Source organism: Pseudomonas sp. Irchel 3A5, from assembly GCF_900187575.1.
In the GTDB taxonomy this organism is placed as follows: Bacteria; Pseudomonadota; Gammaproteobacteria; order Pseudomonadales; family Pseudomonadaceae; genus Aquipseudomonas; species Aquipseudomonas folii.
In genome coordinates, this window is sequence record NZ_FYDU01000023.1 from 1 (window position 1) to 57,671 (window position 57,671).

The 57,671-nt window shown below is 58.1% G+C and carries 43 protein-coding genes and 1 pseudogene (1 of these 44 running past the window's edge); 26 read left to right on the plus strand and 18 right to left on the minus strand.

Annotation, left to right across the window (positions count from 1 at the left end; genetic code table 11):
* Nucleotides 1-257: 257 nt before the first annotated feature.
* Entirely contained in the window at nt 258-509 is a 252-nt protein-coding gene (locus CKW31_RS27750) for a hypothetical protein (protein WP_095102075.1), read from the minus strand.
* A 167-nt stretch (nt 510-676) separates the two neighbouring features.
* Nucleotides 677-2,227, minus strand: coding sequence for a TerC family protein (locus tag CKW31_RS27755; RefSeq protein WP_095102077.1), 1,551 nt, complete (start codon nt 2,225-2,227; stop codon nt 677-679).
* A gap of 397 nt (nt 2,228-2,624) precedes the next feature.
* On the opposite strand from CKW31_RS27755, the gene CKW31_RS27760 reads away from it, so the two are divergent.
* Nucleotides 2,625-3,731, plus strand: a complete 1,107-nt coding sequence (locus CKW31_RS27760) for a Gfo/Idh/MocA family protein (protein WP_095102079.1) — start codon at nt 2,625-2,627, stop codon at nt 3,729-3,731.
* A 243-nt stretch (nt 3,732-3,974) separates the two neighbouring features.
* Nucleotides 3,975-5,543, plus strand: a complete 1,569-nt coding sequence (locus CKW31_RS27770; RefSeq protein ID WP_141230201.1) for a lactate dehydrogenase — start codon at nt 3,975-3,977, stop codon at nt 5,541-5,543.
* A 314-nt stretch (nt 5,544-5,857) separates the two neighbouring features.
* On the opposite strand, the gene CKW31_RS27775 is transcribed toward CKW31_RS27770, so the two are convergent.
* Both CKW31_RS27775 and CKW31_RS27780 read right to left on the minus strand, forming a co-directional pair.
* Nucleotides 5,858-6,250, minus strand: a complete 393-nt coding sequence (locus CKW31_RS27775; protein ID WP_095102085.1) for a hypothetical protein — start codon at nt 6,248-6,250, stop codon at nt 5,858-5,860.
* Between the two features lie 63 nt (nt 6,251-6,313).
* Entirely contained in the window at nt 6,314-7,207 is an 894-nt protein-coding gene (locus CKW31_RS27780; protein ID WP_218192169.1) for a LysR family transcriptional regulator, read from the minus strand.
* 127 nt (nt 7,208-7,334) lie between these two features.
* Between CKW31_RS27780 and CKW31_RS27785 the strand changes: the two genes are divergently transcribed.
* On the plus strand, nt 7,335-8,702 hold the full coding sequence (locus CKW31_RS27785) for an MFS transporter (RefSeq protein WP_095102089.1): 1,368 nt from the start codon (nt 7,335-7,337) through the stop codon (nt 8,700-8,702).
* A 225-nt stretch (nt 8,703-8,927) separates the two neighbouring features.
* Here the strand turns inward: CKW31_RS27785 and CKW31_RS27790 are convergent, their stop codons facing one another.
* Nucleotides 8,928-9,812, minus strand: coding sequence for a LysR family transcriptional regulator (locus CKW31_RS27790; protein WP_095102091.1), 885 nt, complete (start codon nt 9,810-9,812; stop codon nt 8,928-8,930).
* 96 nt (nt 9,813-9,908) lie between these two features.
* Here CKW31_RS27790 and CKW31_RS27795 point away from each other — a divergent pair, with 96 nt between their 5' ends.
* Complete coding sequence (locus tag CKW31_RS27795; protein WP_095102093.1) at nt 9,909-11,033, plus strand: DSD1 family PLP-dependent enzyme; 1,125 nt, start codon at nt 9,909-9,911, stop codon at nt 11,031-11,033.
* A 223-nt stretch (nt 11,034-11,256) separates the two neighbouring features.
* On the opposite strand, the gene CKW31_RS27800 is transcribed toward CKW31_RS27795, so the two are convergent.
* A complete protein-coding gene (locus CKW31_RS27800; protein WP_095102095.1) occupies nt 11,257-12,267 on the minus strand; it encodes an aldo/keto reductase in 1,011 nt (336 codons plus the stop codon).
* A 100-nt stretch (nt 12,268-12,367) separates the two neighbouring features.
* Nucleotides 12,368-13,261 carry a LysR family transcriptional regulator gene (locus CKW31_RS27805; protein ID WP_095102097.1) on the minus strand — a complete coding sequence of 298 codons (894 nt, stop codon included), beginning with the start codon at nt 13,259-13,261 and terminating at the stop codon, nt 12,368-12,370.
* Between the two features lie 515 nt (nt 13,262-13,776).
* Between CKW31_RS27805 and paoA the strand changes: the two genes are divergently transcribed.
* From paoA to paoC, 3 genes are read left to right on the plus strand one after another with little or no spacing between them, the layout of a single operon-like run.
* On the plus strand, nt 13,777-14,403 hold the full coding sequence (gene paoA, locus CKW31_RS27810) for an aldehyde dehydrogenase iron-sulfur subunit PaoA (RefSeq protein ID WP_371856827.1): 627 nt from the start codon (nt 13,777-13,779) through the stop codon (nt 14,401-14,403).
* A complete protein-coding gene (locus CKW31_RS27815; RefSeq protein ID WP_095102101.1) occupies nt 14,400-15,356 on the plus strand; it encodes a xanthine dehydrogenase family protein subunit M in 957 nt (318 codons plus the stop codon). Before paoA ends, CKW31_RS27815 begins: the two co-directional genes overlap by 4 nt.
* The gene (paoC, locus tag CKW31_RS27820) at nt 15,353-17,551 is read left to right on the plus strand and encodes an aldehyde oxidoreductase molybdenum-binding subunit PaoC (RefSeq protein ID WP_095102103.1); all 2,199 of its coding nucleotides are present in this window, start codon (nt 15,353-15,355) and stop codon (nt 17,549-17,551) included. The genes CKW31_RS27815 and paoC overlap by 4 nt, the downstream gene beginning before the upstream one ends.
* 276 nt (nt 17,552-17,827) lie before the next feature.
* On the opposite strand, the gene CKW31_RS27825 is transcribed toward paoC, so the two are convergent.
* Together CKW31_RS27825 and CKW31_RS27830 are read right to left on the minus strand one after the other, a co-directional pair.
* Complete coding sequence (locus CKW31_RS27825; RefSeq protein ID WP_176470004.1) at nt 17,828-18,301, minus strand: cupin domain-containing protein; 474 nt, start codon at nt 18,299-18,301, stop codon at nt 17,828-17,830.
* A 56-nt stretch (nt 18,302-18,357) separates the two neighbouring features.
* Entirely contained in the window at nt 18,358-19,137 is a 780-nt protein-coding gene (locus CKW31_RS27830; protein ID WP_095102104.1) for a carboxymuconolactone decarboxylase family protein, read from the minus strand.
* A gap of 600 nt (nt 19,138-19,737) precedes the next feature.
* On the opposite strand from CKW31_RS27830, the gene CKW31_RS27835 reads away from it, so the two are divergent.
* The 7 genes from CKW31_RS27835 (at nt 19,738) to CKW31_RS27865 (ending at nt 28,520) form a co-directional block, all read left to right on the plus strand.
* Nucleotides 19,738-21,369 carry an ABC transporter substrate-binding protein gene (locus CKW31_RS27835; protein ID WP_095102105.1) on the plus strand — a complete coding sequence of 544 codons (1,632 nt, stop codon included), beginning with the start codon at nt 19,738-19,740 and terminating at the stop codon, nt 21,367-21,369.
* Complete coding sequence (locus CKW31_RS27840) at nt 21,366-22,316, plus strand: ABC transporter permease (RefSeq protein WP_095102106.1); 951 nt, start codon at nt 21,366-21,368, stop codon at nt 22,314-22,316. The genes CKW31_RS27835 and CKW31_RS27840 overlap by 4 nt, the downstream gene beginning before the upstream one ends.
* Before the next feature lie 4 nt (nt 22,317-22,320).
* The gene (locus CKW31_RS27845; protein ID WP_095102108.1) at nt 22,321-23,238 is read left to right on the plus strand and encodes an ABC transporter permease; all 918 of its coding nucleotides are present in this window, start codon (nt 22,321-22,323) and stop codon (nt 23,236-23,238) included.
* Nucleotides 23,235-24,875 carry an ABC transporter ATP-binding protein gene (locus CKW31_RS27850; RefSeq protein ID WP_095102110.1) on the plus strand — a complete coding sequence of 547 codons (1,641 nt, stop codon included), beginning with the start codon at nt 23,235-23,237 and terminating at the stop codon, nt 24,873-24,875. Before CKW31_RS27845 ends, CKW31_RS27850 begins: the two co-directional genes overlap by 4 nt.
* A 126-nt stretch (nt 24,876-25,001) precedes the next feature.
* The gene (locus tag CKW31_RS27855) at nt 25,002-25,823 is read left to right on the plus strand and encodes a class I SAM-dependent methyltransferase (RefSeq protein WP_095102113.1); all 822 of its coding nucleotides are present in this window, start codon (nt 25,002-25,004) and stop codon (nt 25,821-25,823) included.
* 420 nt (nt 25,824-26,243) lie between these two features.
* Entirely contained in the window at nt 26,244-27,170 is a 927-nt protein-coding gene (locus tag CKW31_RS27860) for an aldo/keto reductase (RefSeq protein WP_095102116.1), read from the plus strand.
* Nucleotides 27,171-27,194: 24 nt separating this feature from the next.
* Nucleotides 27,195-28,520, plus strand: a complete 1,326-nt coding sequence (locus tag CKW31_RS27865; RefSeq protein ID WP_371856823.1) for an NTP/NDP exchange transporter — start codon at nt 27,195-27,197, stop codon at nt 28,518-28,520.
* A 130-nt stretch (nt 28,521-28,650) separates the two neighbouring features.
* On the opposite strand, the gene CKW31_RS27870 is transcribed toward CKW31_RS27865, so the two are convergent.
* Nucleotides 28,651-29,376 (minus strand): ABC transporter substrate-binding protein, encoded by a 726-nt coding sequence (locus CKW31_RS27870; protein ID WP_095102118.1) that lies wholly within the window; start codon nt 29,374-29,376, stop codon nt 28,651-28,653.
* 449 nt (nt 29,377-29,825) lie between these two features.
* Here CKW31_RS27870 and CKW31_RS27875 point away from each other — a divergent pair, with 449 nt between their 5' ends.
* A complete protein-coding gene (locus tag CKW31_RS27875; RefSeq protein WP_095102119.1) occupies nt 29,826-32,249 on the plus strand; it encodes a glucose/quinate/shikimate family membrane-bound PQQ-dependent dehydrogenase in 2,424 nt (807 codons plus the stop codon).
* 233 nt (nt 32,250-32,482) lie between these two features.
* Here CKW31_RS27875 and CKW31_RS27880 read toward each other — a convergent pair whose 3' ends face one another.
* From CKW31_RS27880 to CKW31_RS27895, 4 genes and pseudogenes are all read right to left on the minus strand, one after another.
* On the minus strand, nt 32,483-32,725 hold the full coding sequence (locus tag CKW31_RS27880; protein WP_095102120.1) for a DUF6124 family protein: 243 nt from the start codon (nt 32,723-32,725) through the stop codon (nt 32,483-32,485).
* A gap of 338 nt (nt 32,726-33,063) precedes the next feature.
* Nucleotides 33,064-33,759, minus strand: a complete 696-nt coding sequence (locus CKW31_RS27885) for a hypothetical protein (RefSeq protein WP_095102122.1) — start codon at nt 33,757-33,759, stop codon at nt 33,064-33,066.
* A 221-nt stretch (nt 33,760-33,980) separates the two neighbouring features.
* A complete protein-coding gene (locus CKW31_RS27890) occupies nt 33,981-34,385 on the minus strand; it encodes a hypothetical protein (RefSeq protein WP_095102124.1) in 405 nt (134 codons plus the stop codon).
* A 377-nt stretch (nt 34,386-34,762) separates the two neighbouring features.
* Nucleotides 34,763-35,817, minus strand: a pseudogene (locus CKW31_RS27895) (hemagglutinin repeat-containing protein); the annotation flags it as partial.
* An 835-nt stretch (nt 35,818-36,652) separates the two neighbouring features.
* Between CKW31_RS27895 and wecB the strand changes: the two are divergent.
* The 7 genes from wecB to CKW31_RS27930 are packed head-to-tail and all read left to right on the plus strand — an operon-like array spanning nt 36,653 to nt 47,278.
* Nucleotides 36,653-37,819, plus strand: coding sequence for a non-hydrolyzing UDP-N-acetylglucosamine 2-epimerase (wecB, locus tag CKW31_RS27900; RefSeq protein WP_371856825.1), 1,167 nt, complete (start codon nt 36,653-36,655; stop codon nt 37,817-37,819).
* 34 nt (nt 37,820-37,853) lie between these two features.
* Nucleotides 37,854-40,064: a cellulose biosynthesis cyclic di-GMP-binding regulatory protein BcsB gene (locus CKW31_RS27905; RefSeq protein WP_095102126.1), complete on the plus strand. Its 2,211-nt coding sequence runs from the start codon at nt 37,854-37,856 to the stop codon at nt 40,062-40,064.
* 12 nt (nt 40,065-40,076) lie between these two features.
* On the plus strand, nt 40,077-42,191 hold the full coding sequence (locus CKW31_RS27910; protein WP_095102128.1) for a glycosyl transferase family protein: 2,115 nt from the start codon (nt 40,077-40,079) through the stop codon (nt 42,189-42,191).
* A complete protein-coding gene (locus CKW31_RS27915) occupies nt 42,188-44,755 on the plus strand; it encodes a bacteriophage N4 adsorption protein A (protein ID WP_095102130.1) in 2,568 nt (855 codons plus the stop codon). The genes CKW31_RS27910 and CKW31_RS27915 overlap by 4 nt, the downstream gene beginning before the upstream one ends.
* Nucleotides 44,756-44,763: 8 nt before the next feature.
* Entirely contained in the window at nt 44,764-45,417 is a 654-nt protein-coding gene (locus tag CKW31_RS27920; RefSeq protein ID WP_095102132.1) for an alginate O-acetyltransferase AlgF, read from the plus strand.
* Nucleotides 45,418-45,440: 23 nt separating this feature from the next.
* Nucleotides 45,441-46,418 carry a twin-arginine translocation pathway signal gene (locus CKW31_RS27925; RefSeq protein WP_095102168.1) on the plus strand — a complete coding sequence of 326 codons (978 nt, stop codon included), beginning with the start codon at nt 45,441-45,443 and terminating at the stop codon, nt 46,416-46,418.
* On the plus strand, nt 46,415-47,278 hold the full coding sequence (locus CKW31_RS27930) for a hypothetical protein (protein ID WP_371856826.1): 864 nt from the start codon (nt 46,415-46,417) through the stop codon (nt 47,276-47,278). Before CKW31_RS27925 ends, CKW31_RS27930 begins: the two co-directional genes overlap by 4 nt.
* 141 nt (nt 47,279-47,419) lie before the next feature.
* On the opposite strand, the gene CKW31_RS27935 is transcribed toward CKW31_RS27930, so the two are convergent.
* The 4 genes from CKW31_RS27935 to CKW31_RS27950 all read right to left on the minus strand — a co-directional run bounded on the left by CKW31_RS27935 (nt 47,420) and on the right by CKW31_RS27950 (nt 51,729).
* Complete coding sequence (locus CKW31_RS27935; protein ID WP_095102134.1) at nt 47,420-48,673, minus strand: OprD family porin; 1,254 nt, start codon at nt 48,671-48,673, stop codon at nt 47,420-47,422.
* Between the two features lie 138 nt (nt 48,674-48,811).
* Nucleotides 48,812-49,837, minus strand: coding sequence for a TRAP transporter substrate-binding protein (locus CKW31_RS27940; RefSeq protein WP_027900488.1), 1,026 nt, complete (start codon nt 49,835-49,837; stop codon nt 48,812-48,814).
* A 51-nt stretch (nt 49,838-49,888) separates the two neighbouring features.
* Nucleotides 49,889-51,169 carry a TRAP transporter large permease subunit gene (locus tag CKW31_RS27945; RefSeq protein WP_095102136.1) on the minus strand — a complete coding sequence of 427 codons (1,281 nt, stop codon included), beginning with the start codon at nt 51,167-51,169 and terminating at the stop codon, nt 49,889-49,891.
* The gene (locus tag CKW31_RS27950; protein ID WP_095102138.1) at nt 51,166-51,729 is read right to left on the minus strand and encodes a TRAP transporter small permease; all 564 of its coding nucleotides are present in this window, start codon (nt 51,727-51,729) and stop codon (nt 51,166-51,168) included. The genes CKW31_RS27945 and CKW31_RS27950 overlap by 4 nt, the downstream gene beginning before the upstream one ends.
* 478 nt (nt 51,730-52,207) lie before the next feature.
* On the opposite strand from CKW31_RS27950, the gene CKW31_RS27955 reads away from it, so the two are divergent.
* The 4 genes from CKW31_RS27955 to CKW31_RS27970 all read left to right on the plus strand — a co-directional run.
* Nucleotides 52,208-52,666: an NUDIX hydrolase gene (locus CKW31_RS27955; protein WP_095102140.1), complete on the plus strand. Its 459-nt coding sequence runs from the start codon at nt 52,208-52,210 to the stop codon at nt 52,664-52,666.
* 66 nt (nt 52,667-52,732) lie between these two features.
* Complete coding sequence (locus CKW31_RS27960; protein WP_095102142.1) at nt 52,733-54,427, plus strand: sensor domain-containing diguanylate cyclase; 1,695 nt, start codon at nt 52,733-52,735, stop codon at nt 54,425-54,427.
* Nucleotides 54,428-54,569: 142 nt separating this feature from the next.
* Entirely contained in the window at nt 54,570-56,366 is a 1,797-nt protein-coding gene (locus CKW31_RS27965; protein WP_095102144.1) for a methyl-accepting chemotaxis protein, read from the plus strand.
* Between the two features lie 440 nt (nt 56,367-56,806).
* A protein-coding gene (locus CKW31_RS27970; RefSeq protein WP_095102146.1) for an ABC transporter substrate-binding protein crosses the window boundary here: on the plus strand, nt 56,807-57,671 show its 5' portion. 281 nt of this gene lie beyond the right edge of the window; only the first 865 of its 1,146 coding nucleotides appear in the window; its start codon is at nt 56,807-56,809; its stop codon lies beyond the right edge, outside the window.

The following is a 57,671-nucleotide window of genomic DNA, read 5'->3' on the forward strand; positions in this document are numbered from 1 at the left end:
AGTAATTCAATTCAACGACCAGGCGAATAGCCTCGGCTTTTTCTTCGGCTGTAACGACCCGAAATCCCATGATGCTTCCTTAGGTTGATACTCCTACATCATGGTCCATAAATATTGAGCCACAACAACTTGTTCGCGAGACGGAAGGCCTGAATCACCGCATCAAATCCTCTCGCCGCCAAGCCCGCTTCAGATTGTGATCACTTCAGACACAAAAAAGCCCGGCGAGCCGGGCTGTTTCTTTTCGGACCTCGCGATCAATAACGCTGATACTGCGAACCGAATTCTTTGCGGTTTTCGGCAACCACCACTTTTTTATCCAGGTTCACTGCAGCGCGGTCGAAGGTTTTGTTACCGGCACCGGCAACGTGGACTTCAGGGGTCGCAACGCTGGAACGGTCGGCAACCTGAGTAACTGCAGCGACAGTCTGGATGGGCGAAGTGCTGGCAAAAGCGCCGGTCGCGGTCAGGATCGAAAGGGCAAAGCTCAAAGCGATTGTGCGTTTCATGATGTGGCTCCAATAGTTGTTTCGAAGTGATGGGGCCAATCTAAATTCACAACCGCCTTATGAAAAACCACCCTTTCAGATACTGATTATCAGCCTCGTTGATGCTGGTGCGCGAGGTGTCTGGCTCGCGCTTCCCCAGCAAAAGCGGGGCTTTTATCACTTGCTGGTCACTGGGGCTTGCGTAACAGAACCCGGGTGACACGTCGCTCTTCGACGCCCACGACGGTCATGTCCCAGCCTTCCCAATCGAGCTTGTCGCCAATCCTTGGCAAGCGATCCAGCAGGCTCATCACCAAACCGGCAAGGGTCTGATAGTCCTCGGTCGCATGGGCCTGAAAACCGACACGCTCACGCACCTGGCTCAGGTTAAGGCCGCCAGAGACAATAAAACCGTCGTCCTCGGCCACTACATCCGGCCCCTCCACTTCGCTGGCATCCGGCAGTTCACCCGCGATGGATTCCAGAATGTCGGTCATGGTCAACAGGCCGATAAAATCGCCGAATTCGTTGACCACAAAAGCGATGTGGGTCGACTCTTTGCGCATCTGCTCAAGGGCGTTGAGGATCGTGAAGCTGTCCAGCAGGTTGATCGCCTTACGCGCCATGAACTCAAGGTTCGGCTCATTGCCAGCCAACAATTCCTTGAGCAACTCCTTCTTGTGCACGAAGCCCAATGGCTCATCCACACGACCGTCGCGGATCAATGGCAAACGCGAATAGGACGAATGCATCAGCCTGGTTCGCACGGTTTCCGGATCGTCAGCCAGGTCGATCAGATCTACCTCGGCCCTCGGTGTCATGGCCGAGCGAATCGGACGCTCAGCCAGTTGCAGCACACCACTGATCATCACTCGCTCACGACGGTGGAACACCGCCTCGGTCTGTTCACCTTCCAGCATGTCGGCGATTTCTTCGCCCACTTCATCGGCGTCCAGCTTGCGGCCACCCAGCAGGCGCAGTACGGCGTGGGCGGTGCGCTCACGCATAGGCCGCGCTCCATGCAATGACTTCTTGCGACGCTTGCGAGCGACCTGGTTGAACAGCTCGATCAGGATCGAGAAGCCAATGGCCGCGTACAGATAGCCTTTAGGAATATGGAAGCCCAGGCCTTCAGCGGTCAGGCTGAAACCGATCATCATCAGGAAGCCCAGACACAGCATGATCACAGTCGGGTGCGAGTTGACGAATTTGGTCAACGGCTTGCTGGCGATGATCATCAGGCCGATGGAGAAGATCACGGCAATCATCATCACAGCCAGATGCTCAACCATACCCACGGCGGTAATCACCGCGTCCAGGGAGAACACGGCGTCCAGCACCACGATTTGCGCAACGATCGGCCAGAATCGGGCATACGTGCCGTTGCTGGTACGTTCGGCAACGTGACCCTCCAGTCGCTCGTGCAATTCCATGGTGGCCTTGAACAACAGGAACACACCACCGAACAGCATGATCAGGTCGCGGCCCGAGAAGCTGTGATCGAACAGTTCGAACAGTGGCGCAGTCAGCGTGACCATCCAGGAAATACTGGCCAGCAAGCCAAGGCGCATGATCAACGCCAGCGACAGGCCAATGACCCGCGCCTTGTCACGCTGCTCGGGTGGCAGCTTGTCAGCGAGAATCGCGATGAACACCAGGTTATCGATGCCCAGCACCAGTTCCAGAACGATCAGAGTGAGCAGGCCAAGCCAGGCCGTGGGATCAGCTATCCATTCCATAGAACTATTGAATCTCTCGCAGACGGGATTTGACGGATGTTCTCAAGCCTGCCGGACGTAAAGATACGTCGGCCGCACAGGACACACTAGACGGATTATCGAGGGGGGTATTCAGACGAGCTGATCCTGAGGGGAAAGCGGGATCGGCACTGAAGTTAAAATCAAAGCAGTTAAAAGCAAAGCAACCGGGAGGTTCCTGAACGGTGTTCATACAATCCTGAGATTTATTACGGGCTGTGATCCTACAACGAGAAAGTCACTTTCCCACTCTCGAAAAGTATTACAAAGATTGACATCATTTCGCCTGTCCGGGCAATTGCTTTGAACTTCCAGCGCCTGAGCATGCCCCTTCTATACGTGCCGGGCATAACGCCGGGCGATTCTGGAGGCTTATCTCATGCCAGATGCACAGGGCAAAATTCGTTACGCAGTGGTTGCCGGAGGCTGGATTTCTCAAGGCGCATTCATGCCGGGCGTCGATCAGACTGATAACTCGGTGATGACTGCACTGGTGACTGGCGACCCGATCAAAGCCGACAAGCTGGCTGAGCTGTACGACCTGAAAAGCTATGACTACAGCGAGTTCGACACGCTGCTCAAGTCAGGGGAAATCGATGCGATTTACCTGGCCACGCCTAATTTCCGCCATCGGGAATTTGCCGTGCCTGCACTGGAAGCCGGGATCCATGTATTGCTGGAAAAACCCATGGCGACCAGCGAAGAAGACTGCATTGCGATCACCGAAGCCGCCCAGCGCTCCGGTGCCAAGCTGATGATTGCTTACCGGCTGCATTTCGAGCCGGGCACTGTCGAGATGATCGGACGCGTACGCGCAGGTGAAATCGGCGATCCACGGTTGTTCACGGCGACCTTTGCGCAGACGACCGATCCAAAAAATCACCGCATGCAGAATGGCTACTGGGCAGGTCCTGCGGCGGACATGGGGCCGTATCCGATCAATGCGGTCCGCAACCTGTTTGATGCCGAGCCTCTGGAAGTTCATGCCGTGGCTATTCATACGCCGGGGCGCGAAATCAATACGCCGGATACTGTCAGCGTGACCCTGCGTTTCCCGGAAGAGCGACTGGCGCAATTCACCGTCAGCTACAGCCTGCCGGGCACCCAGCGCTATCAATTAATAGGCACCAAAGGCGAGTTCGAAGCATCGCCATGCTTCGGTTTTGGTGAAGGCGTCGCGATCAGTTACCGGGCAATCATCGGTGACGAAACCACAGAACATGAACATCCTGTGGTGGACCAGTTCGGCGGTCAGACCCAGTACTTCTCCGATTGCATCCTGCAAGACCGCGAGCCAGAACCCGATGGCGACGAAGGCTGGCGCGATGTGCGGGTATTGGCTGCCATAGAACGCAGTCTCGAGACGGGCGAGATTCAGAAACTCGACCCGCTGCCGAATCGTCCCGGCATCAGCATCGAACAAGCCCGCCGCTTGCCACTGGCCAAAGTGCCGGAGTACATCAATACCGATGAGCCGAATGAGTAAGAGCATTCGGAGCGCCGTCGGAACGAGATTTGCTCTCGGCGACTGACGTGGGACCGGCTTCAGCCGGGAAGAGGCTGGTACATTCAGCACATCTTCATTGTCTGAAAGACAGCCTTCCCGGCTAAAGCCGGTCCCACGTCGGCAACCATGGCGCCCTCCCCATCCAGTTCCCTTTCTAAAGTTTCCCTGCAATTGGCCGCTACAAAGTAGATACAAATCCAGATAAGCCAGCACGGAAGCGCTATGACATCAATCTCTTTAGTCACTGCCAGCACGCCGCTCATCACCACTCCAGCCACCACTGCCGTACCAGTGAGCGCCACCCAGACACCTCTGACACTCGCCAGCTCACCGGCCTCCGTTGTCATGCTTGGTGAGGATTCCAAAGTCGCGGATGCCGCCACTTACTCCAGCCGTGGAAGCTTGAACAACGCCGATTCGGTGCTGATCCTTGAGAAAAACACCCGTGACGCCGTGACTACTGCCCTCACCGGCAACATGTCCGCGAAATCGACAGCGGGACGCTTTCAGGGCTTGGGCGCGGCACTGCTGGAACAGCTTGCCAGCGGCAATTCAAACTCCATTTCCCAGTCCATCATCAAATCAGGCGCTGGCGATGTAAAAGACGCTGCCGCGCTGAAATCAGCCCAGGCGCAGTTGCACGGCAATACGCAAAACACCATCACCCTCACCCTGAAAACCGCCAGTGGCGCGACCATCACCCTGAACCTGACCAGCAAGGATGACGGCCTCGCGGTGCAAGCCGATGTCACCGGTGGCAAGCTGAGCGATGAGGAAAATGAGGCCTTGGCTTCGTTGGCAGATTCCTTTCAGGGAGCGATTGATGGTCTGACTGCCGAAACGCCACGCCTGAATCTCGGCAACCTGACCCAGCTGAATCCAGCCCTCTTCTCGTCCGTTGACCTGAGCGCGCGCCTGAAAGTGGGCGATAACCAGTATCAGACGTTGAATTTCCAGTCGGATGAAAAGACCAAATCCGTCGAAATGACTGGCCCAACCGGCAATGTTCAACTGAGCGTTAAGAACAACTCAGCGATATTGGGCAACGCTCAACAGCAAGCCCAGGCCGTACAAAGCTACCTGAAGCAATTTGACGCAGCGCAAAGCCGTGGCCAGGGCGACAAAGACCTGATGGAGTTGTTCAAGGATGCATTTTCATCTTTGCAGAGTTCCACCAAAAGCCTGAGCGACAGCTCTGGCCTGAACAGTGTGGATCGCTCGATGTTGACCGGGCTTGCGGATTTCAGCGTGTCGCTGACGCAAAACGCCCAACACAGCAACCCGATGCGCCCCGCAGAAGCCGACAAGTTTGCTTATAAAGCCTCGCAAACTACAGACATGCAAGGTGCGGGCAACGCAAATCGGTCCATCGAGCAGAAGCAGACATCCAGCCTGGAGGCGTCGTACCACAAGAGCATTTATCCTGGTTCGAAACTGGCCTTGGGCAATACCGCCGAATCGCAAAACTACGACTTCTACCAGATCAAGGATCAGGCCGAGAGCAGCACCCGCATCGGCTATAACAAGGGCGCGCTGGTTGTGGCCAGCTCTACCCAGAGCGCTCAACAGTCGACAATCGTCAATCGATATGAGATGGGCAAACTGATCGATACCATCAGCACACCGAAAGAGATTTCCAAATCGCGCAACTTGCTGGGCATGATCGACGCCGCCCTGCGTGACGACCGAAGCTCGCGGATAACGACGGGCAAGTCGACACTTGACGACGACCTGATGGCGGTGCATGCCAAGGTGCTGCTGCAGTCCAATCCGTCTTCGGTGGTCAACTGACAGTCAGTCATGACGCACACTTGTAGGAGCTGCCGAAGGCTGCGAGGCATTAACCCTGACACACCGCCATCGCAGCCTTCGGCAGCTCCTACCAGACAACGCATAACTATCTGATTACACACAACCCGTGGGACCGGATTCATCCGGGAAGAGGCCAGTAGATCCGCCACCACATCGTTGCCTGAAATGCCGCCTTCCCGGACGAATCCGGTTCCACAGGTCTCAGGTTTACCGCGCGACAGCGTAGGGTCAGTGACACCCGGGCAGCTCCTACAGAAAATCAGCGTCAAGGCTGAGAGATGCTAAGCCTGAACTCAGACATCGCGAAACAGATCGTGTGCGTCCAGCAACCGGTAGGCAATTTCAGGATTCTTTTCCAGGCCTCGCCTGATGGCAGCAGGAATCGACTGCCGGGTTTTGCGACACAACCCCGGCAACTCGTCGATAGTGATCGCGATCCCGCGCATGCTGCGTACTTCGTTAAAACCCGGCACCACCTCCAGTCGAATCCCCAACTGCTCGTACAACTTGCCCTGCATGTGCTCAAGATCGGCCAGACTCTTCAGGTTTTCCAGACGCTCAAGCAGGCGCTTCTCCTCCTGACGGGTCAACGCCAGAATCCGCAGTTCGTGGGCCTGCAACAGTTCGCGCCCGCAATTGCAGGCACCGGGGGGACAAGGCTGACGAAGCGGTAGTGGGGCACTCATGGGCGCAGCATACCGAGGCTTGTCCCGACTTTGCCATCACCCCCGGCAGGATCAGCGCATTTTTCACGCTCGATTATGTTCAAACTCCCGACTGAGCAAATCCCTGAACGCGGGCAACACTGGATTTTCGTTATCGTTGCGGGAAATCATGTGCAGGTCAGCATTCAGGGTCGCGTCGCGCAGCGGCCGAAATACCACTGCGCCACTGTGCAGTTGCCGGGCCGAAGCCGGCACGATCGATAGTCCCAGACCGGCCTGGACCATACTCACAATCGCGTGGGTCTGCCCCAGGTGATAAGTGTAGTGAGGCGTGACACCGCTCATGGCGAACAGCCCGACAATGCAGTCGTAGAAATAACGGCCTTCATCTGCGGCGTACATCACAAAAGGCTGATGATTAAGGTCCGCCAGGGCAATCGACGGCTGCGCGGTCAACGGGTGTCCTGAAGGCAGCACCACTAACAGCGGCTCCCGATACACCAGTTGCGCATCGAACATCTCCCGATCCCTGACCTGTCGCACCAGGCCTATGTCGATCAGATTCGCCGACAGTGCATCCAGCTGGGCATCGGAAACCATCTCCTTGAGCACAAACTTTACTTCCGGCATTTCAACGGCAGCCTTGGCCAACAACTGCGGCACCATGCTGTAAGCGCTAACCCCGGTAAACCCCAGGGTAAGCCTGCCCACTTCGCCGGAGGCCAGACGCCGCGCTGAATTACCCGCCTGCTCCGAGAACGTCAGGATATGTCGCGCATCGCGCAGAAAGCCTCGGCCAGCCGCCGTCAGGCGCACGCCGCGGTTATTGCGCTCCAGCAGGACAATGCCCAGCGAACGCTCCAGTAACTGGATCTGTCGGCTTAATGGCGGCTGGGTCATATGCAGGCGTGTGGCGGCTCTGCCGAAGTGCAGCTCTTCGGCCGCGGCCACGAAACATCGCAACTGGTGTAATTCCACGATTCAAAATCCGCATCAACCTATCCAGTATCTATGTTAGACGTATATCCACCGAGGCTCCTACTATCGAGGAAAGAAGAAGTTACATCTTCTAACAAAAATAAAACGTCCCTACAGGAGACGCCTCATGCTGTCGAAATCCATCCCTCTGGACCAGGTCGAGGCGCAAGCCAGGGTCGGTCGCCATCGCTTTCTGATTCTTGCCCTGATCTTTATCGTTACCGTCATCAACTATGCTGACCGGGCCACCATGTCCATCGCTGGCACCGGGGTGGTCAAGGATCTGGGTCTGGATCCGATGATGCTCGGCGTGATTTTTTCCGCGTTTGCCTGGGCTTACGCGCTGGGCCAGGTGCCGGGCGGATGGTTACTGGATCGCTTCGGTGCGCGCCGTGTTTATGGTTGCAGCCTGGTGCTGTGGTCCATCTTCACGATGCTGCAGGGCACTGTCGGGTGGATGGGTTTAATGGGCGCTTCGGCCGCCATCAGCCTGTTCGCCATGCGCTTCATGCTGGGGCTGGTCGAGTCGCCCGCCTTCCCGGCCAACAACCGCATCGTGTCCTGCTGGTTTCCCACCAGCGAACGCGGTACTGCGTCGGCGCTGTTCAACTCCGCGCAATACATGGCCGTCGTCCTATTCACGCCGATGATGGCCTGGTTGACCCATTCGTGGGGCTGGGAGCATGTGTTTCTGTGGATGGGTGGCTTGGGTCTCGTGCTGAGTGTGGTCTGGTTTGCTTTCTACCGTGAGCCCCACAGCGATAAAAACCTCAGCCCTCGGGAGCTGGAATACATGCGCGAAGGCGGCGCACTGGTGGACCTGGAGCTGACCCGCACCACGAAAAAACCCAAAGCAAAGCTCAGCGAAATCAAGCAACTGTTCACCAGCCGCACCTTGTGGTCGATCTACCTGGGCCAATACTGCATCACCGCCCTCACCTACTTTTTCATCACCTGGTTCCCCATCTATCTGATCAAGGGACGCGGTATGACCATCATGGAAGCCGGCTGGGTCGCCGCGCTGCCTGCCATTTGCGGTTTCTCGGGCGGCGTATTGGGTGGCATGCTCTCTGACTGGATGATTCGTCGTGGTGTACACCCGTCAATCGCCCGCAAGACACCGTTCATGATCGGCATGGCGATGTCGACGATCCTGGTCTCGGCCAACTTCCTCGACGCCAACTGGATGGTCATCACCGTCATGGCCATTGCCTTCTTCGGCAAAGGACTGGCGGCGGTGGGCTGGGCCGTGTTGTCTGATACCGCACCGAAAAACATGGTCGGTCTCAGCGGCGGCGTGTTCAACGGCATCGGCAATATTGCCGGGATCATCACGCCACTGGTGATCGGCTATATCGTTGCGGTGACCGGCTCGTTCAATATCGCCCTGTGGTTCGTCGCGGCCCACGGCGTCCTCGGCCTTCTGGCTTATGGCTTGCTGGCTGGCCGGTTTGAGCGGGTGGTGATTGAGGAAGATGGACACGCTCCAAAGTGAGCGCTGGACCTTGTGGGAGACTCTATGTTCGCCTGCAAGCGGATTGACGACGTGGGACCGGCTTTAGCCGGGAAGGCGGTATTTCTGCAGATAGAGATTCGGCGCCTGTACCGGCCTCTTCCCGGCTGAAGCCGGTCCCACGTCCATCAGTGATTCCTGTGCGGTGCCTTATCGTCGAAATGCCGCGCAGACCGAGCTCTGCTCCCACAAGGATCACATTCCAGATTAATCTCTAAGCGCCTCTTCAAGAAACGCCACCAACGCCTGCAAACGCGCGGTACGGTTTTTCCGGGAGCGCACCAGCAAGCTGATGGGGGCGCTGTCGAATTCCCACTCCGGCAAGACCCGCACCAGCGTCCCGCTCGCCAGCGCGTCCTTGATGTCCCACTGGGAACGCAACACCAGCCCCTGGTCCTGCTCTGCCCAGCGCCGGGCGACGCTGCCGTCATTGCTGAGCATCGCCGGTTCTATGCGCAAAGTGCGCCGCGTTGACTGCCTGCGCAGTTGCCAGAGGGTGACGTCCTCTTCATTTTCGCGAATGCAGATACACCGGTGCCGCAACAGATCTTCGGGGGATTCAGGCATTCCGTGTTGCGCAAGATAGGCCGGGCTGGCGCACAGCCAACGCTCGTTATGGGCCAGCGTACGCACCACCCACGAGCTATCGCTGACGCTACCGATATGGATCACTGCGTCGCAGTCGTGACGGTCGGGCCAGGGTGTTTCGCGCAAATCCAGATGCACCCGCACCTCAGGGTGCAATCTGGCGAAACGCGCCAGCAACGGCGCGATGCGCAACCGGCCGTAACCGAACGGCGCTGCCAGTCTCAGGGTGCCACTCAGTTGATCATCGGCCTGTTTGAAATCCTCCGGCAGTGCTTCCAGTTGTTCCAGCAACAACGCGCTCTGTCGGGCGAAACGCTCACCCTCGGCGGTCAGGCTCAACCGTCGGGCAGTACGGTTTGCAAGGCTGATTCCCAGCAAACCTTCCAGCTTGCGCAGGCGCATGGACAGCGCTGGCGGCGAGACATTCAGGCTTCTGGCCGCCGCGCTGAGGGATTCCGAGCGGGCAAGCGTCACTGCCAGACGCAGATCTTCGATGGCGATCATTCAGTTTCACTTAATGATAAATGCCACTGCATTGAAGCACAGACTTACGTTAACGACGTAGATTGGCAGCACGCACCGCCAACAAGAGCCATGACTATGCCGACATTTCAGACCCTGAACACGCCCGCCGCCGTCATCGACATCCCCCGCATGCAGCGCAACATCCAGCGTATGCAGCAAAGAATGCGCTCTCTGGGCGTTCGCCTGCGCCCGCATGTGAAAACCAGCAAATGCCTGGCCGTCATCGATGCCCAGCGCGCCGCCGGAGCGCAAGGCATCACGGTGTCCACGTTGAAAGAAGCCGCGCACTGTTTCTCCCATGGCATTGACGACATTTTTTACGGTGTGGCCATGGCGCCGGGCAAATTGCAGCAGGCTTTTGGGCTGCGGGTGAAGGGCTGTCGCTTGAGTATCGTCACCGACAGCTTGATCGGTGCCCAGGCCATCGTCAGCTTTGGCAGAGCGCATGGGCATTGCTTCGACGTCTGGGTCGAAATCGACAGCGACGGCCATCGCTCCGGGTTGAAAGCCGACGACCCGACGTTGCTGCACGTTGCGCGAACGCTTCATGAAGGATGCATGCAACTGCTCGGCGTCATGACCCACGCCGGTTCAAGTTACGAGCTCGACAATCCCGAGGCTTTGCAGGCAATGGCCGAACAGGAACGTCGGGCCTGCGTGCTGGCAGCTGAAAAGATCCGCGCCCAAGGGCTGCCCTGCCCTGAAGTCAGCATCGGTTCGACGCCCACGGCACTGTCGGCCACAGACCTTGAAGGCGTGACGGAAGTACGCGCGGGGGTTTACGTATTTTTTGATCTGGTAATGCTCAACGTCGGCATCTGCCAGCCAGACGAACTGGCCCTTAGCGTGCTGACTACGGTCATTGGTCATCAGGAAGAGAAAGGCTGGATTATTACCGACGCGGGCTGGATGGCCATGAGTCGGGATCGGGGTACCCAGAAACAGAAACGTGATTTCGGTTATGGGCAGGTCTGCAGCGAAAGCGGTGAATGGATTGAAGGTGCGGTGTTTGAAGGAGCCAATCAGGAACACGGGATTGTCAGTACTCGCGAAGCCGATATCACCATGCGCTATCCGATCGGCAGCCGCCTGCGCATTCTTCCTAACCATGCGTGCGCCACAGGCGCGCAGTTTCCGGAGTATCAGGCGGTTGATGCCGAAGGTAGGGTGCAGGTCTGGGGTCGGTTGTATGGGTGGTGATGCCCAGCGCCCTCAGAACTCTGCGCAAGCTGATTGACGACGTGGGACCGGCTTTAGCCGGGAAGGCGGTATTTCTGCGGATAAAGATTCAACGCCTGTCCCGGCGTATTCCCGGCTGAAGCCGGTCCCACGTCATCAGTGATTCCTGTGTGAGCCGGGCTTGGACGGGATTCCGATGAAGCAGGCGCCAAGGCCTTAACCGGGATTACATTTCAAGCGAGCCCTACCCAACCCTCCGCCCCTGCACCGGATAACCCGGATCGGTATAACCATGGGTCGACGTATGCCCCGGCACCACAAGGCTGTCCACCAGCTTCTCATCGTCCGGACCCAGCTCCAGACTCAGCGCCTCCAGATACGTGTCCCAATGCGCCTCAGTCCGGGGCCCGGCAATCGCGGCGCTGATCAGCTTGTTCTTCAAGACCCAGGCCAGCGCGAAAGCAATAGACGTAGTGCCCCGCTCAGCCGCATGCCCGGCAATCGTCTGGGCAATTTTCAGCGACTCGGGACGCCACTCGGTCTGCTGCAAACGCTTGTCACCGCGGGCCGCCCGGGAGTCTGCCGGAATGTCTGCATCAACCCCGTACTTGCCGCTTAATACGCCTCGTGCCAACGGGCTGTACGACACAACCCCAAGCCCGTACTGCTCGGCGGCAGGCAATTGCTCAACTTCCGCACTGCGGTCGACGATGTTGTACAGCGGCTCACTCGCCACCGGCCGTTCGATGCCCAATTGATCAGCGATCCGGACCATCTCCGCGATACGCCAGCCATGGAAGTTGGAAACCCCGTAATAGCGGATCTTGCCCTGACGAATCAGGTCGCCGATTGCCCGAACGCCCTCTTCCATCGGTGCATCAGTCAGCGCCCGGTGGAAATACAGCACATCGATATAATCAGTACCCAATCGTTTCAGGCTGGCTTCAACCGATTGCATGATCCATTTGCGCGACTGGCCTTGTTCGTTAGGCCCCTGAGCTCCGGGCGTCGGGTAGCCGAACTTGGTCGCTAACACCCAACGGTCGCGCTGCTGAGCGATGGCACGACCGACCACCTCCTCGGAACGACCGGCATGATAGGCATCAGCCGTATCGAGGAAGTTGACGCCCTGCTCGAACGCCCTGGCGATGATGCGTTTAGACGTTGGCTCATCGGTTTCGCCGCCAAACATCATGGCGCCCAGGCACAGGGGTGAGACTTTCAGAGCGCTGCGGCCCAGATATCGGTAGTCCATAAGTCCTCTCGAGAGTGGCTGAGATAAGAATTCAGCCCATCCTAGAGAACGAGAGATTATTGAGTAAGATCAAAAAGCGAGATTCAGTCATGAGCAATATTCATGTGTTCAGCCGTAAGGCATCGACCACGATTGCCAAGGCCCGGGAGCTTTGACGGCGACTGGCGTAATACAGATGCAGGCCCGGAAAGGTTGGAAACCAGTCCTCCAGCACCCAGTTCAAACGACCCGCATCGACGTGCGGCTGTGCCAGATCTTCAGGCATATAGGCAAGACCACCGCCATCCAGGGCGGCCTGAAGTATCTGATATACGCCATTGAAAGTCAGTTGCCCCTTCACGCGGATCTGCCGCTCGTCCTTGCCGTTCGCCAGCTCCCAGGCATAACAACCACCATGAGTCGGCAGTCGCAGATTGATGCAATTGTGCTCATGCAGATCATCAGGCTTGAGCGGCATGGCGCGGTTTTCAAGGTACGACGGCGCGCCCACGATGGCCATGCGCATGTCCGGCGCAATGCGCAACGCGATCATGTCCTTGGCAACCTGATCGCCGAGTCGTACACCGATGTCGTAACGCTGAGCGACGATGTCTGTCAGACCGTAGTCAGTCATGATCTCGACTTTGAGGTCGGGGTACTTCGGCAAGACTTTAGCCAGCCTCGGCCACAGAACCGTATTGGCACTATGGTCGGTAGCGGTAATGCGGATGGTGCCGCGGGGCTTGTCCCGCATGCCTGTTACTTCGGCCAGATCAGCATCGATTTCTTCAAACCGTGGCGCCAGGCTCTCGAACAGCCGCTCACCTGCTTCGGTAGGTGCCACGCTGCGGGTGGTGCGAGTCAGCAACCGTACGCCGAGTCGGGTCTCCAGCGAACGGATGGTATGGCTCAAGGCGGATTGAGAAACTCCAAGCTGTGCCGCGGCGCGAGTGAAGCTCCTTTCACGGGCAACCGCAATGAATGCCAGCAGATCGTTATAACTGTCCCGCGCCATTCATGAGCCCTCGTCATCTAATGGGTGGATTAAACCAGCTAACGCTTAATCGACCACGCTATTTGTTTGCAAGATGTATCGGGGCAACCACTGACAGACACATACCAAGTGCCCGTTTATGCGGGGTTCACGGGCATTGATGAGCTCAGCTCAGGGGTGTATTGCGGTCCATGCGCATAGTCCTGCAAGGCTTGGGCAACTACCGTCACAGCTCTCGCACACCCACTACGTGCCGGTCTGCATTCATGAGCAGAACACATAACTGTTAGCGAGCAGAAACCGCAAACTTTCTACGCAGACGGTGAGTCGTAACTTTGATTGCACGAAATGTGACCTGTACGAAACTTGACCCACCTGAAACCGGGCAGCCGGACCAGGCCCAAGGCGCAGAGACGCCCGGCATAAGCGAACTTACCGACAAGGCGTCGATACAGATGCCGCTGCCAAGCCACCGCTGAATTCGCAGCCATCCCCATGCATAGGGGGGGAACAAAACAATGGACGACCGTGACCTGATGAAAATAACCAGACGCAAATTCCTGATCGTGGGCGCGGTGACAGCCACCACGGCCGTACTTCCTCCGTTCATTTCCGCCCTGGCATCGGCGGCCAACCAGATGGCGCGCCCGGTACGCGCACCGGTGTCACTTGAAGTGAATGGCGTGGCTCGACAACTGGATCTGGACACCCGCACTACGTTGCTCGACGCCCTGCGCGAGCACTTGCAACTCACGGGCACCAAAAAAGGCTGCGACCACGGCCAGTGCGGTGCGTGCACCGTGATCGTCAACGGCAAACGCGTCAACTCATGCCTCACCCTCGCCGTCATGCAGCAAGGCTCCAAAGTCACCACCGTCGAAGGCTTGGGCACACCGGACAAGCTGCACGCGATGCAGGCCGCGTTCATCAAGCACGATGGCTTCCAGTGCGGCTATTGCACACCGGGGCAAATCTGTTCGGCAGTGGCCGTCCTCGATGAGATTCGTCAGGGCATTCCTAGCCATGTCAGCCAGAATCTGACTGACCGTCCGCAACTGATAGCCAGTGAACTCCAGGAACGCATGAGCGGCAATATCTGCCGCTGCGGTGCGTACTCCAACATCATTGCAGCCATCAGCGAAGTCGCGGAGGTAAGCGCATGAGGCCTTTCACCTATGTACGGGCGCAGTCGCCCGCCGAAGCAGCGGCACAGGCTGCCCAGACCGAAGGTGCCAAGTTCATCGCAGGCGGTACCAATCTGCTGGACTTGATGAAGCTGGAGATTGAAACGCCGCTGCACCTGATCGACGTCAATGACCTCGCGCTGGATCGTATCGAAGCCACGCCCGACGGCGGCCTGCGAATTGGCGCACTGGTACGCAACACTGATCTGGCCGCCGACGCCCGTGTGCGCAAGGATTACGGCCTATTGTCCAGAGCATTGCTGGCCGGGGCTTCCGGGCAACTGCGCAACGCCGCGACCACCGCCGGCAATCTGCTTCAGCGCACACGCTGCCCGTACTTCTACGACACTAATCAGGCGTGTAACAAACGCCATCCGGGCAGTGGCTGTGCGGCGATTGGCGGCGTCACACGGCAACTGGGAATTATCGGTGTGAGCAGTGCCTGCATCGCCACCCACCCAAGTGATATGGCCATCGCCATGCGGGTACTGGATGCTCAAGTAGAGACCGTACGCCCGGACGGTACAACCCGGGTCATTCCCATTGCTGACTTTCACCGCTTGCCCGGCAATACGCCCAACATCGAAACCTCGTTGGCAGCCAACGAGTTGATCACCGCCGTCACCCTCCCCGCGCCGATTGGCGGCACGCACATCTACCAGAAAGTCCGTGATCGGGCGTCCTACGCATTTGCGCTGATTTCAGTTGCCGCAGTGATTCAAAGCAATGGCAAAGGCCGTGTAGCGCTGGGCGGTGTGGCGCATAAACCCTGGCGCGTTGAAGACGCTGAATCGCTGATGCCCGACGGCGCCAAGGCGGTCATGACCAGGCTACTGGCCGGTGCCACGCCGACCCACGAGAATGAATTCAAAGTCACCCTCGCCGAGCGCACGCTGGCTTCGGTCATGGCGCAAGCGAGGGCTACCTCATGAAATTTGATACCCCGGCCAGCAACAACCCCATCGACCAGCTCAAAGTCGTCGGCAAGGCCACACCACGTATTGACGGCAAACTGAAAACCACCGGCCAGGCGCATTACGCCTACGAGCATCACGACGCCGTGCCGAATCAGGCTTACGGCTATGTGGTCACCTCCGCCATTGCCAAAGGCCGTATTAGCTCGATGAACCTGGAGGCCGCCAACGCCGCGCCTGGAGTCATCGGGATCGTTACCGCCGCTAGCGCGGGCAAGCTTGGCAAAGGCAAATACAACACCGCCACACTGCTCGGCGGTCCGGAGATCCAGCATTACCACCAGGCAATTGCGCTGGTGGTGGCGGAGTCCTTCGAGCAGGCACGCACCGCTGCGCAGCTGGTGCAGGTCGAGTACCTGCGCAGTAACGGCGAATACGATCTGGGCCGCGACCTGAATGCAGCCGTGAAAACCGAGGGTGAAGCGCCCGATACCGCGCGCGGCGACTTTGCGGGTGCGTTCAGTTCGGCTGCTGTGCAATTCGATGCGACCTACACCACTCCGGATCAGTCCCACGCGGCCATGGAACCGCATACCTCCATGGCGACCTGGGAAGGCGAAAAACTGATCCTGTGGACGTCCAACCAGATGATTGCCTGGAGCGTCGGTGATATCGCCACCACCCTGGGCATGGCCAAGGAAAATGTGCGGCTGGTCTCGCCCTACATAGGCGGTGGCTTTGGCGGCAAACTGTTCATCCGCTCCGACGCGATCCTCGCGGCGCTGGGCTCTCGACAGTGCGGCCGTCCAGTGAAGGTTGCGCTGGCCCGCCCGCAGATCATCAACAACACTACCCACCGTCCGGCCACCATTCAGCGGATTCGTATCGGTGCAGACAAGGACGGCAAGATCACCGCAATCGCTCATGAAGGCTGGTCCGGTGACCTCGCGGGCGGTGGCGTGGAAAACGCCGTGCAGCCCACCCAGTTTCTCTATGCCGGTGAAAACCGCATGACTGCCATGCGCCTTGCCACGCTGGATCTGCCGGAAGGCAATGCCATGCGCGCGCCGGGTGAAACACCGGGTTTGATGGCGCTGGAAATTGCCATGGACGAGATGGCGGAGAAGCTCAACATGGACCCGATTGAATTCAGGGTCCTGAACGATACTCAAGTCGACCCCAACAACCCGCAGCGGCCCTTCTCGCAACGCAACCTGATCCAGTGCCTGCGCACCGGTGCTGAGCGGTTTGGCTGGAACAAACGCAACCCGCGTCCCGGCATGCAGCGCGAAGGCAACTGGCTGATCGGGATGGGCGTCGGCTGCGCCTATCGCAACAACCTCCTGCTCAAATCCGGCGCTCGGGTACGTCTGGGCAGCAACGGCAAGGTCACGGTGGAAACCGACATGACCGATATTGGCACCGGCAGCTACACCATCATCGCCCAGACAGCGGCAGAAATGATGGGCGTAACGCTGGATGATGTGGTGGTGCGCCTGGGCGACTCGGACTTCCCGGTTTCAGCGGGTTCAGGCGGCCAGTTCGGTGCCAACTGCTCGACTGCCGGTGTCTATGCGGCCTGTGTGAAGTTGCGTGAAGCGGTCACCAAGCGCCTGGGTTACACCGCCGACGATGCCGTTTTCGCGGACGGTCAGGTGCAGTTTGCAGGACGCAGCGTTCCGCTGGGCCAGGCTGCGCGTAACGGAGAGCTGGTGGCCGAGGACTCCATCGAGTTTGCCGAGCTGGCCAAGAAGTACCAGCAATCAACCTTTGGCGCGCATTTCGTCGAAGTCGCCGTCAACATGGCAACTGGGGAAACCCGCGTACGGCGCATGCTGGCCGTTTGTGCAGCAGGCCGCATTCTCAACCCGACATCGGCCCGCAGCCAGGTCATCGGGGCGATGACCATGGGAGTCGGTGCAGCGCTGATGGAAGAGCTGGCCGTGGACAAACGACTGGGCTTTTTCGTCAATCACGACCTGGCTGGATACGAGGTGCCGGTACACGCCGACATTCCCGAACAGGAAGTGATTTTCCTCGACGAAACCGACCCGGTGTCATCGCCCATGAAAGCCAAGGGCGTCGGCGAACTGGGCCTCTGCGGCGTGAGCGCGGCGATTGCCAATGCGATCTACAACGCTACCGGAGCAAGGGTTCGCGAGTATCCGATTACCCTGGATAAGGTCTTGAAGTCATTGCCTGAGATGATTTAAGCGAACGGATGCACATTTGTCTTTAGGAGCTGCCGAAGGCTGCGATGGCGGTGTATCAGGATGGACGCCATTGCAGCCTTCGGCAGCTCCTAAAGAGGATCGGGTTTCAAATCAGACCATCGTGCTCGTTTGATAACAACCTCACTTCGCCACGCTGACTCAGCGTCAAACATCCAGACCTGCACCGCTGAACGTAAAAAAGGCCACCCCTCAACGGAGTAGAACCGGGGTGGCCCAGGTAACTCAACGTTGCTGATCCGTCGGTTAGCCCTCAGATCAGCGTATCTTGGCGTATTCCTGCTCGCTCACCTGCTCCATCCAGTTCACGACCTTGCCATCCAGTGCCTCAGCAATGGCGACATGAGTCATGCCGGTGGTCGCCGTCGCGCCGTGCCAATGCTTGACGCCAGGGGGAATCCACACGCTGTCACCGGCCTTGATCACCTGGATCGCCTTGCCTGACTCCTGCACCAGCCCCGTACCCGCTGTGACAATCAAAGTCTGTCCCAAGGGGTGCGTATGCCAGGCAGAACGGGCACCCGGCTCGAACGTCACCGTCGCTCCGCTGACCCTGGCAGGCTCAGTCCCTTTGAACGGTGCATCGACCCGCACCGTGCCGGTGAAGAAGTCCGCCGAGCCCTTGACCGAGGGTTGTGATCCGTTAGGTGTGACGGTCACCGGCATCGTCTCCGCGTGGGACTCGAACGCAAATAACGAGAGCGATAAAGCGGCAGTGGCAAGTGTTCTCATCATGGACCTCACTGGAATTCGTTCAGCTCTGAAACGTGGATTCGAGACGCCGCAACTCAGCCTTGAGTGCCGCGACTTGCAAAGACTTCTTTCAACACCGGCACGGCCGACATTGCCTTTGGCCAACCGGTGTAGAACGCGAGATGCGTAACCACTTCAGCCGCCTGCTCGCGGGTCAGACCGTTGTCCATGGCGCGGTTAAGGTGGAACGGCAGTTGTGCTGCCTGACCTTGGGTGATCAGCGCAGCGACGGTCACCAGACTGCGATCCCGTGCCGTCAGGCTGGTTTGCCGCCACACGTCCGCAAACAGCACATCGTCGGTAAAACGTCCCAGCTCCGGGGCAACATCCGCCGTCGCCGTAGCGACAGCCGCTTTACGCTTGGCTTCGCTGGCCGGGTCAAGCGTCAACCGCTCTGTGGGCGGTGGCACAATCTGCTCGGCAGGAATACCCCGCTCGTCAAAGACCTTTTTCGCCACGCCTACCGCCGACATCGCGTTCGGCCAGCCGGAATAGAACGCAAGATGCGTGATCAGCGCGCTGATTTCACTGGGCTTGAGACCGTTATCGAGACCCAGCTTCACGTGGGCGGTCATCTGTGCGGTCTGCCCGCCAGCCACCAGCGCAGAGAGTGTGATCAGGCTGCGATCACGAGGCGACAGCTCCTTGCGCTTCCAGACTTCGCCGAACAGCAATTCAGTGGTGTAGTGGTAAAGCTGAGGCGTGACGTCCAGAACATCAGGCGACGGCTTCGGATCAGGCCTGGCCCTGGATTCACTGCCGTCGGATGCGGCAGCAAAAAAGAGCGTGGCGAACGCGGTTGCTAATAGCTTCATGCATGGGCCTTTCAGATAGATGAATGTGCTTGGGCTCGGCCCCCAGCGGGCAAACGATCCTCGGACGTTAAAGCACTGAAAGGATCAGGACTACGGGGCTATATCCGCATGCAACCATGAGTGGAATTCAGCAATACGTGTGGGGGGCCGGGAACGCGATGCATCAACCACCAGAGAAAACGCCAGCGAGGCAGGACGCCGGTTCGGGTAATAAAATTGATAGCCGCAAACGTCGGACACCCCTCGTCGAGCACAGCAATCAATCGACCGTCCTCAATGAACGGCGCTGCCGGTCTTCCGGCAAATAAGCAAGCCGCGGCCAAGACAAAAAATTAAATAATCAAAACACATAATAGAAATTACAACCAATCAACAAAACACATATTAGCTTAGAACCAAAAAGCCTTTTACAGCAGTCAACCATAAGAATACGGTCTTAGAAAATCAGCCTGACTGTGTGATCTGTCAGCCTTCCGTGCGCCTACTTTCCCGCTGTGTAAAGGATCCATCCATGCACTTGAGACATTCCTCGGCAATACCCGACCGCGCCACAGGCGCAGCGATACACAGCCTCATGGGTCAAGGGTCGAGGATTGCGCAATGAGTAAACGCTTCCCCTTGCTTCGCCTGCTGGCGGCCTGTGCAACCGCCGCCACCCTGTTGGGCTGCTCACCGTCCGCTCAGGATCTGGAAGCCAACAAGACCTTGAAGATCGCTTTTTTCCGCGATAACACCACGTTGGTCAGCCTCGACCCCTTTCAGGTTTACTGGCTGGAGCACCGCGTGGTGCTGCGCAACGTTGCCGAGTCGTTGACCGATCAGGACCCGCAGAACGGCAAGATCATTGCCTGGCTGGCTGAAAGCTGGGAAGTCAGCGACAACGCTCTGGAATACACCTTCCATCTGCGCAAAGACGTGACCTTCAGCAACGGCACGCGTTTCGATGCCCAGGCAGTAAAAACCGCTTACGACTCCAATAAGGCCTTCGCCGCCCAACTGCCCACTACATTCGGCGCGACCTATCTGAAAGGCTACGACCACGCCGAAGTCGTCGATGACTTCACCGTGAAGCTGGTGCTGTCCACGCCTAACGCGGGCTTCCTGCAAGCCACCTCCACCACCAACCTTTCGATTCTCGCGCCGGAATCCTACAAGCTCAGCGTGAAGGAGCGTTCATTGGGCGCGATTATTGGAACCGGGCCATTCGTGCTGGAGCGCTACACCCCGGAAAGCGGCCTGAAGCTGGTGAAACGCAAAGGCTATGCCTGGCCATCCGCCAACGCGAAGAACAAGGGCGAAGCACACCTCAATACCGTTGAAGTCAGCTATGTACCGGAAGAGAGTGTGCGCAACGGCCAGTTCGTACAGGGCCAGGTGGACATTCTCTGGCCCCGCGCGCCTTTTTCCGAAGTCGACCTGAACCTGTTCAAGTCCAAAGGCGCAACCATCCAGAGTCGTTCGCTGCCAGGCCCGGCGCTGAATTTCTACCCCAACACCCGTGGCACGCGCATCCTCGCGGATCGCAATGTGCGCCTGGCGCTGCAAAAAGGTATCGACCGCAAGACCTACGCCGCCACCGTGTACAACCCGCAATTCCCAGTGGTGACCAGCATCTACGACGTGACCACGCCGTACTACAAGAACAAGTCCGATCAACTGGACTACGACCCGCAAGGTGCGGAGAAACTGCTGGATGAAGCAGGCTGGCAAAAAGGTCCGGATGGCTATCGCAGCAAGGACGGCAAACGCCTCAAGCTGGTCTATAACCTGTCCCCGGCAGAAGGTGCGGGGGATGTGCTGATCCAGGATCAACTGCGCAAAATCGGCATCGAGCTCAAGCTCAATGTGCTGACCACCGCCGAATGGGCCGCCGCCAACGCCTCGGGCAACTATGACCTGACTTCCACCTACATGACTCGTGCCGACCCGATCATTCTGCAAACCATTATCGATCCACGCTCCGCTAACAGCTCGACCCTCGCCACCAACCTGTATGCACCGGAAACCCTGCCCAAGGCACTGGAACTATTCGACGCGGGCCTGACGGCAACCAAAGCTGAGCAACGGGCCAAGGCCTACGGCGATCTGCAGGATCTGCTGATCGAAGAAGGCTCGGCGTTCCCGATCTATGAGCGCGTCTGGCAGGCCGCGACCGCCAAGAAGGTCCATAACTTCTACTGGACCGCTGAAGGCTTTGCCCTGCTCAACGACATCGAGATTGCAGCGCCATGAGCCGCTATGTGATCGGCCGGATTGGCCAGGCGCTGCTGGTGTTGTGGGGCGCGTATAGCGTGACGTACTTCATCCTGTATTTACTGCCGGGTGACACGCTGTCGATCATGCTCAGTGCCTCGGGTGTCGAAATCGATGCGCTGTCGCCTGAAGAAATCGCCAAGGCACAAGCCTATTACGGTCTGGATGGCGGGATTTTCCAGCAGTACTTCCACCTGTTGTGGGGCGCGGTGCAGGGTGATTTTGGTAGCTCGCTGACCCTCAACCGTCCGGTGGCTGAATTGCTTGTCGAGCGCTTGCCGCAGACATTGGCGCTGGCCGGCCTGGCCATCGTGTTTTCACTGATTGGCGGCATCGGTCTGGCGTACCTCACCGCCTATGTGCGCTGGCAACCGCTGAAGGTCGCCTTGGCCCGACTGCCGTCACTGGGCTTTTCAGTGCCGGTGTTCTGGATGGGCCTGCTGCTGATTCAGTTGTTCGCCTTCACCCTGGGCTGGTTCCCGGCCACCGGTAATCAGGGCTTTTCCAGCCTGATCCTGCCCGCCGTCACCCTGGCGATTCCCAGTGCAGCGGTCTACGCCCAAGTGCTGCAGCGCGGGTTCCAGGGTGTCTGGAAAGAACCCTACATCATCACTGCCTATGCCAAAGGCCTGAGCCGCGCTCAGGTCCAGGCCCGGCACGCGTTCAAAAACGCCGCCCTGCCGTTGCTGACCCTGATCGGGCTGCAAGTGGGTAACACGGTGTCCGGAGCCGTGCTGGTGGAAACCATTTTTGCCCGCTCCGGCGTCGGTCGGCTTGCGCAAGAAGCCGTGCTGCGCCAGGACATCCCCGTGGTCTTGGCAATCGTCGCGGTGTCCGCGGCAGCCTTTGTTCTGATCAATCTGATCGTTGACCTGCTCTACCCCGCCCTCGACCCACGTATCGCCCACACACCAAAGGTCTCCTGACGCCATGACTATTTTTGATAATCGCCTTGAACGTCTGGCCCGCAGTTTCACCAAGACGACTGCGGCACCGCCTGCACTGTGGCGCCGCCGCAGTCGTTTCAGCCGGGCACTGGAGGCCACTCAACCGCTGATGCGCCGACCGGATTTCGTGCTGGCGGTGGCAATCATCGCCTTTGCGTTGTTGTCCGCCGTGGCCCCCAACCTGCTCACCCACTTTGCGCCTTACGCCACCTCTCCCATCGACAAACTTACACCGCCCAATGGTGTGCACTGGTTCGGCACCGATGAACTGGGCCGAGACCTGTACACCCGCGTGGTCTATGGATCCAGCCTCTCGGTACAGGCAGCATTGCTCGCGGTCGGCATCGCGCTGGCGGGGGGCTTGAGCCTCGGCATCGTCTCCGGTTTCGCTGGCGGACGTATCGACGCCGTGATCATGCGTTTCATCGATGTACTGCTGGCCCTGCCCGGTCTGCTGCTCGCACTGGCTATCGTTACCGCGATCGGCTTCGGCACTATTCCGGTAGCCATCGCGGTAGGCGTCGGGATCATTCCCGGCTTTGCCCGAACCACCCGCGCCGAAGTGCTGCGGATCAAGACCCTGCCCTATGTCGAGGCCGCACGCCTGGGCGGCGCCAGTTGGACCCGGACGCTGTTGCGGCACATTCTGCCCAACGCATGGGGCCCGGTTGCGGTGCTGGCTACGCTGGATTTCGGCGCGGCCATTCTCGCCACCGCGGGCCTGAGCTTTCTCGGTTTCGGCGCCGAGCCTCCGGCTGCCGAATGGGGCACGCTGATCGCCAACGGTCGTCACTTCCTGATGACAGCGCCGTGGGTATCGTTGCTGCCGGGGCTGTTCGTGGTCGCTGTGGTGTTCAGCTTCAACCACATCGCCCGCACCCTTGAGGAGACTCAACGATGAGCATCACCGATGCATTGATTGACGTGCGCCAACTGGCTGTTGCTTACCGTTTCGGTGGGCAGGTCAATCAGGCTGTGCGCGGCGTGTCCTTTCAGGTTGCCAAGGGTGAAACCCTGGCCATCGTCGGTGAGTCCGGCTCCGGTAAGTCCACCATGGCGAACGCTATTCTTGGTCTGCTGCCAGACAATGCCGTGGTGACCGGCGGCGAACTGTGGGTCGACGGCACGGACCTGACACACGCATCCGAACGTCAGAAACGCCAGCTTCGTGGCAGCACTATTGGCTTGGTGCCTCAGGACCCCATGGTCGGCTTGAACCCGACCCTGCGCATTGGCAAGCAAATCGGCGAAGCGTTGATTCAGGCTCATGGTCGTCGTTATCCGGCAGTGGACGCCGATGTGCTGGAGTTGCTGCAACAGGTGGGTCTGGACAAGCCGCTGCTGCGCGCCCGGCAATATCCCCACGAACTGTCTGGCGGCATGCGTCAGCGGGTGCTGATTGCAATTGCATTGGCGGGCAATCCACGGCTGATCATCGCCGACGAGCCCACCAGCGCGCTGGACGTGACCGTCCAACGCAAGATTCTTGACCACCTGCAACGACTGGTGGCCGAGCGCGGTATTTCGCTGCTGATCATCACCCACGACCTGGGCGTGGCCGCAGATCGCGCGGACCGGGTATTGGTGATGAAAAGCGGCGAACTGGTCGAGCAAGGTCCGCCGCAACAGATCCTGATCAACCCCAGCCACTCCTACACCCAGGCACTGATCGCCGCCGCTCCCGCTTTCGGCCAGCGCAAGACGCCCGCCGCGCCGCGCACGTTAGTGAATAGTACAGCGCCGATTCTCACGCTGGAGAATGTCGGCAAGACGTTCCGGCTGCCCTATGTGAAAGGCGAAAGCGCTGAGTTCCAGGCCCTTGAAGACGTCAATTTCAAGGTCTATCCGGGGCAGACGCTGGCCATTGTCGGCGAGTCCGGCTCGGGTAAAAGTACTGCGTTGCGCATTGCCCTGGGCCTGGAAAAACCGACTCAGGGCCGCGTGTTGTTCGAGGAGCAAGACATCACCCATCTTGGCTGGGGCGAATTCCGCCCGCTACGCCGACGCATGCAACTGGTTCAGCAAAACCCCTTCGCTGCACTAGATCCGCGCTTCACCTTGTTCGAGAGCATCATTGAACCGCTGGTGTCGTTCGGGTTGCTCAAAGGCCGGGACCTGGAACAGGCGGCGCGCAAGCTGATCGAGCGGGTGCATCTGCCGGTGGCTTATCTCGACCGTTTGCCGCGGGAGCTTTCCGGTGGACAACGGCAGCGGGTCGCCATCGCCCGGGCACTGGCGTTGCAACCGGACTTGCTGCTGCTCGATGAGCCGGTCTCCGCCCTCGACGTCTCGGTACAGGCGCAGATCCTTGACCTGTTGGTGGAGCTGCAAAGCGAACTGGGCATTGCCTACGTGCTGGTGTCCCATGATCTGGCCGTGGTTGCCAGCGTGGCTCATCAGGTGTTGGTGCTGCGCCAGGGCAAGACCATTGAACAAGGCGCAGCCAGCGACATCTTCGACCAGCCGGAAGCGGCGTATACCCGTGAGCTGATTGACGCGATACCGGGGCGCAGGCTGGAAGTAGCAGCGCAATACTGACTTGAAAACCCATTCCTCGCAGGAGCTGCCGCAGGCTGCGAAAGCATGCATCCTGACACACCGCCATCGCAGCCTTCGGCAGCTCACAGGTCTTCTGTTTGCTGCGCCTACCCGACAAGGACAATCATGACCCGCACCCTTCTGGCGTTGACCCTCGCCTCGCTTCTCATCCCGACCCTCAGCCAGGCTGCGACAACGGATATCACTGACGCGCAATACGCAAAGGTGCTTGAAGGCTCATGGCGAGCCAGAGAAAACAGCGCGCGCGACAGTTATCGTCATCCCCGAGAGACGCTGAAATTCTTCGGTTTGCAGGCTCAGCAAACGGTTATCGAAATAACGCCTGGGGGTGGCTGGTACAGCGAGATTCTTGCACCGTTGCTCAAGGACCATGGCCATTACATCGCCGCCCTTCAGGCCCCCTCCTCTGGCGATTATTACCAGAAAGCCGCTGATGGTCTGAAACAGAAATTCAAGTCTGACCCGATCCGTTATGGCAAAGCCGAAACAATTGAGTTCGATCCCCAGGCTCCGTCATTTGGCAAACCCGATTCGGCCGACCGGGTGCTGACCTTCCGCAACGTTCACAACTGGGTTCTGGCCGATGACGCGCCGCAGATGTTTGCCGCGTTCTTCAAAGTGCTCAAACCCGGTGGCGTACTGGGCGTAGTGGATCATCGGGCCAAAGACGGCGCTGATGTCAGCAGCATCAAGGACAGCGGCTACCTGCCCACCGATTACGTGGTGAAACTGGCCACGGATGCGGGTTTCAAGCTGGAAGGGCAAAGCGAAGTCAACGCCAACCCGAAGGACACCAAGGACTATTCAGCGGGCGTGTGGACCCTCCCGCCGTCTTACAAACTGGGGGAACAGGACCGGGAGAAATATGCGGCGATTGGCGAGTCGGACCGGTTTACGTTGCGGTTTGTGAAGCCAGTGGGTAAGTAGCGTTTTTTGGGGTCTGGAATGCAGCTGTTCTGTGGGAGCGGTGCTTGCCCGCGATAAGGCTGGACGCCATTCACTTTAGATCGCGTCCAGCCTTATCGCGGGCAAGCACCGCTCCCACATGAAACAGCATTCCACATCAAGACCTATGCAGGCTGGCTAATGTGCTGCTGATAAAGCGCACTCAGCCGCTCGCTCACCCGAGCGAATCGGTCGGCCATCAACCACATTGACAGGGGGTGGGACGAACACCTCACTGGCGCTGTAAACCTCGCTGCCTGTCAGCAACCCCCATCAAGTCAGGGTAACGATTTGTAAAACATCCCCAGCAGTCTTACCGACGAGCGCGCTGTTTCAACGGTTTGGATGTGTTTCTATTCATGACACCTCTGTGACACCGTCAAGAGCGACAGGAGTCTGCGCATGCCTACACACTCGTTCGACCGTCGTCAGTTCATTAAGGCCAGCTCAGCGTTGGCTGCAATGGCCGCTTTGTCTCCCCTGCTTCCGGCATTTGCTGCTACACCGTTGCTGACCCGCAAGATTCCCTCTTCAGGTGAAGACATGCCGGTAATTGGCCTGGGCACTGCTCGCACGTTCAATTTCGCAGTGACTTCAGACGAGATGACTCCGGCGCTTGAGGTACTCAAGACGCTACTGAGTGGTGGCGCGAAACTGATCGACACTGCGCCCAGTTATGGCGACTCCCAAGCGGTTACTGGAGAACTGCTGACTCGCGCCAAAGCCCATGGACAGGCTTTTATCGCCACCAAGGTTTCGTCAACAGGGCGAGACGCGGGTTTGCGGCAAATAGAGCAAGCGTTCAAACAACTGCAGGCCGAGCGCATTGATCTGATTCAGGTCCACAACCTGCAGGACACCGCCACGCAATTGCAGACTTTGCGCGAGCTCAAGCAACAGGGCCGGATTCGCTACATCGGCGTGACCCACTACGTCGAGTCAGCCCACGACGAACTATTGGCCGTGCTGCAAAAAGAGAAGGTTGATTTCGTTCAGGTCAACTACTCCATCGGCGCCCGCAATGCTGAAAAGCGTCTATTGCCCTGGTGCGCTGACCAAGGCTTGGCGGTGCTGGCCAACCGCACTTTCGAAGCCGGACGACTGTTTGCCAAGGTCAAGGGCAAGCCATTACCGGATTGGGCATCCGCCGAACTGGACGCCAGCTCATGGGCGCAACTGATGCTCAAGTTTGTGCTCGCCAACCCTGCCATCACCGCGGTGATTCCGGCGACCAGCAACCCACGTTATGCTGCCGACAACCTGCTGGCCGGCCAGGGTCGTTTGCCTGACGCCAGGTTGAGTGAGCGGATCGCCGAACTGTTCGCCTGATCACCCACAGCCGGGAGCGTATCCGTGTCCATTGTTGACCATCCCGTGATACTCCGCGCAGCGCGGGCCATCAACGCTGAGCCGGACGAACTGCGCCCGGCACTGGCTGGCTTCGCACTGTTCTTCTGTCTGTTCTGTGGCTATTTCATGCTGCGCCCGATTCGTGAGGCCATGGGGATTCAGGCGGGTGTCGAAAATCTGCAGTGGTTATTCACCGCGACATTCGTGGTCATGCTAATCGCAGTTCCGTTATTCGGCTGGCTTAACTCAAGGGTGCCACGCGTCCGGTTTGTCGACTGGGTATACGGATTTTTTGCCATCAACCTGCTGCTGTTCGCGCTGACCTTTGCCCTGCATGACGACAGCGTCTGGCTGGCGCGAGCATTCTACGTGTGGATTTCGGTCTACAACCTGTACGTGGTGTCGGTGGCTTGGAGCCTGATGGCCGATGCCTTCGACGGCGCACAGGCGCGGCGGTTGTTTGCGTTTATTGCAGCGGGTGCCAGTGTTGGCGGTTTGCTGGGGCCACTGATCAGCGCGTTCTCGATTGAAGTGCTCGGTCAGGGTGGACTGGCCTTGTTCAGTGCTCTATTGTTGCTGCTGGCATTGGCCCTCAAGCGTTACCTCATGGCTTGGCGCGAGCGTGGCGGCGCGGGTCGGCCAGGTGCGCCGCCCGCTGAAAGTCCGCGTCAGCCAGTGGCGGGCAACCCTTTCAGCGGCATGCTGCGAGTGCTGCGCTCGCCATATCTACTGGGCGTGTGCCTGTTTGTCGTGTTGCTCGCCACCGCCAGCACTTTTTTGTATTTCGAACAGGCGCGACTCGTGGCTGAACTGTTCGCTACCCGTGAAGAGCAGATCCGTGTGTTTGGTCTGATCGACTTTGCAGTACAGGCCGGTGCCCTTGTCTCGCAATTGTTCATCACCGGGCGCATCGCTCAACGCTTCGGTATTCGGGTTCTGCTGGCAGGCGTTCCGGCGCTGGTGTGCATCGGCTTCATCGGCCTGGCGCTGGCACCCACTTTCGCCATGTTGGCCGGGTTGATGATTGTGCGGCGCATTGGCGAGTACGCGTTTATCCGTCCCGGTCGGGAAATGCTTTTTGCACCGCTGGATGCAGAGACCAAATACAAAGCCAAGAACTTCATCGACACCGTTGTCTATCGCGGCGGCGACGCCATCAGCGGCTGGGCCAAAAGCCTGCTGGACATGCTCGGTCAGGGCACTGCGCTGGTGGCTTTGGTCGGGGCAATCTGCGCGGCGCTCTGGGCGGTTACGGGGTGGTATCTGGGGCGGCGTATGGATCGGGATGTGATCGAAGAGCGCGTGAAACACACTGATCATCTGGATTGAAATGCAATTCCTGTAGGAGCTGCCGAAGGCTGCGAAGCATTTACCCTGACACATCTCGATCGCAGCCTTCGGCAGCTCCTACAGGCCAGATGTGAGCCGCGCGACAGCGCAGTGTTGCCCGAGCCTCCTGTCAAACAGGCACAGCAACATCCCCCTGCCCCGTCGCATCCAGCGCCTGGCGTACAAATCCGCTGGCTTTCTGCCGTTGGATAAAGCGCTGCACAAACTCGGCACCTGCCACGCGCTGGCGAGGGACTGCCATGGCCTGGCGAATCGATGTAAATGCTCCCTCAAGCACCCGGTAACCTGAATGACTAGCGGCGAATTCCTCCAGTGGCTGGCGAACCCCGGCTGCTGCGTCCAGCCCCTGCGTCAGAAACAAATCCACTGCCGCAGCTGAAGTTTCTGCGCGGCACAGTTCGGCGTGCTGCAGTGTTCTGCTCAGATACAGGTCGTAGGCAGCGCCCTTACCCACCGCCAGTCGCAGGCCACTGCGATCCAGATCATCCACTTCCTTGAACGCAGAATCTGCAGTAACGAGGTAAGTCCCTTCAATGGCGACGTAAGGATCACTGAACGCGATCTGCTCCGCGCGCACGGGCTCGATGGCCAGAAATGCAACGTTCCATGCAGCCTGTTCCAGTGCGGCGAACACCTTGCCTGCCGCATCGAACGTAACCATTTCCAGACGCACGCCCAGCGCTTCGGCCAAGGCTTTTGCGAGCTGAACGGAAACCCCTTGAGGGCTGCCATCGGCCGCCTTCTGCGCGAGCACCGGATTACCAAAATTGATGGCAGCGTGCAGAACCCCGTTGGGCGCAAGGTCAGCCAGTACCGCCGGGGATATTTCGCTCATGTTTTCTCCTGATTATTTTTAGGCAAGGCAAATTCCTACTGTAGGAGCGAGCTTGCTCGCGATAGCGTCAGTTCAGGCGATAATTTTTCCATAGCAAAATCGAATCGCGAGCAAGCTCACTCCTACAGGATCCAGTTCAGCCTAGAACAATGCGTTTGAAATAACGCCCTCCAGCAGCTCAATAACTCCCAATTATTACCAATCCCGCAACAGTGTTTTCCGCAAATGCGGAATGACAATTTGTCGCAGGCTGGGCTTTTTTTGATATCGTTGCAAAAGTAACCAGTTAGTTAATTGTTTGCGGAGTTCCATCGAACTGAGCCGTGTCGTCAACGTAGAGCTTCTAAAGTCCCTTCGCGACCACTGCCCGGGAGCAGCTTCATCAGCTGATTCCTCCACTACGCTTAACCTTTCACACCAACGCTCACGCGTTATCAGGATCATTCACCATGACTAAGTCTCAACCTACGGCATCCGTCAGCCGCTGGCCCATCTGGGTCGCGGCGCTCGGCGTGCTGGTATTTGGATTACTGTTCACAGGGCTGGGCGGCTTCCTCGCCTCGGTTGGCGGCAGCTGGTACTTCCTGCTTGCCGGTCTCGGCATGCTCATCTCTGCGGTACTGCTCTTCAAACAGCGCCTCACAGGTGCATGGCTGTTCGCAGCCGTCATGGTGCTGTCCATCATCTGGGCCCTGGCTGATGCCGGCCTGAACTTCTGGCCGCAAATCTCCCGTCTGTTCGCACTGGGCGTATTGAGCCTGGTGGTTGCGCTGGTCTACCCGACACTGCGCAAAGCCAATGGCCTGGTGAGCGGTCGCGGCGGCTACGCATTGAGCGGGTTGCTGGCACTGGCCATCGTTGGCGGCGTATGGGGCATGTTCATCCCGCACGCATCGGTTTCCCCAACCGGTGACGGCCCGGGCCTGACCAAAGTCGACCCTGCCAAAGCGCAGAAAGACTGGGCCCATTACGGTAACGATGAAGGCGGCAGCCGCTTTGCGGCGCTGGACCAGATCAACCGCAACAACGTCGCCAGCCTGGTGCCCGCCTGGACTTACCAGACCGGCGACGTCGCCATCAGCGACGGCAACGGTGCCGAAGACCAGATGACCCCGCTGCAAGTCGGCGACAAAGTGTTCATCTGCACCCCGCACAACAACGTCATCGCCCTGGATGCCGACACCGGCAAACAGCTGTGGAAGAACGAAATCAACGCACAGAGCAAGGTCTGGCAGCGTTGCCGTGGTCTGGCGTATTTCGATTCGACGGCCGCACTGGTTCAGCCGGTTGACGGCAGCACACCCGCCACCGCTGTTTCAGTACCCGCAGGTGCCAACTGCCAGCGTCGTCTGCTGACCAACACCATCGACGCGCGCCTGATTGCCGTGGATGCCGACACCGGCGAGTTCTGCCAGGGCTTCGGCACCAACGGTCAGGTTGATCTGAAGGCTGGCCTGGGTAACGTGCCGGACTCCTACTATCAACTGTCGTCCGCACCGCTGATGGCCGGTTCCACCGTTGTCGTGGGCGGTCGTGTTGCTGACAACGTTCAGGCCGACATGCCAGGCGGCGTGATCCGTGGTTTTGACGTGATCACTGGCGCGATGCGCTGGGCGTTCGATCCGGGCAACCCGGAAGACAAAAAGGCGCCAGCGGGCGACGCCACTTATGTGCGCAGCACGCCAAACAGCTGGGCGCCGATGTCTTATGACCCGGCGATGAACACCATCTTCTTGCCGATGGGCAGCTCGTCCACCGACATCTACGGTGTTGAACGTACCGCGCTGGACCACAAATACGGCGCTTCGATTCTGGCGTTGAACGCGACTACCGGCGACGAGAAGTGGGTCTACCAGACTGTCCACAATGACCTGTGGGACTTCGACCTGCCGATGCAGCCGAGCCTGATCGACTTCACCAAAGCGGACGGCAGCAAAGTGCCGGCCGTGGTGATCGGCACCAAGGCCGGTCAGATCTTTGTACTTGATCGCGCTACCGGCAAGCCGTTGACCAAAGTTGAAGACGTAGCGGTCAAGGCTGGCAACATCCCCAACGAGCCGTACTCGCTGATTCAACCCCTGTCGAGCGGCATGCCGCAGATCGGGACCAAACGCATGACCGAATCGGACATGTGGGGCGCGACGCCGTTTGATCAGATGCTGTGCCGTATCTCGTTCAAGCAAATGCGCTACGAAGGCCTGTACACAGCGCCGGGCACCGACAAATCGTTGTCCTTCCCGGGCTCCCTGGGTGGCATGAACTGGGGCAGCCTCTCGACTGACCCGGTCCACGGCTTCATCTTCGTCAACGACATGCGTCTGGGCCTGTGGGTCCAGATGGTGCCGCAACAGAAAGACGCCAAGGCTTCTTCCGGTGGCGAAGCGCTGAACACCGGCATGGGCGCAGTGCCGCTCAAAGGCACGCCGTATGCCGTGAACAAAAACCGCTTCCTGTCGATTGCTGGTATTCCGTGTCAGGCCCCGCCGTTCGGCACCCTGACCGCGATCGACATGAAGACCCAGAAAGTCGCCTGGCAAGTACCGGTCGGCACCGTTGAAGACACCGGCCCTCTGGGCATCAAAATGCACCTGCCGCTGCCAATCGGCATGCCGACACTGGGTGGCACCCTCTCGACCCAAGGTGGCCTGATCTTCATCGCCGGTACGCAGGATTACTACCTGCGCGCCTTCAACTCGGCGAACGGTGAAGAAGCCTGGAAAGCCCGTCTGCCAGTCGGTAGCCAGGGCGGCCCGATGACCTTTGTTTCGCCGAAAACCGGCAAGCAATACGTGGTCATCACCGCCGGTGGTGGCCGTCAGTCCCCGGATCGCGGTGACTACGTGATCGCTTACGCGCTGCCTGACAGCAAGTAATCGATAACAATAAAAACCCGCTGCCACTTAATGGTGACAGCGGGTTTTTTATTGGCTTGGTTAAAGCCTGTCCCACGACCTTTCACTAATATTGAGATGCATCTGTGGGATGTCCCTGCAAACTCAAACTCCCTGTGGGAGCGAGGCTTGCCCGCGATATGGGCGCTATGGTGCATCAGGTGAATTAACGACTCACATCTACCGCCATTGAAAAACGCTCCTACCAAGACACACTAAATCGCCTTGCGCTGCCCCTCCAACCCCATCACCGACGCCTCAACCAGCGCACGCGCCGCCTCCAACTGATGCACAACCGAGCGCGCCAATGCCCGAAATTCCGGCGTGTGGTTATCTGCAGATTCGTAAGCCGTAGCGGCGGCGCAGGTTAAGTATTCGCAAGCAAGCACCAGGGCGTCATTAACGCTGACATCTGGTTTTACCGTGAAGAGGCTGAAATTTGGTGCGGATTTGATCATGTGGGATCTCCCTAAAAGATTGAGACGCCATGGCGAGCCTGCTGACTTAATGTCAGCGCACCGGTTGGCGATTGTTACTCCTCGATTGGGGGGCCAGTCAAAACCGGTCGCTGATTACGCGACGGACGGAGATTATTCGGTGACTGAGAGCGGTGCAACAAGCGCTGTCCGATATAGCGGAATTTCGGAATAGTCCTACAGGCTTGGAGAGTTCTGCCATGTAGTCATCGCGCGTAGAGTATTGCTGCCGCAACAAGCCTGAAGGTAAAAAGAGCAATCCCAAGCAGGCTTGAATGCTAAAACATTCATGATTACGCCTGCGCAATCAGCTGACCTGATTACTGCTTCAAATCAATCATGAGCTTGTCGACCATTAAATCAACGGCATGACCAAAAGCAGTCCGCAATGCCTCTGGGTCCGTAGCGTAACGCTGGGGAGTAAATGCTAGATCATTGCCGTCACTGAGCGCCGTGATGGTCTCAAAGTTACGCCAGATCTGTTCGTCACCACGCCGCATGACTGCAGAAAGACCTATCGTCGGGTACAGCTCAGTACTGAAGTTTTTCAATGACACGCCCCACTCCGTCACAATGAACTCTATTTTTGCATCGGCTGTGGCAGCATCCGGAGTGATGGTAAATAGTTTTTCTTTCGTTATCCGCGCCTCAAGTCGCTCTCGAAGGATCACGCCCACATCGATATCGTTGCGCTGCATATTGAGACGGATCGCTTCAGCCGGACTGACCCTTGTGTTATTCGTCGCCGAAGCAGCACTCGCTCCCGCCAATACCGCTGGTGAAATCTTGGAGCCAGTCACCATACCTGAAGCGGCTCCCACTCCCGCGCCCAGTCCGGCTTCCCAGGCCTGATCCATGCTGTTGTACGTGAATTTCCCCAAAGACATGTCAATCGGGACAATCCAGATGGATTTGACGAGTTGCCTGTTTTCGTTGGACAGGTCTTTGGTGACGCACCCCGCCAGCGAGGCGACGAGGCAAATACAGGCTGCTATTTTTTTGAAAGAACAATCCATTTCTGATTCTCTGGGCGGTATTAATTTTAGCTAGCGGAAAAAGGGTTGCATGACGACGCAAGCATATCAAGCTCGGTATGTTTAAGAGAAATTGAAGAAAAACCGGGGTCAGACCACGGTTAAGCACAAACCAACCCCTTCAGAAAAACCGAACTATTAAAGAACAATACAACAATCGTGGCCTTACCCCATCTCCCTCCCGCTTTCTGTAAAATCGAACCTCACCCACCTGCATTTTTAACTAATATTTGGTGGGCGCGTGCCATATAGTAGCAATATTCCTCTCCCGCACATTTTAAAACCCCCCTATCCCACCAACTACTTCCCTCTTCCACATCAACGCCGGGCTGCATTAAGGACTTGAACTCCTCATCTAGAAAAGCTAAATACTCAAAACACCCCTTCAACTCACCCGCACCATAAATGTTCGAGCAGTTCTTTAATTCCTGTAACAAAGACCTGACTCTTATTTCATTCCGATACTCAGAATAGTCCCATCTATACCCATCCTTACACTGCTCTATAAAAAACTCCCACTTCATAACCAGAGACTCCAAACTTTCACTTTCATACCCAAGCTTTGCCAATAAGACTGCGTACTCCTTAAAAACACCCTCGCTACTCATAATTGCTCCTGGAAATACTTTAACCGCACGCCAGCGTCACCTTCAGGTCTAAAAAAGGTATTTATCTTTCCGTTACGCATGACGCCAAAATACCCTGTTGACGGTTCGAATCTAAGAATGGATCCATCTGCGCGAGTCCCTTGCAAGGCGCCCTCCCTCATGGCAGGAGACCAAAAAGATTTAGCGGCACTCACATAGGAGTCTAACGAACTAAATTCTGGCATATCTGCACCATCTGACTTCGCCAAGGCCTTACCCTTCCCCCCCAAAACAACCCCTTTAGCTTGTTTTGCATAGTGTTCAAATGCTTTACGTCCATTTGAGAAGTCAGGCAAAGCCTGGATAACCTTAGATCCTCTCTTCTGAGCAGCGTCCCGTACACTTGTCCAGGTTGCTGTCGCTGCAGTAGCCGCTGTACCTGCCGTTGCAGCTGCCATAGTCGATCCGGCGCCGAAACCCATTGCACTGCCAGCAGAAGCAGCAAGTGTGCTGGCGGCACTGGCAGTAACCACGGAAACGATGATGATAATCACCAACATCGCACCCTGCCCCAGGCTCGAGTGGCTTTACTTATCGGCGTCGTGTGTCTCTTTGATCAGTTGCCAATCCACATCCCCGCGCTGCTCGGCTTCCTTCAGCCATGTCAGCTGCGGATCGGCCTTGACCATGGCATCAATGGCCTGGCTTACCGTTTGTTTGTTGACTTCCTTGATATCGATTTTCAAGCCATTGACGGCTTTTATCGTCAGTTCGCCGTTAGCAATCATCCGGGTTTGGCGCAAGGTCTCGTCGGTGTTGCCTTTGCCCGACATAGAGGTCCAGGCCTAACTGCTGCAGCTCTCTCGTGACTCTCCTGATTGAGATCCTTCACACCTTCAAACGTTATCGACCCACCACTATCAATCGTCAGGTCCTTGCCACTCTCCAGCCTCGCAGCCTGATACTTTTGATCGCCACCACTCACCAGCAGGAGGTCACCACCCGTGGTGATCTGGCTGCCGATGTTTTTTACGTCAGTGACTTCGTTGTGCCGGGTTTTCCCGGAGCCAAACGAGCCCTTTTTCTTTTTGTCGTACAGAGAGTAATCACCGTCCTGCGCAGCAAGAATCTCCAGGTTTTCGCCTGCAACCAGATAAGCTTCCTGCCCTGCCGTAATCTGGCTGGAGATAACGGTAAGGTTTTGCCCTGCCTGCAAGTCGACGCTGCCACCTGCGTTAAGATCCGAAATCACTTGGCTGACATGATCTTCCTGCCTTGTCAGTTTTTTGCTCTTCGACAGGGAGTGTTCTTCATCTGCGGCGGAGCTGATCAAGAGGTTTTCAGTCGCGGCCATAGCGATATCGCGCTTAACGTCGATCTGGCTGGCGATGATTGCCGTCATATCCCGCCCGGCCTGGATTTTCATGTCACGACTGCTTTCCTGCACGCTGCCACGAAAAGCCTCATGTCATTGGCCGCCTCCGCCCGGGCAGCACTGTCAGCAAACTGGCCGCGCTTTGGTGCGCATGACACTCGACCTGAAACTCATCCGCAGCGAGAGACAGTGATGCGACGCCTATCGCATTCCCAACCAAAACCTTTGCTGTTCAGGGGACATTCATTTGCTATTAAAGCCACCCTGTCATTACCCTCATACGAATGAACACATGACTATGGGCGCGGGCCGACCCAGGATTATCCGGCCAGTTCAAACCATTATTAAACTTTACTTGTGGTTCTTTTGATATTGTCGGACACTCTGCATTAATGACAATATACAGGCGTCAGCCAACCGACTTGGAATTCACAGCTGAATTCGAGCCGACAGCACGCAACGAAAAAGATTCAACCCTGCCTGACAAATGGTTTGCATAAATAATAAAAACCAGCAAAAACAGAGAGTTAACGAAAGTAAGCCCCCTCTTCCACCCTCGCGTCAAAACACCACAAAACCTGTTAAAGACTCGTTACAAATGTAAAAGTTTCGCCCTCTGAAATTAATATCAAAAACCTCATTTAAAACTTTGCGCCCACCGCGAATGCTGCTAATAATCGGCCCAGTTCCGGGGAGCAAGGCAATGCGCCATCTCACACGAAGTGAATAATCAGCTTCCTTCCGATTCAACCCCGGCCTAAAAACTATTCGGTAGTTTGCTCAAAATGCCATCAGGCTTTGAGCTGACTGCTTGTGCGGCGCAAGAAACTTGCGCGAGGAGGGCATCATCGCTCGCAGTGAATCCAGGATTAAGGTCCTATCGATCTTCGGCACGCGTCCCGAAGCCATAAAAATGGCTCCGCTGGTTAAAGCACTGGCGGCGGAATCTGGCGTTCACTCGCAGATCTGTGTCACAGGCCAGCATCAAAGCATGCTGAAGCAGGTGATGGATCTGTTCGACCTCACGCCTGATTTCAGTCTTGATGTGATGAGGCCCAATCAGACCCTCAATACGCTGACGTCTGCTCTTTATGGCGCGATTGATCCGATACTGGAAATGATCCAGCCGGACCGCGTTCTGGTGCATGGCGACACCACTTCAGCCATGGTTGCCGCGATGGCCGCATTCCACCGTCGCATCCCGGTTGGCCATGTTGAAGCAGGACTGCGCACGGGTGATATTCGTTCGCCGTGGCCGGAAGAGATGAACCGTCGCTGCATCGACCTGGGCGCCGACCTGCTGTTCGCGCCGACCTTCGAGTCCCGTACCAACTTGCTCAGTGAGCGTCTGCAAGGTCGCTCGTTTGTCACTGGCAACACGGTCATTGATGCCCTGCAAATGACCGCTAGCCGGATCGATCAGGACCATGCACTGCGTGAAAGTCTTGATAGCCAGTTTGCGTTCATCAAGCCTGGCCGCAAGGTGTTGCTGGTCACCGGCCACCGTCGGGAAAATTTTGGCGACGGCTTCCTTGATATCTGCAAGGCGCTGCGTCAGTTGGCGAGCCGTAAAGACATCCAGATCGTATACCCCGTCCATTTGAACCCTAACGTTCAAGGCCCGGTCAACGAGCATCTGGGCGGTCTGGATAACGTGCATCTGATCGAGCCGCTGGACTATCTGGCGTTTGTTCGCCTGATGCAGCGTGCCCACGTGATTCTCACCGACTCAGGCGGCGTACAGGAAGAGGCGCCTTCCCTCGGCAAACCAGTGCTGGTGATGCGTGATGTCACCGAACGCCCTGAAGCTGTCGCGGCGGGAACGGTTCGACTGGTCGGTACCAAGCCAGAATCCATCATCAGTGGCGTTGCGGCCCTGTACGACGATGACCTGCTGTGGCGTCGCGCCTCCCAGGCGGCCAACCCGTATGGTGACGGCAAAGCCAGCTCCCGAATTGTCGACGTCCTGCTGGGCAGACCCATGCATGAGTTCGTGGTGGGCAAATCGCCGCAAGGCACTGAACGCCCCCTGATGATCCCGAACCCGGAATTCACCCGTCCGGTTTCCACATTTCAATAAACATTTGCCCCTTAACAGCCCGAGATCTGCCTGAATGAAGTCTTCCGTTGCCACCCAATCGGGCGCGCTCAGCGCCCTCGCCTGTGGCGTGAGCCTGCTCGCGCTCATGCCGAATTTCGCCCTGGCCGCGGACAGCCCGCTTACTCAGGCAATCAACCGGCTGAACACCGATACCCAACAGCAGCGCGAGATCCGTCTCAGCGACCTGGGTATCGATGCGCCGATCATCCTCGGCTCCACTGACTCGCGCCGCGAGCTGTATCTTCCGGTTCCGGCCGGGGTGCCGCTAACTGACGCGACCCTGCAATTCGACGCCAGCTACCTGAACGGCGAAGGCGGACGCAACACTATGTTGCTGTCGCTGGACGGTTTCCCGGTACGTGCCGAAGGCCTGACCGAGCCGCAAGGCAACGCCAGCGCCACGTTGGGCGTTGACAAGGCAGCTCGCGACAGCGGTTCAGTACGATTGGGCGTCGCCTGGTCGTCAATCGTTTCCCGCGTTCTTTGCGAAGACGAACGAGTGATCGGTAATGTGCTGCGTATCGACCCGGCCACCCGTCTGACCTACAGCTACGACGCCAATGATCTGCAGGACATCGGCGCGGCGTGGAATGCCCTCCCCGGCAAACCAGGCATCATGGTTGCTCCAGGCAGCCTGTCTGCTGAAAGCTACGACGCCGCATGGCGTATCGGTGTCGCTCTTGAGCGCATCGGCAAGCACGCACGCATCCTGCCCTTCCCTGCTTTGCAGGACAGCGTCGACCTGAGCGCTCTGCGCATCCCGGCTGAGCTGCTGAACATTCCGGCCTTCGCCAGCCTTAATGGCAAAGGCACCCAGACTCTGAGCGACCCGGCACAGATCGGTGCCTTGTTGGTGCTGGGCCAGACGCCAAACGTACAAGCTGACTTGGCGATCAATGATCCGCAGTTGCTTAAGGCAATCAACGATTCGCTGGATGCCTTGCAGGCCCAGATTCAAAGCCGCGACGCGACTGCAGTCGATGCGTTTAACCAATGGCGCGAGCGTCACATCAACGCAGGCCAGAAAACAGGTAAGGAAAACGTGCGTCTGGCATTGCTGGGCAGCCGCCCGATGCTGATGATTGCACCCGACGCTACCACCAAAGCGCTGACCATGTTCAGCTCCGCCTGGAACAAACTGGCCCGCACCCGCCAGTTGTCCATTAGCGAAGCACAGGCGCCGCTGGATACCGATGGCCGTGTAGCGCTGTCGCGACTGGGCGGCCAGCCGGGCACCATCGACGTATTGGCCAAGGCTGACTGGAGCGCCTCGTTCCCGTTGGGCGCCGTGGCTTATGACGGACGTCTGCCGGTCAAAGCGGTGATTGATATCGCTGCCGCGCCAGGCGCATCGGACACTGCTCCGGTTGCCTCGGTGTTCCTCAATGATTACCTGATCGGCGCTCAGCAGCTTGATACCACGGGCGAGAAGCAACGCATCGAAGCGCGCATCCCGCGTTACGCATTGGGTTCGACCAACGTCCTGCGCGTTTCCTTCCAGCGTCAGCCGGTCAGCGATCGTTGCCTGGAAACGCCACAGGCGTTCCCGGTTTCGGTACGCCCGACCAGCCACATCGTCCTCGAAAAAACCACGCCAAGTGATGACTTCGCAGGCATGGCTGCACGCTTCGCGGTTGATACTCAGGTATTGGTCCCGCAAACCTGGCTTGATCACCCGGCCAGCAGCTTGCCGCAAGTGATTTCAGTCGCAAGCGCCACCGGTGTTTCGCCACTGCGCGCGCAGTTGAAAGTCAGCGCTGACCCGAAAACCGCGGTCAAACCGGAAAAATCCTTCCTGGCTTTCGCACTGCCAGTCGCCGACAGCAAGCAAGCGCTGCAAGTCGATGACCAGGGCCGCCTGCGCATCAACGACAAAGATAAAGTCTTGCTGGACGTCACCCAGTTGAACAACCTTGCTTCGTTGCAAGTGGTCGAGTCCGGCAGCCAGCGTGGTCTGGTTTATCAGGCTCTGGGCAGCGATGCCCCGCAGTTCGCCAAGCCAATCCTGCTGACCCGCGGCGATACCAGCGTGCTGGGCAACAACGGTGTGCTGACCACACTGGACAGCAAAGACCCGAACGGCAGCCGCATGATTGATGACGACGAGCCAAAAGGTCTGGATGCATGGCGCACGCCTTCGCTGTTGTGGCTGATTCCGGGCGGCATTCTGTTGTTCCTCGTGCTGTTGCTGGCTGGCCGTAGCGCCCGTCGCAATCGCCAGTAACGGGAACCTGAGATGACGTCGCTTTATTGGCCTTACTGGCTGGCCCACTACTACAGCGTTCTGGAAGTCGCCACGATTGTGATCGCGGTGCTGATCCTGATTTCCAGCCTGGACGATCTGTTCATCGACCTGTGGTACTGGTCTCGCCGGATATTCCGCAGCTTCACCGCCGGGCGCAAATACCGGCCCCTGACCGCCGACCAACTGCTCGCCCGGGATGAGCAACCCCTGGCGATCATGGTTCCTGCGTGGCTGGAATACGACGTCATCGCACCGATGATCGAGAACATGGTGTCGACGCTGGACTACCAGAACTACGTGGTTTTTGTCGGCACCTACATCAACGATCAGCGCACCATCGACGAAGTCGAACGCATGCGTCGCCGTTACAAGCAGTTGCACCGTGTAGAAGTCCCGCACGACGGGCCGACCTGCAAGGCTGACTGCCTTAACTGGGTGATTCAGGCGATCTTCCTTCACGAAAAAACCCACGGCATGACCTTCGCTGGCGTGGTCCTGCATGACAGTGAAGACGTGCTGCACCCGCTGGAATTGCGTCTGTTCAACTACCTGTTGCCGCGCAAGGACATGATCCAGCTGCCGGTGGTGTCCCTGGAACGCAACTGGTACGAATGGGTTGCGGGCACTTACATGGATGAGTTTGCCGAATGGCACGGCAAGGACCTTGTGGTGCGCGAAAGCATGAGCGACACCGTGCCTTCCGCCGGTGTTGGCACCTGCTTCTCCCATCGGGCATTGCAAGTGCTGGCCGGGGAAACCCAGAACATGCCGTTCAACACCGACAGCCTGACCGAGGACTATGATGTAGGCGCTCGCCTGTCCAAAGTCGGCATGAACGCGATCTTCGTGCGCTTCCCGGTGGAATACCGGGTGCTGCGTAAATCGTGGTTCAGAAAGCCTTACGAATCGACCCTGAAAATGCCGTTGTGCGTACGGGAATTCTTCCCCGATACATTCCGCACCGCATTTCGTCAGAAAGCCCGCTGGACACTGGGTATCGGCCTGCAAGGCTGGGAACAGATGGGCTGGACCGGTTCGCTGGCCAACCGTTATTTGCTGTTCCGTGACCGCAAAGGTGTTGTGACGGCTTTCGTCAGCATCATTGCGTACCTGATTCTGGTGCAACTACTGGTATTGATCATCCTGCGTCAAAGCGGCGTGTGGGATGTGAGCTTCCCTACCCCGTTCGAAGCCAACGGCTGGATCAAATACCTGTTGCTGGCCAACGGCATCGCATTGGCCTGGCGCATCGTGCATCGCTGCTATTTCACGGGCGTGCTGTATGGCTGGCAGCATGCATTGCTGGCCATTCCACGCATGGTCGTCGGCAACTTCGTCAACTTCATGGCCGCCTCCCGTGCCTGGAAGATGTTTATCGTTGGCAAGGTGATGAACCGCAAGCTGGTCTGGGACAAAACCATGCATGACTTCCCGTCCACTGACCTTGTAGCGGTTGCCCCGCGCAAGCTGGGCAGCGTGCTGCTGTCATGGCAAGCGATCAACGACACCAATCTGGAAAGCGCACTGGCCGAACAACAGACTCGCCAACTGCCACTGGGGCGCATTTTGCTCAATAACGGCTGGCTGGACGATGAAACCCTGGCCGAAGCCATTGCCTTCCAGAACGACTTGCCACGGGTGTTCGACGTGGCCGCCAAGGCTGAGCGTGCAGCACCCGCGCTGGCCGACGAATTTGCCCTGCGCTGGCGGGCAGTGCCTGTTGGCCTGAGCCCTGAGGGCCGTCAGCAAATTGCCGTGGCCAGCCCATTGTCAGCCGAAGGGCTTGAGCAGGTCAGCGCGCAACTGGGCAGCGAGCCTGTGCAGTTGATCGCTCGGGAAAGCGAAATCATCAATCAGTTGCGTCAGCTTGATGCACCGGATGATCGCGCCTTGCCGCATGCCAGCGCACCACTGCTGGGTGATCTGCTGATCGAAATGGGTCTGCTGGATCGCAACGTGTTCAACGATGCGATGCTGCATTACAAACCACAGCAACATGGTCGTATCGGTGATTACCTGGTGGATATCGGCGTACTGCCCCGCGCAACCATCGAACAGGCGGTTGCCCGTCAGCACAGCCATTATCAGCCGGAGCCGGCATTATGAAACGCTCTCTGCTGAGTCTTGTGATCGCCGGTGCAAGCCTGCTGCCAGCTTTAAGCTACGCCGAAGCCCTGCCGCTGCCGTTGACCGGCCCGGCCTATCAAGCGGCAAACGAAGCCTACAGCGCTTACGAGCGCAAGGATTACGATCTGGCGATTGCCAAAGCCCGCGAGGCTTTGCGTCAGCGTGCAGACGTGACCCGCTTGAATCGGCTGATCGAACTGGCGCAACGCGACAAGGAAGCGCGCGATAACCCGCGCCGCTATCCGCAAGCGAAGTCAGCTCCGGGTTTCAGCGTTGCCGCGCAAGCGTTCAAAGCGTACGACCGCGACGACTTTAGTCTGGCCGCTCAGTCCGCCCGTAAAGCTATCGCCGTGGCACCCAAACGTATGGATTACCGGCTGTTGCTGATCGAATCCCTGCAACGCCAGCAGCAATTGGTTGAAGCCGATCAGGCAACGACTGAAGCGCTGCGGGTATTCCCGGATGACGACGCGCTGCTGATGCGCCGCGAAGCCATCCGCCGCCAGATTGCCGCACCGCTGGCCATTGCCGGTTATCGCGCGCTGGAACAGAACAACCTGCCGCTGGCAGTTGAACAGGCCCGCAGGGCTGTCGGCTGGGCGCCGGAAATCAGTGCAAATCAGCAACTGCTGATCAGCGCCCTCCTCGCCTCCAAGGACTATCCTGCCGCCGAAAAAGCTGCAACCGCCGCGCTTGCTCAGGACGACGGGGAGATTGCGCCCTGGGTGCTGCGTAGCTATGCACTGGATCGCCAAGGCAAAACTCAAGCCGCACAGGCCGACTTGAATCAGGCGCTGGCCATCGACGGCCTGCTGGATTCCGAAGAGCGCGAGATTCGCTTCTTCGCAGCCGATCTGGCCCTGGCCAACGGCAACCCGCAACAAGCGCTCGATCAATTGCAGCAACTGAAGCCAGACGAAAGCGGCGAAGTTGCCCGTCGTCGTGCCGCTGCGCAAGTCGTTGCACGCCAACAAAGCAATGGCCTCAAAACTGCAGTTCGCTTCCCTGCGCCCGCACTGAACTGCCAGGAAAGCGCCTTCGGTCTGATCTGCGATATCTGGCCGGGTAACCAGCGCGATGCCGGGACTGACACAGCCGTGCAGGCGTATGCCGCACTGGCGCGCAAGGACGCCGCTTCAGCAGCCACCCTCGCTCAGGAAGCGATTCGTCGCGCACCGCAAAATCCGGCGTATCGCAGCCTTCTGGTCAGCGCGCTGACCGAACAGAAGCGCCTCCCGGAAGCCATCGACGCGGCCAGTGAAGGCATTGCCGCCAATGGCGACGATGCACGTTTGCTGGCGCAACGCGGTCGTCTGCGCCAACAGACCGGGGATGATTCCGGAGCGCGCAAGGACTTCACTCAAGCGCTGGCACTGGGCAGCCTGCCCACGTACGAAGAGGCCAGCCTTTATGCCGCGTTGGGCCAGCGCCAGACCGCACGCGAGCGCTTGCAGCAATCGCGCGATGCCGGTGAGCTGGAAGGCATGAGTAATCTTCAGGTCGCGTATCTGTCCGTACAGGCCGGTGACGACGACGCCGCGCATGAATCATTCCGCAAGGCCGACGCCGAAGCCCCGCTGCCGCCAACGGCTACCCAGGATGCGGCTTACAACGCCATGCGCGTCAACGACGACGAGCAGGCGGTGGGCTACTTCAAGCGTGTGATCGATGCACAGAATGCCGGTGAACTGGACATGCCTGCGCAACAGTTGTTCGATACCCGTCGCGCAGTCGCCGATGTCTCGCGCACCTGGGGCCTGATCAGCACCACCAGTTATCGCGGTAACAGCTCCAGCAGTGGATTGAGTTCTGCGCCGAGCACCGGCAGCAATGGCAACGGTGGAAGTGGCGGCAGCAGCAACGACAGCCTGCAAAACAGTACCGAACTGTCGTGGCGGCCGCTGGGTTATCGCAACGCACGCTTCGTCGAGCTTTACGGCCGGATCACCGACACCCTGTGGGCCAAGAACAGCGACTCCGACACTGGTGTGGATGCTCTGCAAGGCGCGTTGGGCGTCAGGGTCAAACCGTTCTCTTCGCTGAACGTGATGGCGGCTGCAGAGCGAACCTTTCCACTGGGCTCGTCCAATATCGACGGCGACTGGTTGCTGCGTCTGGGCTACGGCTCCAGCATCGGCACCGATCTGCGGGTCGATACGCCTAGCTGGTGGACTTCGCAACTGTTCGCCGAAGCCGGACACTACGTCAACGACTCGCGCAACTACTTCAACAGCGAATGGCAAGGCGGTCGCAGCTACGCCATCGGTGGGACCGGCTCGCGCTGGGTCACCTTCCCGCATGTGGTGGCGGCTTACGATTACGACTCGAAAATGAACAGCGAAACCGGCTCCGATGGCCGCGCGGATTACTCTTCAGGCCACGCGGCAGGCGTTGGTGTGGGTAACAACGTGCGCTATTGGTTCCGTGAAGACGCGTACAACGCGCCACGCTCTTATGTGGATTTTTCTCTGCAATATCGAGTGAAAGTGTCTGGCGATGACCGCGCCAAAGGCGTGTTTGCCCGACTGACTTACTCTTACTGAGGACTGATATGTACCCTCGAATCTGCATGTGGCTGGGCTTGAGCCTGGCCGCCACGACGGCCCACGCCGCGTCCGAAATCGCTCAGCTGTACGAATCCAAATTACCGGAAGGCTCGGCCTGGGTTCGGGTGGTCAATCCAACCGACACCACGATGCAGGTCCGTATTGATAAGGGCACCAGCTTCAATCTGTCTGCCCAGTCAGCACCGGCCAGCCCGTTTCAAGTGGTCGATGGCCGTCAGCCTTTGCGTCTGACGGTGAATGGCCGCGAGATAAAAGACCTCAAGGCTCAGGCCAATGCTTTTGTCACGCTGATTCTCGACAGCAACCCGGCCGTTGCACCGCGCGTGGTGATTGATCCGCCGGTGCGTGGCAAGGATTTGCGCGCCGAGCTGAACATTTACAACCTGAGCAATGGCTGTGACAAGGCCGACATCAAACTCGCCAACGGCTCGACGGTATTCAGCCAGCTGCCGCAGAAAGGTCAGGCACAGCGCACCATCAATCCGGTGCAGGCGACCTTGATTGCCAGCTGTGGTCAGAGCGCCAGCCTGCCATTCAAACTTGAACCGTTCAAAGCCGGTGATCGCTACAGCCTGTTCCTGATCGGCTCTGGTCAGACCCCACGACTGGTGGGCCTCGTCGATCAGACTGCGCCATGATCAAGGTTATGAAAACAGCACTCATGACGAACCCCCGCCCCTCTCGCCGCCTGCCGTTATCGGCCATCCTCGCAGCAATGCTGTTGGGTTTTTCCAGCCAGCCAGCACAGGCAGCCTCGGCAGTGATCACCGGCAAGGACGGCTGGCTGTTCCCGGCCTGGGAAAGCCTGACCAAGGTCGACAACGCCGGTACCACTCGCAGCATCGCTTTGATCAAGGACCTGCAACAGCAACTGGAGCGCAACAAGATCGCTCTCGTTGTTCTGGTGGTGCCGATGAAAGCGCCGTTCTATGCGCAACGCCTGCCGGCTGATCAGCCTCTGAGCCCGGCCGTTGCCCAGCGCTACGATCAGTTGCAAGGCGCCATGAATAAAGCAGGCCTGACCACGCTGAATATCAAGCCGATTCTGCAACAGACCGAACAAGGTGATCAGACCGCCTTCTACCGGGCCGACTATCACTGGACCGCCTGGAGTGCCGAAAACACCGCTGATGCAACCGCCCGGCTGATCAATCAGCGCTATAAGCTGCAAGGCGAGCCCGGTGGCGGCGCAGTGCTGGGTGAATGGTTCGACAAACGCGCCTTTGGTGACCTGGCGAGTAACTTCCTGCCAGCCATCAAACGCAAAGCCATTGGCCGCGACATCTACACCGTGCGGCATCAGGTGGAAAAAGACCTGCTGATCGACGATGCCCCAGCGCCCGTACACGTTATCGGCAACAGCTTTGTGCAGCCTTATCTGGGCTTTACTCAGAAGCTGTCCAACGCGCTGGATCGTCCTGTCACTTTGACCTGGAACCCCGGTGATGTCGGGCCGTGGGCCACCCTGCTGCAATATCTGCAATCACCGGATTTTGCCCAGCAAAAACCTCAAGTCATCGTCTGGCAATTCAACGAAGGGCAATTCCATCAAGGCCCTGATGCTTCAGCCAACTGGAACGCCAAAGGCGTTGTGTCGCTGAGCCAGTGGCATCAGCGCATCAAGCAGGCGCTCCCTTGAGGATTTTGGGTAGACCCCTGAACCGTGCGACTCTGACCGCTCTGCTGCTTGCAGCCATGATAGGGACAGGGATCGCCATGTTGATTACCAATGCAGTAAAACCAGTGAAACCCGGCATCGTCGGGATGGTCTGGCAACCGGACAATGCCACGGTAGGCATCAAAGGCGACTGGCATAAACTCGGTGCCCGGGAACTGCTGGTGCAGTGGACGGTGGTGGATGATCAGGCGTTTATTCCCGGTACTGGCCTGCCTGCCGTACCGGTGATGCCGGACTGGACACGGATCGGCAAAGAGCCCTGGGCCAAAGACGTCATCGTCGGTCTGGCCGGGTATTTCAGCGAAAATCGCTCTCGGGACAACGTCGAGCAATTGGCAAAACTGTCCGAGAGCATCGCCAGGTTGTCTTTGCCGTTGCATGTCACGGGTTACTACTTCCCGGCCGAAGTCGATCCGAGCTGGACCAAGGCGAAAGACTTGCCCGCATTGCTGGCCAAGTTGCCGCGACCACTCTGGATCAGCGTCTACGACGGTGCCAATATCGGCCCCGCGGCTACCGCTGACTGGCTCAAGCAGTGGTTGCCGGATGACATTGGTGTGTTCTTTCAGGACGGCGTCGGGGTCTATGCCCGTACCGCTCCGGTGGCTCGCACTTATGCCGACGCCATGCGGGATCGACTGGGCAAGGATCGCGTCAGAATCATCGCCGAGGCCTTCAGGCCGCAATACGGCGGCGGTTTCCGTTCCGCCACCGCAGAAGAACTCAAACCACAGCTGGAAGCGTATGACGGCTACCCGCTGTACCTGTTCGATGGCCCGCATTACGTGACACCGGAGTTGGTAAAACAGCTGTTGAAGTGAGGCTGGCACGTTTCGGGTAATAAACCCCGAACCTGTAGGAGCGCACGAGCAACGCGAGGCCGCGATGGCGTTTTGTCTGACACCCCGCCATCGCGGCCTCGCGTTGCTCGTACGCTCCTACAGAAAAGCATTTCAGCAAAATTACAAAATCGACAACGGGTAGTTGATGATCAAGCGGTTTTCATCGAACTCGTTGTTGCTGAAGTCACGACGCATGGTGGAGTTGCGCCATTTCACGTTGAGTTTTTTCAGCACACCGCTCTGGATGGTGTAGGCCAGTTCGGTTTCCCGCGCCCATTCCTTGCCATCGTTGGTGGCCGACGTTCTGACGTTGTCACCACTGATGTAGCGGTTCATCAGGGTCAGGCCCGGGACGCCCAGCCCGGCGAAGTCATAATCGTGACGCAGTTGCCAGGAGCGCTCTTCGGCATTGTCGAAGCTGGCGTTGTAGCTGTCGTTGGCCAGGGTGCCGCCGCTGGTGCCGTTAACCCGCATCCACGTGTCGCCACTGACTTTCTGCAGCCCCACATAGAACACATGAGCGCCATACTTGGCCGAGAACAGCCCCGAGTACGTCTTGTTATCCAGATTACCCGCCAGTTCCCGACCGTCCTCCCCGCCCTTGAAGAAGCCCAGATTCGCACCCAGCGTCCAGTCACCCAACGGCTGGCTATGAACCAGTTGCAGATACTGCTGGTTATAAACGTCTTTGAGTTCTGCGCCCCACAAACCGACCATGGTGCGGTTCTGGTTGAACTTGTATTCGCCGCCGACAAAGTTGAACCGGTCAGACACGCCGCCACCGAAGTTCATGTCTTCCATGCTGGCATCGTTACGCGGGCTATTGCCCTGGAACTGTCCGCCATAAAGGGTCAGGCCGTCGATTTCATTGGAGGTAATCTGCGCGCCCTGAAAGGTCTGCGGCAGCGAGCGACCGTCATCGGAGCGCAGGATCGGCAAGACCGGCATCCACTCCCCCACCTTCAACTCGGTTTTGGAAATACGCGCCTTCCCCGCCACCGCCAAACGACCGAAATCATCCGCCGGACGTCCGTCACTGTGGCGTGGCAGCAAAGCCGTGCCGTAAGTACCGCCACCGCCGTCCAGCTTGACCGACCACAGGCCCAGCACATCAACACCAAAACCCACCACGCCCTGGGTGAAGCCGGACTTCGCATCCAGAATGAAACTCTGGGTCCACTCCTCCGCCTTGCTCTGCGGGTTGGATGGATCGACAAAATTGCGATTGATATAGAAATTGCGCAGGCCCAGATTGACCTTGGCGTCTTCGACAAAACCGGCAGCCGTCGCCGCCCCCGGCGCAATCAGCGAAAGGCCCAGTGCGGTGGTGCTGAAGCCAAGAACGCTTGCTGCAAGGGTATTTAATTTAGCCATTTTTGTTATCCCCACTTTCATTTGGACGAGCACAGCAATGCGTGCCCTCGAAAAAGGCTCGCATCGCCGATGAAAAGTTATCTGCCAGCCGTCAAAGGCATTCCAGTACGGCTTAGCGACTGGCGCTGGTCTAAGGGCTTACTGCCCGGCCCGCACCTTGGCGATTTCGTCGTACATCAGCTTCACCAGACTGCCGTCCAGTTTTTCCGAATACTTCTTGATCACCGGCTGAACGCGTTCGCGGAAGCGATCTTTCTCTTCGGCAGAAATATCGTTCACCGCGACGTTCTTCTGCTGCTCAAGATAGCCACGCGCGCTCGCCATGCTGCTAGCGGTGACCTCTCGCTGATACTTCTGAGCCTCTACAGCCGCCTCTTTAACCAGCTTTTTCTCGTCATCATTGAGCTTGTTCCAGGTCTTCTGGCCAATGATGAAAGACTGCGGATTGAAAATATGGCCGGTGGTTGAGATGTACTTCTGTACCTCGTAAAACTTGCTGCCCTGAATCACCGTGAGCGGGTTTTCCTGACCGTCGATCACACCCTGTTCCAGGCCGGTGTACACCTCAGGGAATGCCATCGCCACCGGGTTGGCACCCAGCGCGTTGAAGGTGTCCAGATAGATCGGCGACTGGATCACGCGGATCTTGAGGCCCTGCATGTCTTCCAGTTTGTTGATCGGGTGTTTGCTGTTGGTCACGTTACGAAACCCCAGATCCCAGTAACCCAGGCTGACCAGCCCTTTGCTGTCCAGTTGTGCGGCCAGCTTCTGTCCGACGGGACCATCGATAACGGCGTGAGCCTCCTCGACGTTGTTGAACAGGAACGGGAAGTCCAGCATGGCGAAGTCCGGCGCTTGCGCCGCGAGGATGCCGGAGTTGAGTACGGTCAGGTCCAGGGTGCCGCCTTGCAGCGCGGAGACAGTGACGACGTCACCACCCAGTGTGCCGCCCGGAAACAGTTTGACCTTGATCTTGCCGCCACTGCTTTTGGCCAGCAGTTCGGCGAACTTCTGAGCCCCCTGCCCCTGGGGATGCTCCTGCACATTCTGGAACGCGAAGCGCAGGGTTCGCTCACGAATTTCTGCTGCGTGGCTGGCCATGCTGCCCAGCAAAAGGCCTGTGGCGCAGGCACCTGCCAGCAGGGTTTTCATCAGTTTTTGCATGTCACTCTCCATATTGTTTTTAGAGTCGAGTTACGGGAATGCGCACCGACATCAGCCGGTGAAAAACTTCAGCGGTACAAGCACCAGCGAAGGGAACAACACCAGCAGAAACAGCACTACAAACTGGGCCAGCATGAACGGCCAGACGCCACGAATGATTTCATCCATGCTGATTCTGGACACACCGCACACCACATTCAGCACCGTGCCCACAGGCGGCGTGATCAAGCCGATAGCGCAATTGATCATGAACAGCACGCCGAAATACACCGGATCGATACCGGCCATGACCACCGCAGGCATCAGAACGGGAGTCAACAGCAGAATTGTCGGGGTCATGTCCATCGCGGTACCGACCACAATCACCAGCAGCATGATGACGACCAACAAAATGGTCTGGTTGTCCATGAACGGCTCAAGCACGCCAGCCAGTTGCTCGGGCAACTCGGCGATCGTTACCAGCCAACCGGAGACCATGGCTGCAGCGACCAGGAGCATCACCACCGACGTGGTTTTCGCGGATGAAAGGATCAGGTCGTACAGTTGGTTGATCTTCAACTCCTTGTAAATGACCAATGCCACAAACAGCGAATACACCGCAGCGACCACTGCCGCCTCGGTCGGCGTGAAAATGCCGAACTTCAGACCGAAGATAATGATCAGCGGCAAGCCGAGCGCCCACAGACCCTCGATCAAGGCGCGCATGATTTGCGCGGCACTCTGCCTGGGAGGCGGCTCGATATTTTCCTTGCGGGAGACGAACCACCAAGCCACCGCCAGCGACGCCCCGAGCATCAGCCCCGGGACGATCCCGGCCAGAAACAGCTTGGAAATCGAGACGCCGGATGCCACACCGAACACGATGAAACCGATGCTTGGTGGGATGACCGGGGCGATAATCCCCCCCGCTGCGATCAAGCCCGCCGAGTGCGCCCGGTTGTGCCCGGCACGCACCATCATCGGCACCAACAGTGCCGCGAGCGCCGCCGCGTCGGCCACCGCAGACCCCGAAAGGGAAGCCAGCAGGCAGGAAGCCAGAATGGCCACGTAACCCAAACCACCGCGTTTGTGTCCCACCAGGGCCATGGCGATATTGACGATGCGTTTGGACAGGCCGCCCGCGTTCATGATCTCGCCAGCCAGCATGAAGAACGGCACGGCCATCAGCGGGAAACTGTCGGCACCATTGAGCAGGTTCTGGGCGATGATCTGCGCATCGAACAGATCCAGCTGCACCATCAACGCCACGCTGACCAATAACAAGGCGAAAGCGATTGGAATGCCAAGCGCCATGGTGCCGATCAGCGAACCGAGAAAAATAACCAGGGTCATGGGTGAGTTCTCTCAGAGGTCGATGCCGGGGTATGGATCTGCTTGATTTCTTCGGCGGAGTCGCTGTCGGTGACCATCACCAACTCGTCATCCGCCAGCTTGCCGCTTAGCATCAGGTACAACTCATACAACAGAATGGCCGCAGCGCTGACGCCGAACACCAGCCCGGCCGCATAGAACAGCGCCATGGACAGCCCCGACGCAGGCGCTACCACGTCCAGGTTGATGACCGCTTGTTGCCAGCTTCCGCTGAACACCAGCCAGCAGATGTAGAGCATCAGCACATGGCCAACCACCAGACAGAACCGCTTGCCCCCCGCAGGCAAGCGACGCACCAGGCTGTCGAAGCCCATATGTGCCCGATCTTTGAGCGCTACGAGTGAACCGAGAAAGATCATCCAGACGAACAGCCAGCGCGACAGTTCTTCCGACACGCTGATGCCCGAGTTGAAAGCGTAACGGAGCACCACGTTGCCGAAAACCAGCACAAGCATGCCAATCATGCACAGCACGATGAGCAACTTGAGCAGCTTGAAATACAGGTCGACTATTCTTTTCATTATTATTGCCTCGCGGAAACCCTGAACCTGACGCGATTAACCCGGCATCGCTGTTAGCGGGCTGAACCGGCCTGAGGTGCGCACGCGCAGACGCCGCGAGCCATTACCTTGGGGGATAACAGTCGAGCACAGAGAGAGGAATTGAGAACGAGCAATCGCGGTCGCATGAGAGTGGCTCCATTGTTTTTATTGTCCCCTTGCTCTGATGGCAAAGGTTTATGACATGGAAAATGTACTAACCGGTTAATTCGGTCAATACGCAAAAACGTCGATCATCAACGCTCAATTCATCACGCTGCGTATGAAACCGTCTCGAATCGCGTCGAAAACAATCTTAACCCACGCTATTTTCTTCAAAAAAGCATAGTAAAGGCATGACAGCAGCACGACTCAGGAAATATAAAAGCGTGCGATTATCGATTATTTTTTCGACATGAAGTCCGTTGATCCTCTATGCCCCCTCAACAGGCCACAACACATGCCCAGCCATCCGCCGTTCTCCGGCGCTAAAATCGCCCTTCTCTGCAACGGCTTGATTCTGAGCTACCAGCGAGACGACAAGCCCTCTATCCCATGGCCGAACCTTTGGGACCTACCCGGGGGTGGTCGCGAGGGGGAAGAAGCGCCGCTGGCGTGCGCGCTGCGTGAGACCGAGGAAGAATTTGGGCTGACCATTGCACCCGAAAGTATCGTCTGGGCTCGGGTTTATCCGGGCCAAGGGCTGGGTGGCCTGGATACCTGGTTCTTCGTGGCACACGTTCTGCCCGAAACATTTGCCAACATACATTTCGGCACCGAAGGCCAGCGCTGGGCGGTCACCACGATAGAGGCTTTCCTGGCGAATACCTCGGCTATAGCGCATTTTCAGCATCGGCTCAGGGAATATCTGTTGAGCAACCCTGGAAACGTAACCCCGGGGCCTTTAGCGCGTCACTAAAAGCCACTGGCGGCTGGCCCGACTTGCGCATAACATGCCGTGATTCCATATAGCCAGACATCACCCATGATAATAGCCAGCCTGCGCAGCCATCTGACACTCTGGTTCGCCGGACTGTCGCTGCTCGCCTTGCTGAGCGTGGGTTTCTATGTCGGTCATATCGCGACCGAACAAATCAAACAGGCCAGTGGCAGCTCTCTGCTAAGCACCGCCAAGTCAGCCGCAATGATGCTCGGCACTCAGCTACGTGAGCGTCAGCTTGAGATATTCCTGCTGAGCCGGGAGCCCCATCTGGTTCGCGGCAACCTGGATGACCCGGACATTTTGCCTTCGATGGAGCTGCGCACCCAGTCTCACTCCGAGTACGCGTGGATGGGTGTCGCTGATACCAGGGGCAATGTTCGACAGGCAGTGCACGGCCTGCTGGTCAACCAGTCCGTGCTCGAACGCCCGTGGTTCAAGGCCGGACTTCAAGGACCGTATACCGGCGATCCTCACGAAGCGGTGTTGCTGGCCAAGCTGTTGCCCGCCAATGCCAGTGGCGAACTGCTGCGCTTCATCGACTTTGCAGCACCAATCCGCACGGCTGACGGCACTGTGGTCGGCGTCCTCAGCGCCCATGTGCACTGGAACTGGATGACCCGGATTGTCGAATCGGCCATTCTGCGTGAAGGTGTCACCGCTGACCTTGAAGTGCTGATCGTCAATGGCGATGGTGCAGTCCTGTACCCACAACAGATGATCGGCCAAAAGCACCCCGAGCTGCTTGCAACTCAGCGACTTTCCACCAGCGAGAAGCCAGCCGACGCGCCGGAATGGTCAGAAGACGCCGACTACTTGTCCAGCGTATTGAAAGTACCGACGCCACCTTCCGCCAATCTGGCCTGGTACATCGTCGTTCGCCAGCCGCTGGCTACCGCTCTGGAGCCTGCGCGGATCCTGCTTTACAAGCTGTTGATACTGGGCGTTGCCGCCGCACTGGCATTTGGCCTGGTCGCATATTACCTGGCGCAGTATATGAGCCGTCCCATCGAACAACTGGCAAAGGCTGCCAAGCAGGTCCAGGCCAAACAACCCGGTGCCGATTTCCCTCAGGCGCATTCGGTCCGGGAGATCGCCCAACTGGGCCAGTCCATTCAGAGCATGACCGAATCGCTGCTGAACAAGGAACGCGAGCTGCAAGACACCAATGCGTCACTTGAAGCCACCGTCGAGCAGCGCACTGCCGCCCTCACCCAGGCCAATGCCGAGCTATTGAAATTGGCGACCCACGACGCCTTGACCGGTGTTTATAACCGTCGCCGTTTCGACGAAAAGCTCGCCGAATGCAACCAGCTGTTTGAACGCAGCGGCCGCCCCTTCGCCCTCCTGTTCATCGACGCCGATCACTTCAAAAACGTCAACGACACCTACGGTCACGCCACCGGTGACGACGTGCTGCATCAATTGGCTCAAATCATTCAGGAAAACACCCGCGCCAGCGACTTCGTGGCCCGCTACGGCGGTGAAGAGTTCGCCGTATTGCTGCCAGAGCCTGAAGGTGCGGAAAGCCCGGAAGTTGTGGCAGAAAGGATTCGCAAAGCCGTTGCCGAGGCGACCTTTGACCTGGTTGGGCAAATCACCGTCAGCATTGGTATCGGCCTGGCAGATACCGCAGATGCCAATACAACGGCGCTGATCAAACGGGCTGATCAGCAGCTTTATCACGCCAAGGCGTCAGGCCGAAACAGGGTGGCGAGCAAGGCCACCATAGACATATAAGAATATCCGTCAGATCGCTGACAACCTGGCTGGATCGCGTCTGTTTACAGTTGCCCGTAACGGAACAGGTTAAAGCTTTGGCCTCAGCGGTCGACGATTACCTATTAAAGAATAATTATTAGTTTTTCGGAGGAGCAGCGGCATGGGGATGTTCAAGGCGTTGTATGAGTCCATCGAAATGCAGTTTTTCGATTCTCTGACGAAAAAGCTCTCGAGTCTTTTTCTGCTGGTTGCCGTCAGTGGATTGCTGTACTGGATTGCCTTGAGCATTCGTGCAGACATCGTTCAGCAGTTACGCAGCGCACAACTGGACGCTGCCCTGCTCGGCCAGATTGAAGGCAGCCTGAACGGGCTCAGCAACGCCATCTTGTTCAGCACGCTGTTTACGCTGTTCATGGTCAGTTTCATGGTCTGGTATTTTCGTCACCTGATCGTGCGCCCGGTCACCCACATGACCCATGCGCTTGCAGAAATCGCTAACGGTGAAGGCGACCTGTCCAAAGACCTGCCCCTGCTGACCCACGACGAAATTCGCGTACTGGCCAGCACCTGCAACCGATTCCTGGGCAAGCAACGGGAAATCATCAGCAACGTCCAGGCCCTGACCGTCCACATCGCCGTTGAATCAGCGCGCTCGTTGAAAAACATCAGCGACTCCAGCGACAGCGCCACCCATCAGGCCCGCTTCGCCAAGGAAGTAATGGATCAGAGCAACATGGCGGTCGGTAATATTCAGGAGGTTTCCCAGCAGACCCAGGGCATCTCCAGCACCACTGCGCAAAACCTGAGCATGGCTCGCGATTCATACGCGGAACTGCTGGAGGTCACCGGCAACATCAGCGAAATATCCAGTAGCCTCAATGAATTCGGCACTCTGGTCTCGGCGCTCAATCAGCGTTCGACGAGCATCAAATCCATCGTGGGCCTGATCCAGCAGATTTCGTCGCAGACCAATCTGCTGGCGCTCAATGCCGCTATCGAAGCGGCTCGCGCCGGGGAAAGTGGCCGGGGCTTTGCGGTGGTGGCTGATGAGGTGCGTACCCTGGCGCAGAACGTCAGCAAGGCCACCGATGATATCTCGCAGAACATCGACGCCATGCTTCAGGAGGTGAGTTCCACCCACGAGCAAACCACGCAAATCAGTCACAGTGCCCGGGAAACCCAGAAAGTGGTTGAACGTGCTTCCGGCCATTTCGAAAGCATGATCGGCGACTTTGAATCCACCAATGGCAAGCTCGCTGACATCGCCGCACACATTCTGCAGTTCGCGGAAAGCAACACCGGTATCAACGACCGGGTGACGCAGATTTACGCTGACAGCCAGTCCATTGATCAGCGCATGCAGCACTCAGCCACTGCAACCCGGGATCTGTCGGGCGTTGCCGAGCGCGTGCAGACCATGCTCGGCAAGTTTGTACTGGGCCATGGTGCGCTGGATGCCGCCATTACCCGCGCCAGCCAGTGCCGTGACATTCTGCAGACACGACTCGCCGAATTGCACCGCAGCGGCCTGAACCTGTTTGATCAAAACTACAAACTGATCCCTAACACTGATCCCAAGCAGTACCTGACCAGTTATACCGAACGCTTCGCCCAGGTCTGCCAGGAAGAGTGCGACAAGCTGACCAAGGGCACCAAAGGCGGCAAGGTGTCGTTCATCGTCGACACCAAGGGTTACTGCCCGGTGAACAACAGCTGGGTATCCAAACCACCGACCGGTGACCGCACCATCGACCTGCCGGTATGCCGCAACAAACGCATGTTCTCCGACCCGATCGGCCTGCGTGCGGCGGGCAACACCCAACGTTTCCTGCTTCAGACCTACCTGCGCGACACCGGCGAAATCATGACTGAGATCGACGTGCCCTTCTTCTTCGACGGCCGCCATTGGGGCAATCTGCGGATGGGCTTTGACGCGGCGGTGTTGTTGGCGGAGTGATTGGGGGGCTCCTGGCTAACCAAATTGCCTGCAACCCAGGTATTGATATTGTAGGAGCTGCCGAAGGCTGCGATCGCGGCGTATCAGGAGAAATGCTTTTAAAATGTAGGAGCGCGCTTGCCCGCGATTACGCCAGCACAGACGATATATTCATCGGCTTATAGCCAGAATCGCGGGCAAGCGCGCTCCTACCGATCCTATGTTTGCTTAGCGACAGCGAGGTATCAGGGACATCGGGGCTACAGAAAATGCAATTCAATCCCCAGGCCAATCTCGGCTCTCACAATGACATCTCAAATTGTCAGAGGCACCTTGCCGGGTGTAGATGCTAAAACCTGACGAATGAGAACAATTCCGTTACCCTGTGCGCACTTTTTTACGGCGGATATGTCGTGCTGCCTGCGGCCGATTCGTCCTCATCTCTCGGTATGGGTAATTCAATGCGCCTGTTCAAACACCTCGCAGTCGGCGTCAGCCTGCTGCTAGCCGGTCAGACCCTGGCCTTCGCAACCACCTATCCAGTCACTGTCACCGACGTTGCCAACCGTCAGGTTGAAATTCCCGCCGAACCCAAGCGCATCGTCCTGCAGGACGGCCGCGATCTGTTCACCCTGGCCCTGCTCGACCGCGCCGATCCATTCCAGCGCGTCGTGGCGTGGAACAACATCATCAAGCGTTCCGACCCCAACACCTGGAAAGTCTTCGAAAACCAGTGGCCAAAAACCGCCAACCAGGCCACTGACATGAAGTTCGGTGACGACGGTGATCTCAATCTCGAAGCGGTCGTCGCCGCTCGCCCGGACCTGCTGGTATTCCAGACCCGCGCCCGGGCTTCGCTGGAAAATGCTGGCGTGGCGCAGAAGCTGGCCGCGCTGAAGATTCCGGTGCTGTTCGTCGACAGTGATCTGGAGCCGGTGGTCAACAGCCAGAAAACCGTAGCCCTGCTCGGTCAGGTGCTGAACCGCGAAGAAGAGGCCAAGGCCTACATTGATTTCTACAAATCCCGATTGGCTAAAGTCGAAGCCATTACTCAGGAACACAACAAGAAACCCTTGGTGTTCGTTGAAGCCAAAGCTGGCCAGGGCGGCGCATCGGCCTGCTGCTTTACCCACGGCGATGTCTACTGGGGCAAGCTTGTTCAGGCGGCAGGTGGTGTGAACCTCGGCTCTCAACTGTTACCGGGCGCGACCGGCGATGTCACGCTGGAAACCGTATTGGGCAAACAGCCGGACGTATACGTCATGACCGGTACCCAGTTCCCGGGTAACACATCCGTCTCGCCACCGTTTGGCTTCGGTGATAGCG

Bases quoted from the DNA above. Each gene is read 5' to 3' on its own strand.
- CKW31_RS27790 (WP_095102091.1), bottom strand. From the start codon at position 9,812: ATGATCGCCATCGAAGATCTGCGTCTGGCAGTGACGCTTGCCCGCTCG.
- paoC (WP_095102103.1), top strand. From the start codon at position 15,353: ATGAAATTTGATACCCCGGCCAGCAACAACCCCATCGACCAGCTCAAA.
- CKW31_RS27850 (WP_095102110.1), top strand. From the start codon at position 23,235: ATGAGCATCACCGATGCATTGATTGACGTGCGCCAACTGGCTGTTGCT.
- CKW31_RS27805 (WP_095102097.1), bottom strand. From the start codon at position 13,261: ATGGCGCGGGACAGTTATAACGATCTGCTGGCATTCATTGCGGTTGCC.
- CKW31_RS27835 (WP_095102105.1), top strand. From the start codon at position 19,738: ATGAGTAAACGCTTCCCCTTGCTTCGCCTGCTGGCGGCCTGTGCAACC.
- CKW31_RS27905 (WP_095102126.1), top strand. From the start codon at position 37,854: ATGAAGTCTTCCGTTGCCACCCAATCGGGCGCGCTCAGCGCCCTCGCC.
- CKW31_RS27860 (WP_095102116.1), top strand. From the start codon at position 26,244: ATGCCTACACACTCGTTCGACCGTCGTCAGTTCATTAAGGCCAGCTCA.
- CKW31_RS27815 (WP_095102101.1), top strand. From the start codon at position 14,400: ATGAGGCCTTTCACCTATGTACGGGCGCAGTCGCCCGCCGAAGCAGCG.
- CKW31_RS27870 (WP_095102118.1), bottom strand. From the start codon at position 29,376: ATGAGCGAAATATCCCCGGCGGTACTGGCTGACCTTGCGCCCAACGGG.
- CKW31_RS27795 (WP_095102093.1), top strand. From the start codon at position 9,909: ATGCCGACATTTCAGACCCTGAACACGCCCGCCGCCGTCATCGACATC.
- CKW31_RS27840 (WP_095102106.1), top strand. From the start codon at position 21,366: ATGAGCCGCTATGTGATCGGCCGGATTGGCCAGGCGCTGCTGGTGTTG.
- CKW31_RS27950 (WP_095102138.1), bottom strand. From the start codon at position 51,729: ATGAAAAGAATAGTCGACCTGTATTTCAAGCTGCTCAAGTTGCTCATC.
- CKW31_RS27775 (WP_095102085.1), bottom strand. From the start codon at position 6,250: ATGAGTGCCCCACTACCGCTTCGTCAGCCTTGTCCCCCCGGTGCCTGC.
- CKW31_RS27885 (WP_095102122.1), bottom strand. From the start codon at position 33,759: ATGGATTGTTCTTTCAAAAAAATAGCAGCCTGTATTTGCCTCGTCGCC.
- CKW31_RS27760 (WP_095102079.1), top strand. From the start codon at position 2,625: ATGCCAGATGCACAGGGCAAAATTCGTTACGCAGTGGTTGCCGGAGGC.
- CKW31_RS27800 (WP_095102095.1), bottom strand. From the start codon at position 12,267: ATGGACTACCGATATCTGGGCCGCAGCGCTCTGAAAGTCTCACCCCTG.
- CKW31_RS27825 (WP_176470004.1), bottom strand. From the start codon at position 18,301: ATGAGAACACTTGCCACTGCCGCTTTATCGCTCTCGTTATTTGCGTTC.
- CKW31_RS27755 (WP_095102077.1), bottom strand. From the start codon at position 2,227: ATGGAATGGATAGCTGATCCCACGGCCTGGCTTGGCCTGCTCACTCTG.
- paoA (WP_371856827.1), top strand. From the start codon at position 13,777: ATGAAAATAACCAGACGCAAATTCCTGATCGTGGGCGCGGTGACAGCC.
- CKW31_RS27750 (WP_095102075.1), bottom strand. From the start codon at position 509: ATGAAACGCACAATCGCTTTGAGCTTTGCCCTTTCGATCCTGACCGCG.
- CKW31_RS27830 (WP_095102104.1), bottom strand. From the start codon at position 19,137: ATGAAGCTATTAGCAACCGCGTTCGCCACGCTCTTTTTTGCTGCCGCA.
- CKW31_RS27945 (WP_095102136.1), bottom strand. From the start codon at position 51,169: ATGACCCTGGTTATTTTTCTCGGTTCGCTGATCGGCACCATGGCGCTT.
- wecB (WP_371856825.1), top strand. From the start codon at position 36,653: ATGGCTCCGCTGGTTAAAGCACTGGCGGCGGAATCTGGCGTTCACTCG.
- CKW31_RS27965 (WP_095102144.1), top strand. From the start codon at position 54,570: ATGGGGATGTTCAAGGCGTTGTATGAGTCCATCGAAATGCAGTTTTTC.
- CKW31_RS27920 (WP_095102132.1), top strand. From the start codon at position 44,764: ATGTACCCTCGAATCTGCATGTGGCTGGGCTTGAGCCTGGCCGCCACG.
- CKW31_RS27940 (WP_027900488.1), bottom strand. From the start codon at position 49,837: ATGCAAAAACTGATGAAAACCCTGCTGGCAGGTGCCTGCGCCACAGGC.
- CKW31_RS27845 (WP_095102108.1), top strand. From the start codon at position 22,321: ATGACTATTTTTGATAATCGCCTTGAACGTCTGGCCCGCAGTTTCACC.
- CKW31_RS27875 (WP_095102119.1), top strand. From the start codon at position 29,826: ATGACTAAGTCTCAACCTACGGCATCCGTCAGCCGCTGGCCCATCTGG.
- CKW31_RS27935 (WP_095102134.1), bottom strand. From the start codon at position 48,673: ATGGCTAAATTAAATACCCTTGCAGCAAGCGTTCTTGGCTTCAGCACC.
- CKW31_RS27960 (WP_095102142.1), top strand. From the start codon at position 52,733: ATGATAATAGCCAGCCTGCGCAGCCATCTGACACTCTGGTTCGCCGGA.
- CKW31_RS27925 (WP_095102168.1), top strand. From the start codon at position 45,441: ATGACGAACCCCCGCCCCTCTCGCCGCCTGCCGTTATCGGCCATCCTC.
- CKW31_RS27880 (WP_095102120.1), bottom strand. From the start codon at position 32,725: ATGATCAAATCCGCACCAAATTTCAGCCTCTTCACGGTAAAACCAGAT.
- CKW31_RS27785 (WP_095102089.1), top strand. From the start codon at position 7,335: ATGCTGTCGAAATCCATCCCTCTGGACCAGGTCGAGGCGCAAGCCAGG.
- CKW31_RS27890 (WP_095102124.1), bottom strand. From the start codon at position 34,385: ATGAGTAGCGAGGGTGTTTTTAAGGAGTACGCAGTCTTATTGGCAAAG.
- CKW31_RS27855 (WP_095102113.1), top strand. From the start codon at position 25,002: ATGACCCGCACCCTTCTGGCGTTGACCCTCGCCTCGCTTCTCATCCCG.
- CKW31_RS27915 (WP_095102130.1), top strand. From the start codon at position 42,188: ATGAAACGCTCTCTGCTGAGTCTTGTGATCGCCGGTGCAAGCCTGCTG.
- CKW31_RS27955 (WP_095102140.1), top strand. From the start codon at position 52,208: ATGCCCAGCCATCCGCCGTTCTCCGGCGCTAAAATCGCCCTTCTCTGC.
- CKW31_RS27910 (WP_095102128.1), top strand. From the start codon at position 40,077: ATGACGTCGCTTTATTGGCCTTACTGGCTGGCCCACTACTACAGCGTT.
- CKW31_RS27770 (WP_141230201.1), top strand. From the start codon at position 3,975: ATGACATCAATCTCTTTAGTCACTGCCAGCACGCCGCTCATCACCACT.